General features: G+C 60.8%; 58 protein-coding genes and 3 tRNA genes (1 of these 61 only partly in view). 30 read left to right on the top strand and 31 right to left on the bottom strand.

Going from position 1 to position 55,488, the window contains the following annotated elements:
- Nucleotides 1-126: the beginning of a 3-methyl-2-oxobutanoate hydroxymethyltransferase gene (gene panB, locus CIT25_RS34270; protein WP_095489497.1), read on the bottom strand. 717 nt of this gene lie to the left of the window's left edge; 126 of the gene's 843 nt are visible here — the first part of the coding sequence; the start codon lies at nt 124-126; its stop codon lies off the left edge, out of view.
- Between the two features lie 356 nt (nt 127-482).
- Between panB and CIT25_RS34265 the strand changes: the two genes are divergently transcribed.
- From CIT25_RS34265 to CIT25_RS34240, 5 genes are all read left to right on the top strand, one after another.
- Nucleotides 483-1,589 carry a helix-turn-helix domain-containing protein gene (locus tag CIT25_RS34265; protein ID WP_095489496.1) on the top strand — a complete coding sequence of 369 codons (1,107 nt, stop codon included), beginning with the start codon at nt 483-485 and terminating at the stop codon, nt 1,587-1,589.
- A 204-nt stretch (nt 1,590-1,793) separates the two neighbouring features.
- The gene (locus CIT25_RS34255) at nt 1,794-2,855 is read left to right on the top strand and encodes an alpha/beta hydrolase family protein (RefSeq protein WP_095489494.1); all 1,062 of its coding nucleotides are present in this window, start codon (nt 1,794-1,796) and stop codon (nt 2,853-2,855) included.
- Between the two features lie 144 nt (nt 2,856-2,999).
- Entirely contained in the window at nt 3,000-3,398 is a 399-nt protein-coding gene (locus tag CIT25_RS34250; RefSeq protein WP_095489493.1) for an NADH:ubiquinone oxidoreductase subunit NDUFA12, read from the top strand.
- A gap of 127 nt (nt 3,399-3,525) precedes the next feature.
- Complete coding sequence (locus CIT25_RS34245) at nt 3,526-4,086, top strand: DUF2155 domain-containing protein (RefSeq protein ID WP_095489492.1); 561 nt, start codon at nt 3,526-3,528, stop codon at nt 4,084-4,086.
- A gap of 65 nt (nt 4,087-4,151) precedes the next feature.
- Complete coding sequence (locus tag CIT25_RS34240; protein ID WP_095489491.1) at nt 4,152-4,520, top strand: hypothetical protein; 369 nt, start codon at nt 4,152-4,154, stop codon at nt 4,518-4,520.
- A gap of 30 nt (nt 4,521-4,550) precedes the next feature.
- Here CIT25_RS34240 and aat read toward each other — a convergent pair whose 3' ends face one another.
- The 6 genes from aat to CIT25_RS34210 all read right to left on the bottom strand — a co-directional run bounded on the left by aat (nt 4,551) and on the right by CIT25_RS34210 (nt 9,896).
- On the bottom strand, nt 4,551-5,168 hold the full coding sequence (gene aat / locus CIT25_RS34235; RefSeq protein WP_095489490.1) for a leucyl/phenylalanyl-tRNA--protein transferase: 618 nt from the start codon (nt 5,166-5,168) through the stop codon (nt 4,551-4,553).
- Between the two features lie 29 nt (nt 5,169-5,197).
- On the bottom strand, nt 5,198-6,541 hold the full coding sequence (accC, locus tag CIT25_RS34230) for an acetyl-CoA carboxylase biotin carboxylase subunit (protein ID WP_095489489.1): 1,344 nt from the start codon (nt 6,539-6,541) through the stop codon (nt 5,198-5,200).
- Nucleotides 6,542-6,560: 19 nt separating this feature from the next.
- Nucleotides 6,561-7,019 (bottom strand): acetyl-CoA carboxylase biotin carboxyl carrier protein, encoded by a 459-nt coding sequence (gene accB, locus CIT25_RS34225; protein ID WP_095489488.1) that lies wholly within the window; start codon nt 7,017-7,019, stop codon nt 6,561-6,563.
- A 26-nt stretch (nt 7,020-7,045) separates the two neighbouring features.
- Nucleotides 7,046-7,480 (bottom strand): type II 3-dehydroquinate dehydratase, encoded by a 435-nt coding sequence (gene aroQ, locus CIT25_RS34220; RefSeq protein ID WP_095489668.1) that lies wholly within the window; start codon nt 7,478-7,480, stop codon nt 7,046-7,048.
- 144 nt (nt 7,481-7,624) lie between these two features.
- Complete coding sequence (locus CIT25_RS34215) at nt 7,625-8,428, bottom strand: DsbA family protein (protein ID WP_095489487.1); 804 nt, start codon at nt 8,426-8,428, stop codon at nt 7,625-7,627.
- Between the two features lie 73 nt (nt 8,429-8,501).
- Nucleotides 8,502-9,896 carry a M48 family metalloprotease gene (locus tag CIT25_RS34210; RefSeq protein ID WP_095489486.1) on the bottom strand — a complete coding sequence of 465 codons (1,395 nt, stop codon included), beginning with the start codon at nt 9,894-9,896 and terminating at the stop codon, nt 8,502-8,504.
- Nucleotides 9,897-10,064: 168 nt separating this feature from the next.
- Here CIT25_RS34210 and CIT25_RS34205 point away from each other — a divergent pair, with 168 nt between their 5' ends.
- A complete protein-coding gene (locus tag CIT25_RS34205) occupies nt 10,065-11,213 on the top strand; it encodes a pyridoxal phosphate-dependent aminotransferase (protein ID WP_095489485.1) in 1,149 nt (382 codons plus the stop codon).
- 5 nt (nt 11,214-11,218) lie between these two features.
- Nucleotides 11,219-12,148: a glutaminase gene (locus CIT25_RS34200; protein WP_167391128.1), complete on the top strand. Its 930-nt coding sequence runs from the start codon at nt 11,219-11,221 to the stop codon at nt 12,146-12,148.
- A 91-nt stretch (nt 12,149-12,239) separates the two neighbouring features.
- Here CIT25_RS34200 and CIT25_RS34195 read toward each other — a convergent pair whose 3' ends face one another.
- The gene (locus CIT25_RS34195; protein ID WP_095489484.1) at nt 12,240-15,185 is read right to left on the bottom strand and encodes an Rne/Rng family ribonuclease; all 2,946 of its coding nucleotides are present in this window, start codon (nt 15,183-15,185) and stop codon (nt 12,240-12,242) included.
- A 674-nt stretch (nt 15,186-15,859) separates the two neighbouring features.
- Here CIT25_RS34195 and CIT25_RS34190 point away from each other — a divergent pair.
- The 6 genes from CIT25_RS34190 to CIT25_RS34165 all read left to right on the top strand — a co-directional run bounded on the left by CIT25_RS34190 (nt 15,860) and on the right by CIT25_RS34165 (nt 23,358).
- Nucleotides 15,860-17,119, top strand: a complete 1,260-nt coding sequence (locus CIT25_RS34190) for an N-acetylmuramoyl-L-alanine amidase (protein ID WP_095489483.1) — start codon at nt 15,860-15,862, stop codon at nt 17,117-17,119.
- 211 nt (nt 17,120-17,330) lie between these two features.
- Nucleotides 17,331-19,787 carry a penicillin-binding protein 1A gene (locus CIT25_RS34185; RefSeq protein WP_095489482.1) on the top strand — a complete coding sequence of 819 codons (2,457 nt, stop codon included), beginning with the start codon at nt 17,331-17,333 and terminating at the stop codon, nt 19,785-19,787.
- A gap of 142 nt (nt 19,788-19,929) precedes the next feature.
- A protein-coding gene (gene prfB, locus CIT25_RS34180; protein ID WP_101954579.1) for a peptide chain release factor 2 occupies nt 19,930-21,061 on the top strand; the annotation gives its coding sequence in 2 pieces (ribosomal slippage) (nt 19,930-19,995 and nt 19,997-21,061; 1,131 coding nt in all).
- 444 nt (nt 21,062-21,505) lie between these two features.
- Nucleotides 21,506-21,892 carry a hypothetical protein gene (locus tag CIT25_RS34175; RefSeq protein WP_095489480.1) on the top strand — a complete coding sequence of 129 codons (387 nt, stop codon included), beginning with the start codon at nt 21,506-21,508 and terminating at the stop codon, nt 21,890-21,892.
- A 171-nt stretch (nt 21,893-22,063) separates the two neighbouring features.
- Nucleotides 22,064-22,432, top strand: a complete 369-nt coding sequence (locus tag CIT25_RS34170; protein WP_095489479.1) for a GFA family protein — start codon at nt 22,064-22,066, stop codon at nt 22,430-22,432.
- Between the two features lie 275 nt (nt 22,433-22,707).
- Complete coding sequence (locus CIT25_RS34165) at nt 22,708-23,358, top strand: YiaD family glycine zipper/OmpA-like lipoprotein (protein WP_095489478.1); 651 nt, start codon at nt 22,708-22,710, stop codon at nt 23,356-23,358.
- Between the two features lie 114 nt (nt 23,359-23,472).
- Here the strand turns inward: CIT25_RS34165 and CIT25_RS34160 are convergent, their stop codons facing one another.
- Nucleotides 23,473-23,745, bottom strand: coding sequence for a DUF2798 domain-containing protein (locus tag CIT25_RS34160; RefSeq protein ID WP_095489477.1), 273 nt, complete (start codon nt 23,743-23,745; stop codon nt 23,473-23,475).
- A gap of 36 nt (nt 23,746-23,781) precedes the next feature.
- A complete protein-coding gene (locus CIT25_RS34155; protein ID WP_095489476.1) occupies nt 23,782-24,666 on the bottom strand; it encodes an NmrA/HSCARG family protein in 885 nt (294 codons plus the stop codon).
- A gap of 129 nt (nt 24,667-24,795) precedes the next feature.
- On the opposite strand from CIT25_RS34155, the gene CIT25_RS34150 reads away from it, so the two are divergent.
- Nucleotides 24,796-25,689 (top strand): LysR family transcriptional regulator, encoded by an 894-nt coding sequence (locus CIT25_RS34150; protein ID WP_095489475.1) that lies wholly within the window; start codon nt 24,796-24,798, stop codon nt 25,687-25,689.
- A gap of 216 nt (nt 25,690-25,905) precedes the next feature.
- On the opposite strand, the gene CIT25_RS34145 is transcribed toward CIT25_RS34150, so the two are convergent.
- Complete coding sequence (locus CIT25_RS34145) at nt 25,906-27,528, bottom strand: DEAD/DEAH box helicase (protein ID WP_206073046.1); 1,623 nt, start codon at nt 27,526-27,528, stop codon at nt 25,906-25,908.
- Between the two features lie 191 nt (nt 27,529-27,719).
- The gene (locus tag CIT25_RS34140; RefSeq protein ID WP_095489473.1) at nt 27,720-28,493 is read right to left on the bottom strand and encodes an NAD kinase; all 774 of its coding nucleotides are present in this window, start codon (nt 28,491-28,493) and stop codon (nt 27,720-27,722) included.
- A 200-nt stretch (nt 28,494-28,693) separates the two neighbouring features.
- Here CIT25_RS34140 and CIT25_RS34135 point away from each other — a divergent pair, with 200 nt between their 5' ends.
- Nucleotides 28,694-28,912: a hypothetical protein gene (locus CIT25_RS34135; RefSeq protein WP_095489472.1), complete on the top strand. Its 219-nt coding sequence runs from the start codon at nt 28,694-28,696 to the stop codon at nt 28,910-28,912.
- 38 nt (nt 28,913-28,950) lie between these two features.
- On the opposite strand, the gene CIT25_RS34130 is transcribed toward CIT25_RS34135, so the two are convergent.
- From CIT25_RS34130 to CIT25_RS34110, 5 genes are read right to left on the bottom strand one after another with little or no spacing between them, the layout of a single operon-like run.
- The gene (locus tag CIT25_RS34130) at nt 28,951-29,712 is read right to left on the bottom strand and encodes an MBL fold metallo-hydrolase (protein WP_095489471.1); all 762 of its coding nucleotides are present in this window, start codon (nt 29,710-29,712) and stop codon (nt 28,951-28,953) included.
- Nucleotides 29,713-29,715: 3 nt separating this feature from the next.
- On the bottom strand, nt 29,716-30,780 hold the full coding sequence (locus CIT25_RS34125) for an ABC transporter ATP-binding protein (RefSeq protein WP_095489470.1): 1,065 nt from the start codon (nt 30,778-30,780) through the stop codon (nt 29,716-29,718).
- A complete protein-coding gene (locus tag CIT25_RS34120; RefSeq protein ID WP_095489469.1) occupies nt 30,777-31,559 on the bottom strand; it encodes an ABC transporter permease in 783 nt (260 codons plus the stop codon). Before CIT25_RS34120 ends, CIT25_RS34125 begins: the two co-directional genes overlap by 4 nt.
- A 1-nt stretch (nt 31,560) precedes the next feature.
- Nucleotides 31,561-32,427, bottom strand: a complete 867-nt coding sequence (locus tag CIT25_RS34115; protein WP_095489468.1) for an ABC transporter permease — start codon at nt 32,425-32,427, stop codon at nt 31,561-31,563.
- Nucleotides 32,428-32,440: 13 nt separating this feature from the next.
- Nucleotides 32,441-33,547, bottom strand: a complete 1,107-nt coding sequence (locus CIT25_RS34110; protein ID WP_095489467.1) for a polyamine ABC transporter substrate-binding protein — start codon at nt 33,545-33,547, stop codon at nt 32,441-32,443.
- Between the two features lie 90 nt (nt 33,548-33,637).
- Here CIT25_RS34110 and CIT25_RS34105 point away from each other — a divergent pair, with 90 nt between their 5' ends.
- Nucleotides 33,638-34,252 carry a TetR/AcrR family transcriptional regulator gene (locus tag CIT25_RS34105; RefSeq protein ID WP_095489466.1) on the top strand — a complete coding sequence of 205 codons (615 nt, stop codon included), beginning with the start codon at nt 33,638-33,640 and terminating at the stop codon, nt 34,250-34,252.
- Between the two features lie 78 nt (nt 34,253-34,330).
- Here the strand turns inward: CIT25_RS34105 and CIT25_RS36700 are convergent, their stop codons facing one another.
- Both CIT25_RS36700 and CIT25_RS34095 read right to left on the bottom strand, forming a co-directional pair.
- The gene (locus CIT25_RS36700) at nt 34,331-34,882 is read right to left on the bottom strand and encodes a hypothetical protein (RefSeq protein WP_158302729.1); all 552 of its coding nucleotides are present in this window, start codon (nt 34,880-34,882) and stop codon (nt 34,331-34,333) included.
- Between the two features lie 29 nt (nt 34,883-34,911).
- Nucleotides 34,912-36,351, bottom strand: coding sequence for an ATP-binding protein (locus CIT25_RS34095; protein WP_158302728.1), 1,440 nt, complete (start codon nt 36,349-36,351; stop codon nt 34,912-34,914).
- 373 nt (nt 36,352-36,724) lie between these two features.
- On the opposite strand from CIT25_RS34095, the gene CIT25_RS34090 reads away from it, so the two are divergent.
- Both CIT25_RS34090 and CIT25_RS34085 read left to right on the top strand, forming a co-directional pair.
- Complete coding sequence (locus CIT25_RS34090) at nt 36,725-36,973, top strand: hypothetical protein (protein WP_158302727.1); 249 nt, start codon at nt 36,725-36,727, stop codon at nt 36,971-36,973.
- 10 nt (nt 36,974-36,983) lie between these two features.
- Nucleotides 36,984-37,787, top strand: a complete 804-nt coding sequence (locus CIT25_RS34085; protein WP_158302726.1) for a hypothetical protein — start codon at nt 36,984-36,986, stop codon at nt 37,785-37,787.
- Nucleotides 37,788-38,068: 281 nt separating this feature from the next.
- Here CIT25_RS34085 and CIT25_RS34080 read toward each other — a convergent pair whose 3' ends face one another.
- The 3 genes from CIT25_RS34080 to CIT25_RS36695 form a co-directional block, all read right to left on the bottom strand.
- Nucleotides 38,069-38,674, bottom strand: coding sequence for a cupin domain-containing protein (locus tag CIT25_RS34080; RefSeq protein ID WP_245330138.1), 606 nt, complete (start codon nt 38,672-38,674; stop codon nt 38,069-38,071).
- Nucleotides 38,675-38,873: 199 nt separating this feature from the next.
- Complete coding sequence (locus tag CIT25_RS34075) at nt 38,874-39,071, bottom strand: hypothetical protein (RefSeq protein WP_065008304.1); 198 nt, start codon at nt 39,069-39,071, stop codon at nt 38,874-38,876.
- Nucleotides 39,072-39,310: 239 nt separating this feature from the next.
- On the bottom strand, nt 39,311-39,556 hold the full coding sequence (locus CIT25_RS36695; protein WP_126106725.1) for a hypothetical protein: 246 nt from the start codon (nt 39,554-39,556) through the stop codon (nt 39,311-39,313).
- A gap of 485 nt (nt 39,557-40,041) precedes the next feature.
- Here CIT25_RS36695 and CIT25_RS34070 point away from each other — a divergent pair, with 485 nt between their 5' ends.
- Nucleotides 40,042-40,281, top strand: a complete 240-nt coding sequence (locus CIT25_RS34070; RefSeq protein ID WP_095489460.1) for a hypothetical protein — start codon at nt 40,042-40,044, stop codon at nt 40,279-40,281.
- A gap of 336 nt (nt 40,282-40,617) precedes the next feature.
- Here CIT25_RS34070 and CIT25_RS34065 read toward each other — a convergent pair.
- A tRNA-Thr gene (locus CIT25_RS34065) sits at nt 40,618-40,693 on the bottom strand.
- A gap of 158 nt (nt 40,694-40,851) precedes the next feature.
- On the opposite strand from CIT25_RS34065, the gene CIT25_RS37070 reads away from it, so the two are divergent.
- The 3 genes from CIT25_RS37070 (at nt 40,852) to CIT25_RS34050 (ending at nt 42,043) form a co-directional block, all read left to right on the top strand.
- Nucleotides 40,852-41,019, top strand: coding sequence for a hypothetical protein (locus CIT25_RS37070; RefSeq protein WP_095489459.1), 168 nt, complete (start codon nt 40,852-40,854; stop codon nt 41,017-41,019).
- A 194-nt stretch (nt 41,020-41,213) separates the two neighbouring features.
- Nucleotides 41,214-41,519 carry a BA14K family protein gene (locus CIT25_RS34055; RefSeq protein ID WP_095489458.1) on the top strand — a complete coding sequence of 102 codons (306 nt, stop codon included), beginning with the start codon at nt 41,214-41,216 and terminating at the stop codon, nt 41,517-41,519.
- A gap of 167 nt (nt 41,520-41,686) precedes the next feature.
- Nucleotides 41,687-42,043 carry a hypothetical protein gene (locus CIT25_RS34050; protein WP_095489666.1) on the top strand — a complete coding sequence of 119 codons (357 nt, stop codon included), beginning with the start codon at nt 41,687-41,689 and terminating at the stop codon, nt 42,041-42,043.
- Here CIT25_RS34050 and CIT25_RS34045 read toward each other — a convergent pair.
- Nucleotides 42,011-42,505 (bottom strand): YbaK/EbsC family protein, encoded by a 495-nt coding sequence (locus CIT25_RS34045; RefSeq protein WP_095489457.1) that lies wholly within the window; start codon nt 42,503-42,505, stop codon nt 42,011-42,013. The genes CIT25_RS34050 and CIT25_RS34045 overlap by 33 nt on opposite strands.
- 61 nt (nt 42,506-42,566) lie before the next feature.
- Entirely contained in the window at nt 42,567-43,451 is an 885-nt protein-coding gene (gene bhcR / locus CIT25_RS34040) for an HTH-type transcriptional regulator BhcR (RefSeq protein ID WP_095489456.1), read from the bottom strand.
- 203 nt (nt 43,452-43,654) lie between these two features.
- Between bhcR and gcl the strand changes: the two genes are divergently transcribed.
- The 3 genes from gcl (at nt 43,655) to CIT25_RS34025 (ending at nt 47,471) form a co-directional block, all read left to right on the top strand.
- Nucleotides 43,655-45,436, top strand: a complete 1,782-nt coding sequence (gcl, locus tag CIT25_RS34035; protein WP_095489455.1) for a glyoxylate carboligase — start codon at nt 43,655-43,657, stop codon at nt 45,434-45,436.
- 110 nt (nt 45,437-45,546) lie between these two features.
- Nucleotides 45,547-46,344 (top strand): hydroxypyruvate isomerase, encoded by a 798-nt coding sequence (hyi, locus tag CIT25_RS34030; protein WP_095489454.1) that lies wholly within the window; start codon nt 45,547-45,549, stop codon nt 46,342-46,344.
- A gap of 239 nt (nt 46,345-46,583) precedes the next feature.
- Nucleotides 46,584-47,471: a 2-hydroxy-3-oxopropionate reductase gene (locus CIT25_RS34025; RefSeq protein WP_095489453.1), complete on the top strand. Its 888-nt coding sequence runs from the start codon at nt 46,584-46,586 to the stop codon at nt 47,469-47,471.
- A 63-nt stretch (nt 47,472-47,534) separates the two neighbouring features.
- Here CIT25_RS34025 and CIT25_RS34020 read toward each other — a convergent pair whose 3' ends face one another.
- On the bottom strand, nt 47,535-48,386 hold the full coding sequence (locus tag CIT25_RS34020; protein ID WP_095489665.1) for a TrmH family RNA methyltransferase: 852 nt from the start codon (nt 48,384-48,386) through the stop codon (nt 47,535-47,537).
- A gap of 200 nt (nt 48,387-48,586) precedes the next feature.
- On the opposite strand from CIT25_RS34020, the gene CIT25_RS34015 reads away from it, so the two are divergent.
- Nucleotides 48,587-48,671, top strand: a tRNA-Tyr gene (locus CIT25_RS34015).
- A gap of 83 nt (nt 48,672-48,754) precedes the next feature.
- Nucleotides 48,755-48,828, top strand: a tRNA-Gly gene (locus CIT25_RS34010).
- Nucleotides 48,829-48,985: 157 nt separating this feature from the next.
- Here the strand turns inward: CIT25_RS34010 and CIT25_RS34005 are convergent.
- Nucleotides 48,986-49,453 (bottom strand): YidB family protein, encoded by a 468-nt coding sequence (locus CIT25_RS34005; RefSeq protein WP_095489452.1) that lies wholly within the window; start codon nt 49,451-49,453, stop codon nt 48,986-48,988.
- 158 nt (nt 49,454-49,611) lie between these two features.
- On the opposite strand from CIT25_RS34005, the gene CIT25_RS34000 reads away from it, so the two are divergent.
- The gene (locus tag CIT25_RS34000; RefSeq protein WP_095489451.1) at nt 49,612-49,869 is read left to right on the top strand and encodes a GlsB/YeaQ/YmgE family stress response membrane protein; all 258 of its coding nucleotides are present in this window, start codon (nt 49,612-49,614) and stop codon (nt 49,867-49,869) included.
- 158 nt (nt 49,870-50,027) lie between these two features.
- Here the strand turns inward: CIT25_RS34000 and CIT25_RS33995 are convergent, their stop codons facing one another.
- Entirely contained in the window at nt 50,028-50,699 is a 672-nt protein-coding gene (locus tag CIT25_RS33995) for a peptidoglycan recognition protein family protein (protein WP_095489450.1), read from the bottom strand.
- Nucleotides 50,700-50,939: 240 nt separating this feature from the next.
- Here CIT25_RS33995 and CIT25_RS33990 point away from each other — a divergent pair, with 240 nt between their 5' ends.
- Entirely contained in the window at nt 50,940-51,755 is an 816-nt protein-coding gene (locus CIT25_RS33990) for a sulfotransferase family 2 domain-containing protein (RefSeq protein ID WP_095489449.1), read from the top strand.
- A gap of 17 nt (nt 51,756-51,772) precedes the next feature.
- On the opposite strand, the gene CIT25_RS33985 is transcribed toward CIT25_RS33990, so the two are convergent.
- From CIT25_RS33985 to CIT25_RS33975, 3 genes are all read right to left on the bottom strand, one after another.
- Nucleotides 51,773-52,228, bottom strand: a complete 456-nt coding sequence (locus CIT25_RS33985; RefSeq protein WP_095489448.1) for a GFA family protein — start codon at nt 52,226-52,228, stop codon at nt 51,773-51,775.
- A gap of 23 nt (nt 52,229-52,251) precedes the next feature.
- A complete protein-coding gene (locus tag CIT25_RS33980; protein WP_095489447.1) occupies nt 52,252-53,139 on the bottom strand; it encodes a DMT family transporter in 888 nt (295 codons plus the stop codon).
- A gap of 68 nt (nt 53,140-53,207) precedes the next feature.
- Complete coding sequence (locus CIT25_RS33975; protein WP_095489446.1) at nt 53,208-54,416, bottom strand: glycosyltransferase family 87 protein; 1,209 nt, start codon at nt 54,414-54,416, stop codon at nt 53,208-53,210.
- 271 nt (nt 54,417-54,687) lie between these two features.
- Here CIT25_RS33975 and CIT25_RS33970 point away from each other — a divergent pair.
- Nucleotides 54,688-55,488, top strand: an 801-nt coding sequence (locus CIT25_RS33970) for an elongation factor Tu (RefSeq protein WP_095488821.1), incomplete at its 3' end; no start/stop codon positions are given.

Here is a 55,488-nt window from a genome sequence, read left to right as displayed (position 1 = left end):
ATCGTCGAGCAGGCGAGCGACAGGATAGGTATAGGCTGTGAGGCAGACGATCGGCACGCCGCCCTTGCGCAGGCGAATGGAGCTGGCGCTGATCCGCGGATCCGCGCCGGATGCGTCTGGGGCCAAGCTTCATCTCCCTCAAGACCAGTCAACCATGTACCCGCACGGGGCGCGCAGAGCTTTAGGGAGACGAAACAAACTTGGCAAGCATGCGTCCGGCGGGCGCGAGATCAGCAACCGCCGCCCCACCGCAACAGCGTCAGCGCCGACGGCGCAATGCCCTCAGCCTCGATGTGTAAAGTCGTTGGCCTTTGTAATGATAAGATCGCTACGTGCGCGGATGCCCGGCCGCTCGCAAAAGTTGGTCGCGAATCTTCGCCTTCTGCGGCGAATTCACGCGACAAAATTTCATCTAAAATTTAGGGGCGTCCACCATCACCCACGGCGCAATGAAGAAGCCTCTTACGTGGTAATGGTTATACATGCCTTCGATACCGCTCCCGTTCGTCATTTCGCTTGTTCTGCTCCTTATCCTCGTGCGGATGACCCGGCAGGGACAAGGAAAGCTCGGGCTCTTTCCGCTGCTCGTGGCCGCCTTCGCAATTCAGGCGACTGTGTCAGGATTGAACTGGAACGTCGGTTGGTATCCGGCCCGCTTCATCCAGCCAATCCTCGCAGCTGTCCTGCCCGCGCTTTCCTTCGCCGCCTTCGATCAGCTTCGTCGCAAGAACCTGGCGAAACCCTCAGACCTGTGGCCGCATTTAATGCCGGCGTGCCTCGTCGCGGCTCTCGTCGCCTTCTGGCGTGCACCAATCGACATTGTTCTTTTCGTGATCAATCTCGGATACGGCCTCGCGCTCTTGCGAGTTGCGCGGCAGGGCCCGAGCGCGCTTGCGGCTGTGCGTCTCAGTGACGAGTGGACCGCGCACAAGGCGCTCATCGCGGTCGCGCTTCTTCTCATTATCACCGCCTTTGTCGATGCAACGGTATCGCTTGATCTCCTTTTTGGTGATGGGCGGCAGGCCCAAATGCTCCTGACCGCTGCGAGCGTTCTGTGGCTAGCGGTCGCCGGTTACGCCGCAACGGTCGCGGACGACACTCGCCCTGACGCGGAACTCAAAGCTACAGAGGAGGGTCTCGCATTCGCCACCTTCGAGCAACAGCCTTCACTCTCTTACTCTTCGCCGGTCAGCGAGGATATTTCCGTGGCGGACGAGGTCGTTATACGCCGGATTGATGCATTGATGGCTGAGCAGCATCTTTATCGCGATCCGGACCTGACGCTGGACCGTGTGGCACGGCGCGCCGGAATACCTGCGCGACAGATTTCCGGGGCGATTAACCGGGTTCATGGCCGCAACGTTTCCCAAGTCGTAAATGAATACCGGGTCAGCGATGCGCAGCGACGGCTGTTCTCGACACGCGATCCTGTGACAGTCGTCATGCTGGAATCGGGTTTTGGCACTAAGTCGAACTTCAACCGCGAGTTCCTGCGCGTCACGGGCATGACGCCCAGCGCCTATCGCCGGGTCGGTGGCGAAACGTCTGCGGCGCCCGAAACGCAAAACGGGGCACCTGTCGCCTCGTAATCCTGCACCTAGGGGGCTGAATTCATCGCGCGAAACGACCTTGATCACGATCTTGGACGTCCAAGATCGCGTTCGAGGGCGAGCCAGCCTGGATTCCGGTCAATCTTGGGGCCTGAACGCTGAAGCTCATTCTTATCGGCAAATATCCGAACTCCGGTACGAGAATTGACAGCGTGACGATGATGACGAGCGCAAGAGGAAACAATGAAGTTCTTGATGAATGTCTTGGCTATGCTTTGGACCGTCGCGTCTTCGACGTTGGTGGTGCAACAGCCAGCCGTCGCCAGCGACAATGTCGGTGTGCGTCAGATTGCGGCTCTCTCCAAAGAGCGCGGGGTCGATCTCGACGTGACCGTTTGGTACCCGGCATCTTCGGGTGGCAAACCGATTATGCTTGGGGAGAGCATGTTTTTTGTGGGAACGCCTGCCATGCTCGATGCCCCAATCTCGGATGGAAAATTTCCTCTCATATTGCTATCCCATGGCGCTGGCCTGGCAGGAAACGCGCAAGCCTTGAGCTGGATTGCGATGCCATTGGCGAAGCAGGGGTTCGTTGTGGCGGCCCCTACCCATCCCGGAAATACAGGCGCAAACCGATCCGCGGTGGAAACGATGAAGCTTTGGCTGAGACCTGCGGATATCACCGAGACATTGAATGCGATGAACAAAGTCTCTTTTTTCGAAGAGCACCTCGAACATGACAAGGTAGGTACTCTCGGGCTTTCCATGGGCGGAAGCACAGCTTTGGCGATAGCTGGTGCCCGCATCGATGCAAAACGTTTGGCGGGCTATTGCGATACGGACGCGCTCAACCCTTCTCTTTGTGGATGGGTCAGGCAAAGCGGCGTTGATCTTCACGCCATGGATTTGACATGGGCAGGCCGCAACAATGAAGATACGCGTATCAGATTTGCAATGGCGATTGATCCTGCACCCGTTGATGTCTTCGAATTCAACAGCTTTTCGCAGATCTCAATTCCTGTCGAACTCATAAATCTAGGTCAACCAGGGAAAATTCCTCTGACCGCGCAGGCCGCTAAAGTTGCAAAAGCCATCCCAAATGCCACTTATTCCACAATCGGAGATGCGAGCCATTACAGCATGTTTGCCGAATGCAAACCTGGTGCGCCTGAGCTCGCCGAAGCTGAAAAGGTTGGTGATCCGATTTGCATGGATGGCGGAGGCCGCACACGGCGCGAAATCCATACGGAACTGATCAATATGGTCACCACTGCCTTCAGTCGAGCATTGATGGCAAGCCCTTAAACATCGACTGTCCCGTATGCGTCCGCATCGATAACGGACGTCGGTCTTCTGACAACCATTTGTACGGCACCTCAGGCAAAAGTCTTGCCTTCGCGATGACCTGACGCCATAAGCAGGCAACGGGCGCCCGCCGCGAGGATTTGGATGAAAACTTTCCTTCTGCAGTTTTTCACCTGGTGGAATAGCCAGACGCTGGGAACGCGCTTCCACACCTGGCGCCACGGCAAGAAGGTCGGGCAGGACGAGGCTGGCAACATCTACTACGAGGGTGGCGTCGATTCGGAAGGCCGCACCCGCCGCTGGGTCATCTATCGCGACTATTCGGAAGCCTCGATGATTCCGCCCGGCTGGCATGGCTGGATGCATCACCGCGTCGATGTCGCGCCGCCGAGCGACAACTACAAGCCACGCGACTGGCAGAAGCCGCATGAGCCGAATCTTACCGGAAGTGCCGCCGCCTATCGCCCCAAGGGCTCCGTGCTCACCAATCAGCATCGTCCGCAGGTGACAGGCGATTACGACGCCTGGACGCCGGGTTCGTAACCGCTCGTCAAGGGCGGATCGGTCCTTTATCGCCACAATTGGCGTTTAGCTGCTTGCTGATCTGACAGCAGCGACTAGCCTTGGGCGCGACAGAATCACCCCGGGCGCAAACCACCGGACCCCTTGCATGAGCATTTTCAGCCGAATCTCGATAGGCGGACTGACGGTGGCCGCCGCCGGTTTTGCCGCTTTTAGCATGGCCGCCGCGCAGACGTTGGAGGTGCCAGCGGATCCGGGGGCGCCGACGGAATTTGAGGCGCCAGTGGACCCGGATGCGTCAATGGAACCGGATGCGCCAGTGGAACCGGATGCGACAGTGGCGCCGGCGGCACCGGCGGCACCACAACGAATCACCAATCCCGTCGCCGAATTCGCCGGCATCGACAAGATCACCGGCCGCATCATCACCTTCGATGTCTATATCGACGAGACGGTGCAGTTCGGTGCTTTGCAGGTGACGCCGCGCATCTGCTATTCGCGGCCGCAAACCGAAGAGCCAAAGACCGATTCCTTCGTCGAGGTCGACGAGATCACGCTGGATCGCAAGATCCGCCGCATCTTCACAGGCTGGATGTTTGCCGAGAGCCCCGGCCTCAACGCTGTCGAGCACGCCGTCTACGACGTCTGGCTGAAGGGCTGCAAGCAGAAGTCGGATGTGCCGGCACCCGACGCGGCCAAGACCAACTAGAGCGCTGCGTCCTTTCGGAACTGCCCTGCCAGCCGCGCGTTAGGGCACGTGCGGAGGACGTTCCGATGATGGCCAACAAAGGCGAGCTTCTCGAGCTCGAAAAAGGGTTCTGGACCGGTGACGCAGCCTATTTCAAAGCCAATGCCGACACCGAATGCCTGGTGGCGTTCCCACAGATGGCGCAGGCGATGAGCAACGCCGATCTGGCCGAAACCGCGACGGACCCGAACCGCTGGCGCGATCTCGACATCGACCTCAAGGGCATCATCGAGCCGGGTAGCGACATTGTCATGCTGACCTATGAGGCCCATGCCACTCGCGAGAATGGCGAGCCTTATGCGGCGCTGGTCAGCACCGGCTATGTCCATCGCGTCAATGGCTGGAAGATGATGTTCCACGCACAGACGCCGCTCGAAGTTGCGGCAAAAGACTGATTGGACGGGTCGTCAGGGAAAGACGGGTCGTCAGGGAAAGAAGACCGCTTCGCCCTTCAGCGCGTCAGCCAGCATCTTTTCGTATCTGCCCCTTGGCACGTCGACCGCGCCGAAGCGTTTGAGGTGCTCGGTGGTGAACTGCGTGTCGAGCAGCGCAAAGTGCCGTTGCTTCAGGCGCTCGACCAGATGCACCAGGCAGACCTTCGACGCGTCCGTTTCCCTGGCGAACATGCTTTCGCCGAAGAACACCCGGCCGAGCGAGACGCCGTAAAGGCCGCCGACCAGCCGACCCTCGCGCCAGGCTTCGACCGAATGGCAATGGCCCATTCGATGAAGTTCGACATAGGCTTCGCGGATCGGCGCATTGATCCAGGTCGACCGGCGCTCCTCGCGCCGCTCGGCGCAGCCATCGATGGTCGCCTCGAAGTCGAAATCGAAACGGATGTCGAACTGCCTTTTCCGGATCGCTTTCCTCAGGCTTTTGGGCGTGTGAAAACCATCGAGAGGGATGATGCCGCGCGTCTCCGGCCGCACCCAGAACACTTCGGGATCGGTGGCGCTTTCGGCCATCGGGAAGACGCCCGAGGCGTAGGCCTTGAGCAACAGGTCGGTCGGTATGCGATAGCCTGGCGCGTAGGGACGGGTCATCGCATCATTATATTCTATTAGTTCACGACCTAATCCTCTTTGGCCAGATATTTTTCCAGCCAGTGGATGTCATACTCGCCATTGGCGATATCGGCATTGCCGACGAGATCACGAAACAGCGGCAGCGTTGTCTTGATGCCGTCGACGACGAATTCGTCGAGCGCCCGCCGCAGCCGCATCATGCATTCGACACGGTTGCGGCCGTGCACGATCAGCTTGCCGATCAGGCTGTCGTAATAGGGCGGGATCTTGTAGCCGGAATAGACGCCGGAATCGACGCGGATGCCGAGGCCGCCCGGCGTGTGGAAATGGGTGATCGTGCCGGGTGACGGGGTGAAGGTGCGCGGATCCTCGGCATTGATGCGGCATTCGATGGCGTGGCCCTGAAAGCGGATATCTTCCTGGCGCACCGAAAGCCCGCCGCCCGAGGCGACGCGGATCTGCTCATGCACGAGGTCGATGCCGGTGATCGCCTCCGTCACCGGATGCTCGACCTGCAGGCGGGTGTTCATCTCGATGAAGTAGAATTCGCCGTTCTCGTAGAGGAATTCGATGGTGCCGGCGCCGGAGTAGCCGAGATCGGCGATAGCCTTGGCACAGACGCCGCCGATATGCGCGCGCTCCTCGGCATTGAGCGCCGGCGAGGGCGCCTCTTCCCAGACCTTCTGGTGGCGCCGCTGCAGCGAGCAGTCGCGTTCGCCGAAATGCACGCCGCGGCCAGCACCGTCGCCGAACACTTGCACCTCGATATGGCGCGGCTTTTCGAGATATTTCTCGATGTAGACGGCGTCGTCGCCAAAGGCGGCTCCGGCTTCCGAGCGCGCCGTCTGCAGCGCGACCACAAGATCGGCTTCGCTGCGCGCCACCTTCATGCCGCGTCCGCCGCCACCGGCCGACGCTTTGATGATCACGGGATAGCCGATCTCGGCGGCGATGCGTTTGGCTTCCTTTTCCTCGGTGACCGCACCGTCGGAGCCGGGCACCACCGGAATGCCAAGACGCTTTGCGGTGCGCTTGGCCTCGATCTTGTCGCCCATGATGCGGATGTGGTCGCCGGACGGGCCGATGAAGGTGATGTTGTGCGCGGCGAGGATATCGGCGAATTTGGCATTCTCCGACAGGAAGCCGTAGCCCGGATGCACAGCGTCGGCGCCGGTGATCTCGCAGGCCGCGACGATCTGGTGGATGTTGAGATAGCTGTCGCGCGACGGCGGCGGACCGATGCAGACGCTCTCGTCGGCGAGCCGCACATGCATGGCATCGGCGTCGGCGGTCGAATGCACCACCACTGTCTGGATGCCTAGCTCCTTGCAGGCGCGCAGCACCCTCAGAGCGATTTCGCCGCGATTGGCGATGAGGATTTTCTGGAACATTTCTCGGCTGTTCCCGGCTCTACTCGATCACGACGAGCGGCATGCCATATTCGACCGGCTGCGCATCCTCGAACAGGATCGCCGTCACTGTGCCGGCACGGGGTGAGGGGATCTGGTTCATCGTCTTCATCGCCTCGATGATCAGCAGCGTCTGGCCTTCCTTGACCTGCTGGCCGACCTCGATGAACGCCTTGGCGTCGGGCGACGGCGCCAGATAGGCGGTGCCGACCATCGGCGAGGCGACCGCGTTCTTGGAAATCTCGGCCGCTGCCGCGGCGGTTGCGGCCGCCGGCTGCGCTGCCGGCGGCGCATAGGCGGGCTGCGGTGCGGCGACCGCATGGACGGCCGGCGCCTGTCGCGACACGCGGACCTTCAAGTCGCCCAGCTCGACCTCGATCTCGGTGAGGTTGGTGTCGTTCAGTATGCCCGCCAGGTCGCGGATAAGCTGCTGGTCAACACCGTTCTTCTTTATCGACATTTTCGAGCCTTCTGTTTGTTGGCCGGTCATAGGCGTGCGGCCAGCGCCTGCAGCGCCAGCGTGTAGCCGAGCGGCCCGAACCCGCAGATCATGCCGACGGCGACCGGCGAGACCATGGAGACGTGGCGAAATGATTCCCGCGCATGGATGTTGGAAAGATGAACTTCGGCGACGGGCAATGGCACGACGGAGCGGATGGCGTCGTGAATGGCGATCGAGGTGTGGCTGTAGGCGCCCGGATTGATGACGATGCCGACAGCCTTGTCGGCGGCTTCCTGTATCCAGTCGACGAGGTCGCCCTCATGGTTCGACTGACGGAAATCGATCTCGAGCCCAAGCGCCGCACCCGCCTGCTTGCAATCGTCAGCGATCGCCGCAAGCGTCTTGCCGCCATAGATGCCTGGCTCGCGCTTGCCGAGCGCGTTGAGGTTGGGACCGTTCAGGACGAAAACCGTTTTCAAAATGCCGACCTTTCCCGCCGCCCGCATCAGCCGGCGCACCGGGCCTCTATACTGGGCTTAGACGCCTGCGAAAAGAGCGCAAGTGGGTTCTTTCGCTGTCCACAACAGGTGGAAAAACGGCTTGCGCCGAAAACCAGCGGTCGATCAGAGTGCGGCCTTGGCCGCCTCGATCTTCTCCGCCAGCACTTCCTGCCCGAGCGCCCCGAATACCACCTCGTTGCCGACCACATAAGAGGGCGTTCCGGTGATGGCCAGCTTGTTGGCAAGGTCATAGGTCTTGGAGAGGGCCTCGGCGATCGACGGGTCCTTCATCTTCTCGCGCAGCGCCGCTTCGTCGGCGCCGAGCGAAAGCGCTACCTTGAGGGCCGCCGCCTCGGTGGCGCGTCCCTGGCCGCCGAGCAGCGCGTTGTGGAACTCGCCGTATTTCTCCGGCATCATCAGGTGGAAGGCCATCGAGACGACGCTCGCCTTCTGCGAATCCGGGCCCAGGATAGGGAACTCCTTGAGCACGAAGCGCAGGTCCGGATCGGCTGTCGTCAGTGCCTGCATGTCCTCCATGGCGCGTTTGCAGTAGCCGCAATTGTAATCGTAGAACTCGACGATGGTGACCTTGCCGTTCGGATTGCCGACGACGCCGTCGAAGGTCGAATTGAAGATCTGGTCCTTGGCATTTTTGATGACGCTGAGGCTGGCAACCTGCTGCGCCTCCTTCTGCTTGGCCTCGAGCGCTTGCTGAGCCTCCAGCAGCACTTCCGGGTTCTTCAAGAGGTAATCGCGGATGATGCCCTCGACTTCGGCCCGGTCAATCTTGGTGTCGGCGGACGCCGCCTGGGCGATCTGCGCGGCATCGGCCTTTGCCGCTTGCGGACTTCCGGTCACGAACCCGAAACCCAGCATGGCGAGAGCGACCGCCACTCCCGTGGTGCCCAGCAGAATTGCCTTGTTCATGGTCCTCGATCCTCTTGCCTGGTTTCCGGCCCCAATTGGTCCGACTATATGTCGCCGCGCACGGCCGGATGGTTCACTTTTTCTTGCCTGATGGTGCGTAGTTTATGATGTCCTGCGCGCGGATCCAGCCCGGCTCGCCGCGCTTCATTTTCATCTGCGCGCGCATTGCGAAGATCTTGGCATCCTTATAGGCGCCGGAATAGAAATGACCTTCGGCGGTCGCAAGGTCGGCGGCCGGGATTTTGCCGAGCTCGCCATAGGCCTGGGCCAGATAGCGATACCCGACCGCGTTTTCCCGGTCGCGCCCGAGGCCTTTGTTGATCTGCACCACCGCTTTCTCCAGGGAATCGGGCGTGCCGACGGCCATCAGCGCCTGGCCGTAGGAGACCGGCAGCAGCCCGGATCGCGCCGGATCGAGGCTGACCGCCTTGGCATAGGCTTCCGCCGCGTCCCTCGGCTTGTTCGCCTTCATCAGGATGTCGCCGCGCAATTCCTGGAAATAGGGGTTTTTGGGCTGTGCCTTGATCAGTGCGTTGGTCTTGGCAAGCGCTTTGGCCAGATTGCCATAGAGATAGGCCGTCTGCGCATCGCCATATTGCGAGGCGAGGCTGCCCGGGTTTTTGCGCATCAGCCGCGATGCGGCAGCCTGGCCTTCCATGTAGGCGGCGATCTTGATGCGCATCATGTCGTGCCGCTGCTGCAGTGCCGGCGGATCCACCTTGTCGACATAGGGGCTCTGCTTGACCAGGACTTCGAGATTGGCGATGCGTTCCCGCGGCAGCGGATGGCTGATCCGGTAGGGATCGACCTGCGCCCCCGACAGCGAGAGCGCGCTCTGGAAGCGGTCGAAGGTTTTCAGCATGCCCATTCCAGACTGGCCGGTGGCATTGAGATAGGTTATCGCCGAGCGGTCGGCGGTCATCTCCTCGGTGCGCTGATAGGCGAGGATACTGCGCTGCGCCATCTCGCCGCCGCCAGCCGCAACCCCCATGCCGGCGCCGGCGAGGCCCCGGCTTTTGGTGGTGGCGCCGGCGACGACGGCACCGGCGCCAAGCAGTGTCGCGATGATGGCCATCGTCTTGGCGCGTTCGAGCTGGTTGCGCAATTTTTGCTGGTGCCCGCCGGCAATGTGGCCGGCCTCATGGGCGATGACGCCGATGATCTCGTTGGGCGTCTCCGCCGACATCAGGGCCCCGGTGTTGATGAACAGACGAGACCCGGCAACGAAAGCGTTGAAACTCTGGTCGTTGACCAGCACGATGTCCACGCCGTCTTCCGGCAGGCCCGCGGCCCTGAAGATCGGCCGCGCAAAATCGCGCACCAGCGCCTCGATCTCGGCGTCGCGCACGACCGGCACGTTTTGCGCGAAGGCGCTGACCGTGCTGGTCACGGCGACCGTCGCAGCAAGCGAAAGCGTCGCGAAGACGCGCGCTGCCCTGGCAATCGTCGATTTGGGTCGATTCAACATGGCAGGTCCACTGGTAGACGAGCGGGCGGAGGATGAAAAGTCGGCACTGAAACTTTACTGAACTTGTGATCCTCACATCAATCGGGCATTTGTGCGGCGCGGGAGGCCAAAGCTCGGCGCCGGCAGCCGGCAAGTGCCGTCCCAGGGGCCGACAAGGAAAGAGGTCAAATGGTTGTATCGCTTTCGCGTCGCGGCGAAGTCGAGCCGTTCCACGCCATGGACATTCTGGCGGAAGCGAATCGGCTGAAGGCTAAGGGCGTTCCGGTTGTTTCCATGGCCGTTGGCCAGCCGTCCGACCCGGCGCCGGCCAGGGTCAGGGAAGCGGCGACGAACGCATTGAAGATGGGGCGCATCGGCTACACCGACGCATTGGGTCTTGCGGGCCTGCGCCAGGCAATCGCGCAGCACTATGCGGACCACTACGGGCTTGACGTCTCGCCCGGCCGGATCGCCGTCACCACCGGATCGTCGGCCGCCTTCAACCTGGCGTTTCTGGCGATGTTCGATCCAGGCGATCGTGTCGCCATCGCCGCCCCCGGCTATCCGGCCTATCGCAACATCATGGCCGCGCTCGGCATCGAGATCGTCGAGATCGAGCTCGACGGTGATGCCTATCTCCACGCCGAACATCTGAAGGCCGCGCATCGCGAGAAACCGCTGAAGGGCGTGTTGTTCGCCAGCCCGGCCAATCCGACCGGTGCGATTATCCCCGCCGACGAGCTGTCGGCACTGGTGACGACGGCGGAAGAGCTCGGCATTGCCGTGATCTCCGACGAGATCTATCACCGGCTGGCTTACGCTGCGCCGGACACCACGGCGCTTGCCTACGGCCCCGACGTGACGGTGATCAATTCCTTTTCGAAATATTACTGCATGACTGGTTGGCGCATCGGCTGGATGGTGCTGCCGGAACCATTGGTGCGGCCAGTCGAGCGCATCGCCCAGAGCCTCTACATCTCGCCGCCGGAACTGTCCCAGATCGCCGCGATCGAGGCGTTCAAGGCGACCGGGGAATTGGAGGCGGTGAAGGCGCGCTATGCGAGCAATCGCGAGCTTTTGATGAAGCGTCTGCCGGAACTGGGTTTTACGCTGGCGGCACCGATGGATGGCGCCTTCTACGCCTTCTGCGATGTCACCAGGCACACCAACGACAGCATGGCCTTCGCGCGCAAGATGCTGGCCGAGGCGCATGTGGCGGCGACGCCCGGCCGCGATTTCGATCCGCTGCAAGGCCATCGAACCATGCGCTTTTCCTATGCCGGCAGCCACGACGAGATGGTCGAGGCGATGGCGCGCATCGAACGCTGGCTGAAGTAGCGCGAATGCCCGAACTCGAACAGGCTTTGACCGAAGTCGCCGCCGAAATGGCGGAGCGCACGGATCGCGGCGATGTCGCGACCTACATTCCGCAACTCGGCAAGGTCGATCCGAAGAAGTTCGGCATTGCCGCCGTGACCAATGACGGTCGCGTGCTGACGGCGGGCGACGCCGATGAGCCGTTTTCGATCCAGAGCATTTCGAAGGTGTTCACGCTGACATTGGCGCTCGGCAATGTCGGCGACGCGCTGTGGCAGCGTGTCGGGCGCGAGCCTTCGGGCAACCCGTTCAACTCGATCGTCCAGCTCGAGCACGAGAACGGCATTCCGCGCAATCCGTTCATCAATGCCGGCGCCATCGTCATTTCCGACATTTTGCTCGCCGGACATCAGCCGCGCGAGGCGATCGGCGAGATCCTGCGCTTCATCCAGTTCCTGGCCGACGACGAAACCATCGTCATCGACCGCGAGGTCGCGGCTTCGGAACGCGCCACTGGTTTCCGCAACTTGGCGCTTGCCAATTACATGAAATCCTTCGGCAATCTCAACCACCCGCCGGACCTGGCGCTGGGCGTCTATTTCCACCATTGCGCCATCGCCATGAGCTGCCGGCAACTGGCTTTGGCCGGCCGCTTCCTCGCCAATGGCGGCAAGAACCCGGCGACCGGCCATTCCGTGGTGTCGGCCGAGCGCGCGCGCCGCATTGGCGCGATGATGCTGACCTGCGGTCACTATGACGGCTCCGGCGATTTCGCCTTTCGCGTCGGTATCCCGGGCAAGAGCGGCGTCGGCGGCGGCATTTTGGCGATCGTGCCGGGCGTGGCCTCGCTCGCCGTCTGGTCGCCCGGCCTCAACGCCAACGGCAATTCCAGGCTCGGGTCGATCGCGCTGGAAAGACTGGCAAAGATGATGAACTGGTCGGTCTTCGCGCCATAGCGTTGGGATCTCAGGCAAGAAAAATCCCGCGTCGTCTTTGGACAGCGCGGGATTTTTTTGATCAGGAGATCAGGATAAACGGCTGAAAAGCTTAAAAGAAGCCTTTCTTCTGCCACCAGCCGGCACGCTTCGGCTTGTCCTCGGTCTTTGCCTCGTCGGCAACGGTCGAGGACACGATCGGCACAACCGGAGCCTCTACCGGTGCAGGCTTGCGTCGCGATGGGCGGGCCTTCGGTTTTTCGTCGACTGCGGCCACGGCTGTTTCCTCCGAAACAGGCGCGGGAGCCTCGGCGGAGGCTTCCGGCTCGGCAACCGGCGTCTCGGCGACGACGTCCGCCGGAGCCTTCTTCGGCTTGGCGGCGCGGCGCGGCTTCTTCGGCTTCTCGACGCTCGGCGTGTCGTCGTTGGCCGGAGCAAGGTCCGCAGGCTCTTCGACCGGCGTTGCTGCTACCGGCTCGCTGGAGACGCCCTCCAAGACGTCGCCTTCGGAGCTGTCAGCCGCCTCGGCAGTGGCTGCATCGACCTCGCCTTCGCCGTCTTCACGGCGATTGCGCTTGCCGCCGCGCTTGCCGCGTCGGCGCTTCTTGCCCTGACCGTCATCCGACCCTTGACCGTCATCCGACGCTTCCACCGCCTCAGTGACGCCGACCTGCTCCTCGTGAGCTGCTTCGGCGCCTTCATCGTTTGTGGCTTCGGAAACGCCATCGGCAGTGGCCGAGAGGGACGCGCCATCCACAGGGGCGCCGTGCTCACGATCGCGATCCTTGCCACCGCGCCGTCTGCGGCGCTTGCGGCGCTTGCGGTCGCGACCTTCGCCATCCTCGCTTGGCCTTGGCTGCTGCGGCTGCTGGGCCTGGCGCGGTTGCTCGGCCGGTGCAACAGCCTCGTCCTCCTCCTCCTCGATGACGATTTCGTCTGCGGGCTCTTCCGGCTCGACATAGGCGGGCAAGGTGCGCACCTCGACGAATCCTTCAGGCTTTTCCGCCAACGCGCCGCGGAAAATCGCATAATGCTGGGCGCCAACCGTGTCGTCGGCTTCGACGGTGATGGTCAGGCCGAAGCGGCTTTCGAGTTCCACCAGCGTGCCGCGCTTGTGGTTGAGCACATAGAGCGCGGTTGCGGCCGGCGTCCGCACCGTGATGTGGCTGCGCGAATCCTTGAGCAGGAATTCCTCGATCGCTCGCACCACCATCAGCGCGACAGACGAATCGGACCTGACATGGCCGGTGCCGCCGCAATGCGGGCAAGGCTTCATCGTCGATTCCAGCACGCTGGCACGGATGCGCTGGCGCGACATCTCCATCAGGCCGAAATGCGAGATGCGGCCGACCTGGATGCGGGCGCGATCGTTCTTGAGGTGATCCTTCAGCCGCTTCTCGACGGAGCGGTTGTTGCGGTTCTCCTCCATGTCGATGAAGTCGATGACGATCAGGCCGGCGAGATCGCGCAGCCTCAGCTGCCGCGCCACTTCCTCGGCCGCTTCCAGATTGGTGTGAAGCGCTGTGTCCTCGATCGAGTGCTCCTTGGTGGAGCGGCCCGAATTGACGTCGATGGCGACCAGCGCTTCGGTCTGGTTGATGATGATGTAGCCGCCGCTCTTCAGCGTCACCTGCGGCTGCAGCATGCGGTCGAGCTGCGCCTCGATGCCATTGCGCACGAAGATCGGCGTCGTGTCGCGGAACGGCTGCACGACCTTGGCGTGGCTCGGCATCAACATGCGCATGAAGTCCTTGGCCTCGCGATAGCCCTCTTCGCCGGAGACCTGAATCTCGTCGATGTCCTTGTTGTAGAGGTCGCGTACCGAGCGCTTGATCAGGCTGCCTTCCTCGTAGACCAGGGCAGGGGCCGTGGACTGCAGCGTCAGATTGCGGACGTTTTCCCAAAGCCGCATCAGATATTCGTAATCGCGCTTGATTTCGGCCTTGGTGCGGCTTTCGCCGGCCGTGCGCAGGATGACGCCCATGCCCTGCGGCACTTCGAGATCGGCGACGACTTCCTTCAGCCGCTTGCGGTCCTGTGCGTTGGTGATCTTGCGCGAAATGCCGCCGCCGCGCGCCGTGTTCGGCATCAGCACCGAATAGCGGCCGGCAAGCGACAGGTAGGTGGTGAGCGCCGCGCCCTTGTTGCCGCGCTCTTCCTTCACGACCTGCACCAGAAGGATCTGCCGGCGCTTGATCACTTCCTGGATCTTGTACTGCCGGCGTACCGGCTTGCGGCGATTGCGCGCTTCTTCCAGCGCATCCTCGGCGCCGACCGATTCGACCTCATGGTCGTCCGAATGCGAGGAATGCACCTCTTCCAGCATGCCGCGATCATTGTCGGTGGACGTGGCTTCTCCGGCCGACTCCGCCCGGGGCATGGCTTCGGAAATCACATCCGCTTCGATGCTGGCGGCAATGGAATTGGGTCCGCCTTCCGAAGGCCCAGTCTCATCATGACCCGTCTCATCACGACTCGCCTCATGACTGGCGACCTCGCGATACTCCGAAGTCTCGGGCGCCGTATCCACATTTTCGGAAACGGCATCGACGTTCTCCGCGCCCGCATCTTCGCCGCTCTCATTGGAGCCGTTCTCGTTGGAATCGACAGAAACGGGGGAATCGACAGAATCGTCGGAATCGGCCGCACCTGCATCACGCTTGTGTTCGCCTCGGTCGCGGCTCTTGCCACCGCGCCGGCGCCCGCGCCGGCCGCGATCGCGGCTCTGGCGGTCGTCGCCTTCGCCGTCCTCATCTTCCTCGTCTTCAGCCTCCTGCGCTTCCGCACGCAGCAGCGCCTGACGGTCGGCGACCGGAATCTGGTAGTAATCGGGATGAATTTCACTGAAGGCGAGGAAACCGTGACGGTTGCCGCCATATTCGACAAAGGCTGCCTGAAGCGAGGGTTCGACGCGGGTTACGCGGGCGAGGTAGATATTTCCTTTGAGCTGCTTCTTGTCCTGGGATTCAAAGTCGAATTCTTCAATACGGTTACCGCGAACGACGACAACGCGTGTTTCCTCCGGGTGGGAGGCGTCTATCAGCATCTTGTTGGGCATTATTTCGTTTCCCACCGGCAGCCGTCAGCCGCAGCTTGCGAGGCAAAGCCCGCCGCTGTGAGTGTGGATGAACATGGGTGCCGGGCAATTGAATGTCCGCCGGCCGCTGCCTTAGCGCCATGGCGGTGCCGCCCGCAGCCATAATGGCGCGGTTTGCTGCGGACCTTTCCATGATTGCGCTTGAAGCCATCGTAACCAGCAGAACCTTTTTGAACCAAAGCCCGGGAAAACCGGACCAGCTTGTTTGCTCGTACAGAGCCGGCGCGGGACAATCCCGGCCGTTTTCCTCACGCAGGCGTTTCCCCCGCCACGGGCTCACACCTGCGAAATTCGTCGCGATCACCTGATACCTTTTTCGCCTGAAGCGAAAGGAGCCGTCGTTCATCTGACCTGTAGCGGGAAGCTGCGGAGAAGGACGGTTCCAGGATTGCAGTGATCCACCATCGCTTTTATGATTTGGCGGGTTGGAAGGCAACCCCGATTTCGGATGCCGGCAAAAAGCGGTTCCGCAACGGAAGCACGGCTTTAAGCCTTTGGATGAAAAGGCTTGGTTAACCTTCTCTGGATACCAATCGTTAATCGAGTTCGCGGCCTAGCCGGCATTTCGACAAGACGCCGACACTCCGACAAATAAGATTGGGCGCCTGGCGCCAAACCGGAGCGACTGGAAAGAGATGGGACTGGCAGTCTTCACGTACAAGGGTGGTCGCGCCGGAGGCACTCTCTTCTACGCCACTTGTCTGCTGTTCCTGGTTGTCGCTTGCCTGGCTTCGCCGATTTCCTTTGCTGCCGACGCGCCGCTGGCCGCGACGAGCTACAAAATGGCGGGTGACGCCACCAAGATGCGCATCGTCATGAATTTCGACCGCGAGCCCGACGTCAAATGGTTCCTGCTGCGCGGCCCCCACCGTCTGGTCGTCGACCTGCCAACCACGAAATTTGCCATCAATGCCAAGGATGTGAAGGCGCGCGGCCTGGTCAGGAGTGTGCGCTACGGCGATCTCGGGGAGGGTGTATCGCGGCTGATCCTCACCAGCAAGGGCCCGTTCGCCATCGACAGGTTCGACGTGCTCAAGAATGAAGACGGCAACGGCTACCGCATCGCCGTCGACATGTCGGCGGCGTCCGTGCGAGAGTTCGACGCCGCCCTTGCCAATCAGGCGCTGACCACCGGCGCCACCGTCTCCCCGGATAAGGGCGGCAGGGTCGGCACCGGGCCGATCTCCAATCCAGGCCATCGCTTCACCGTCGTCATCGATCCAGGCCATGGCGGCATCGACGGCGGCGCCGAGGGCCTGAACGGCACGGTCGAGAAGAATGTCACGCTCGCTTTCGCCACCGAATTGCGGGCCAGACTTGCCGCAGTCGGCAAATACGACGTGTTCATGACGCGCGAGACGGACCAATTCCTGCGGCTGGACGACCGCGTGCGCATTGCTCGCCAGCACGAGGCCGATCTGCTCATTTCGATCCACGCCGACACGATCAGGGTCAAGGGCCTTCGCGGTGCAACCGTCTACACAGTCTCCGACAAGGCTTCCGATCCCGAAGCGCAGGCGCTCGCCGACCGTGAAAACCTTTCCGACCAATTCGCCGGCATGGAGATCAAGGACGATAACAAGGAAGTGACCGACATTCTGATCGACCTGATTCGCCGCGAGACGCATAGTTTCTCGATGAGTTTCGCCCAGACTTTGGTCGGCCAGCTTTCCACCAGCGTCGGCCTCATCAACAATCCGCAGCGTTCGGCCAGCTTCAAGGTGTTGAAGGCGCCGGATGTCCCCTCCGTGCTGGTCGAACTCGGCTATCTGTCGAACGCCAAGGATGAGGCGCAACTGCTCAGCGCCGATTGGCGCGGCAAGGCGGCCCAGAGCATAACCAATGCCATCGCCCTGTTCGCTTCAGCCAGGGTCGGAGCAGGAACCGGAGGCTGAGATGCCCGCCGTCGCCCACAACCAGAGGCAGCGTTGCACGACAACAACACCCTGTACTTATTTCCCCGATTCGAGGCCGAAATTCCGTGCTGCCGCATTTTGCCCACATGGTGGCGACATGGGTTTTCGATTACTGGTCGGGATCATCTCGAAAGCTTGCGCGAAAGGCGGCTTCGTTTAGGAGATTCCCGAACCAAGGACTGGAGCGGGCATGATTCGTCTCATTGGCTATTTCTTCGGCATCGGCACTGCGCTGGCCCTTTTGGTCGCGGCGGGCGTGGCGATCTATATCAGCCATTTGTCGAAGGATCTGCCCGACTACGAGGTCCTGGCCAAGTATGAACCGCCGGTGACGACCCGCATCCATGCGTCCGATGGTGCGCTGATGGCCGAATATGCGCGCGAACGGCGTTTGTATTTGCCGATCCAGGCGGTGCCGGATCGTGTCAAGGCGGCCTTCCTGTCTGCCGAGGACAAGAATTTCTACAATCATCCCGGCATCGATATGACCGGCCTTGGCCGCGCAATCATGGTCAATCTGCAGAATTTCGGCTCGGGCAAGCGCCAGGTCGGCGCCTCGACGATCACCCAGCAGGTGGCGAAAAATTTCCTGTTGTCCTCGGACCAGACCTACGAGCGCAAGATCAAGGAGATGATCCTCGCCTTCCGCATCGAGCAGGCCTATTCGAAGGATCGCATTCTCGAGCTCTACCTTAACGAGATTTTCTTCGGGCTTGGCGCCTATGGCGTTGCCGGCGCGGCACTTACCTATTTCGACAAGGCGGTGAATGAACTCACCGTGGCGGAAGCGGCCTATCTGGCGGCTTTGCCGAAGGGCCCCTCCAACTATCACCCGTTCAAATATGCCGACCGCGCCATCGAGCGCCGCAACTGGGTCATCGACCAGATGGTCGGCAACGGCTACGTCACGCCCGAGGAAGGCGCCAAGGCCAAGGCCGAGCCGCTCGGCGTCAAGCCACGCCGCTCCGGCACCTATCTGTTCGCCGGCGAATACTTCACCGAGGAAGTGCGTCGCCAGATCAGCGCGCGCTACGGCGAGAATGCGCTCTACGAGGGCGGCCTGTCCGTCCGTACGACGCTCGATCCCAAGATGCAGCTCATCGCCCGCAAAGCCATGCAGAACGGCCTGATGAAGTTCGATACGCTGCGCGGTTATCGCGGGCCGGTGAAGACCATCAGCGTATCCGGCGACTGGGGCGTGCCTTTGAGCGAAGTCAAGGGACTTGACGACGTGCCCGAATGGTCGCTCGCCGTCGTGCTCGACAGCTCGGAGAGCGGCCTGTCCATCGGCCTTCGGCCGACGCGGCAGATCTCGGGCGAACTCGTCAAGGATCGCATCGAAGGCACCGTCAGCCGCGAGGACATGAGCTTCGCCATGCGTCATGTAGTCGACGGCAAGACCGTCAAGGCCAAGTCGCCGGCGGATGTGCTGAAGCCGGGCGACGTCATCTTCGTGCAGAAGAAAGAGAGTACGGACGGAGCCTATATCCTGCGCCAGGCCCCCGAAGTTGAAGGCGGCTTGATCGCCATGGATCCGCATACCGGCCGCGTTCTGGCCATGGTCGGCGGGTTCTCCTACGCGCAATCCGAATTCAACCGTGCCACGCAGGCCATGCGGCAGCCGGGTTCGTCGTTCAAGCCGATCGTCTATTCGGCCGCCCTCGACAATGGCTATACGCCGGCTTCGGTGATCATGGACGGCCCGATCACCATCAAGAGCGGCAACACGACCTGGACGCCGAAGAACTACGACGGAAGGACAGCTGGCCCGGCGACCTTGCGGTCCGGCATCGAGAGGTCGCGCAATCTGATGACTGTGCGCCTGGCCAACGACATGGGCATGAAGCTGGTCGCGGAATATGCCGAGCGCTTCGGCGTCTATGACCGTCTGGCGCCGTACCTGCCGATGGCGCTGGGTTCGGGCGAGACCACCGTGATGCGCATGGTGTCGGCTTATTCGATCATGGCCAACGGCGGCAAGTCGATCAAGCCGACGCTGATCGACCGCATCCAGGATCGCTACGGCAAGACGGTGTACAGGCAGGACGAACGCGGCTGCGAAAATTGCAACGCCGCCGAATGGCAGAACCAGCCTGAGCCGGAACTTGTCGACAATGCCGAGCAGGTGCTCGATCCGATGACCGCCTATCAGATCACCTCGATGATGGAGGGCGTCGTCGAGCGCGGTACCGGCGCCACCGTCGCCGAACTCGGCCGCCACATCGCCGGCAAGACCGGAACGACAAACGACGAGAAGGATACCTGGTTCATCGGCTACACGCCCAATCTCGTTGTCGGGCTTTACATGGGCTACGATCAGCCGAAAGGTCTTGGCAAGGGCGCGACTGGCGGCGGCCTCGCCGCGCCGATCTTCAAGGACGTCATGCGCGTGGCGCTGGACGGCACGCCCAATGTCGATTTCAAGGTCCCCGAAGGCATGAAGCTGATCGCCATCAATCGCAAGACCGGCATGCGCGCCAACCCAGGCGACGCTGGCGCCTTTATCGAAGCCTTCAAGCCGGGCACCGGCCCCGCCGACAGCTACTGGGTAATCGGCATGGATGCGGACGGCTCCAACGCCTCCGGCGGTTCGCTGTCGCCACAGGCTAACCAGGCCATCCAGTCCGGCGGCGGCGGGCTCTATTGACATAGGATATGGCATTCTGGGCCGGCTTTCGAGCCGGCCCATTTCGCTTTACAGGCGGCGGTGCCGTCCCTATGTATCGCGCCAACGCAAGCTCTGTTTAAGCAACAGGGCGCCATTTCAGCACAGGACAGAACAGCCAGCCATGCGCGCGGAAACGCAGAACATTGTCGACGAAATCAGGCAGGCGATTACCCTGCTGAGGAGGCATCTTTGACTGGGATCAGGCCATAAAGCGGCTTGAATACCTGAACGTGCGTGCCGAGGATTCGAGCCTCTGGAACGAGCCGCTGGAGGCGCAGAAGCTGATGCGTGAGCGCCAGGGCCTCGAGGACGGCATCGCCGCGGTCAAAGGCCTCACCCAGGCGCTGGAAGACAATATCGGCCTGATCGAGCTTGGCGAGGAAGAGGGCGACGAGAGCGTCGTCGCCGAGGCGGAAGCGGCGATCCGCTCGATGCGCGGCGAGGCAAAGGCGCGCCAGATCGAGACGCTGCTTTCGGGCGAGGCGGACGCCAACGACAGCTATCTCGAGGTCCATGCCGGCGCCGGCGGCACCGAAAGCCAGGACTGGGCCTCGATGCTTCTGCGCATGTACACGCGTTGGGCCGAGCGGCGCCGCTTCAAGGTCGAGGTACTGGAAGTGCATGACGGCGAAGAGGCGGGCATCAAGTCCGCCACGCTGCTGATCAAGGGCCACAATGCCTATGGTTGGCTGAAGACGGAATCCGGTGTCCACCGTCTCGTGCGTATTTCGCCCTATGACAGCAATGCGCGCCGCCACACGTCGTTCGCCAGCGTCTGGGTCTATCCCGTGATCGACGATACGATCGAGATCGACGTTTCCGAATCGGATGTTCGCATCGACACCTATCGTTCGTCCGGATCGGGCGGCCAGCACGTCAACACCACCGATTCGGCGGTCCGCATCACCCATCTCGCCACCGGCATCGCGGTCGCCTGCCAGGCCGAGCGCTCCCAGCACAAGAACAAGGCGAAGGCCTGGGAGATGCTGCGCTCGCGGCTCTACGAGGAAGAGCTGAAGAAGCGCGAGGCGGTGGCGAACGCCACCGAAGCGTCGAAGAGCGATATCGGCTGGGGCCACCAGATCCGCTCCTACGTTCTGCAGCCCTATCAGCTGGTGAAGGATCTGCGCACCGGCGTCGAGAGCACAAGCCCGTCGAGCGTGCTGGACGGCGACCTCGACGATTTCATGGAGGCCTCGCTGTCGCAGCGCATCGAGGGCGGCGCCGGCGAAGTGGTGGCCGACATCGACTGAAGCTCCTACGCACCAAACCAGCAGCAACATCACGCTAGAGTAACAGGCTCTCACTCTAATTGAGCGGTCGCTTTATAGCGTTGTTTTTTCATCGAATTTTTCACAGCGACCTCTACCTCGGGGGTAGATGCTGCCGGCCTGCCGGCGTCTAGCTCGGAACCACTGCGAGCTGAATCTCGTTATCTGCGATCCCGTCTGCCGGGGTTGATGAAGTCACTTTCGTCAACCCCGGCAGTCTGGTTCCGGCTGCAGATGTCGGCGCTCGGCTTGCACAGCAATTTTCTTGCGCCAACAAAGGAATCAGCCCAGCATTCGAAGGCTGGGGGAAAAAAGCATTTATGGCCGGACGCGGCGTATCTGCGACCTGACGATCCGGCCACTGGGAAGACACGATCCGGGAACGGGCAAGCGAAACGCTTGAACTCGTTGATAGGAACTGCGCCCATGCCTGCTTTCACAACCCGACCGGCCTCAGCCGTCAACACGGCGCGCCGCCTCCTGAATTCAATCATCGCGGTGGTGGCTCTGACGGCCGCCACCATCACATTTGCAGCGGCCGCTTTGGCGCACGACGCCAAGCCGACCGCAGCGAAGCCGCAAGGCTGGAGTTACCCATTCTCCTGTTGCTCGGGTTATGATTGCCGCGCGGTCTCGCAGACCTCGATCAGCGAGCGTCCGGAGGGCTACGTCATCAAGGGGACAGGCGAGGTCGTGGCCTACAGCGACACACGGATCAAGAATTCGCCCGATGGCGAATATCACTGGTGCTCGGTCGCCGGCGCCAACGACGGAAAGACCATCTGCCTGTTCGTGCCGCCGTCGTCGTTTTAATGCATGTCGCCCAAAAGTGCGCAGCGGTTTTGGGACGACGACTTGCATCAAAAAAGATTGAAGCGCCACGCGTCTGACGCAGGCAAGCGAGTTTGCTGCAGACGGTTGTCAGAAGCGTCTCTTTATGTTGCCTTGCCGCGCGGGCGGCAGGCAATCGGGAGGAAGGCGTTCATGACCATAAAGGCAAGCTGCCACTGCAGGGCGACGACATTCGAGGTCTCGCAAGCGCCGCAGACCGTGACGCAATGCACCTGTTCCTTCTGCTCGAAGCGCGGCTCGTTATGGGCCTACTACACCCCGTCGCAATTCAAACTCACCAGCCCACTCAAGAATGTCTCATTCTACCAGTGGGGGTCGAAAACGATCAAACACGGTTTCTGCGCCACCTGCGGCTGCGGCACCTTCACCGAAACGCCGGACTGGTCGACCGGCAAGCCGGATTTCGACAATCCGAAGATCAGCGTGAACTCGCGCCTGTTCGACGATTTCGATCTCGATCAGGTCGAGGTCGTCGTCATCGACGGCAAGAATCTCTGGTAGCCGATAGTCTCTGGTAGCCGATCAAAATTGCGCAATATCGCGGCCGTGGAGTTTGACCGGGAAAAGCCATAGCCAGCCGCGTTCCCGTTCCATTTTTCGCCGCATTTCATGTTACAAGACATTAGAGCGACGTGCCTCCACTTTGACGCACGTCGCTCTAAGACTTTGAATCTATGCATCGTGCCTTCCGAAATCGATGATTTTCGGGTCGATGCGACGGAAGGGCTGATGCGGCGCGCCGTCGGTGGGACCGCGGACTGGAGAGGGACTACCCAATGAAAAAGACTGTGCTCGTCGCCGTGGCGACGGCTGTACTCGTGAGCGCCTGCACCACCACCGATCCGTATACCGGAGAGCAGAAGGTTTCCAACACTGCGGCAGGCGCCGGCATCGGCGCGCTGGCGGGTGCGGGGCTCGGCCTGCTTGCCGGCGGCAACGACCGCCGCAATGCGCTGATCGGCGCTGGCGTCGGGGCGCTCGCCGGCGGCGCGATCGGCGCCACCATGGACCAGAACGAGGCCGAACTGCGCCGGCAGCTTCAGGGCTCCGGCGTCAGCGTCACCCGCACCGGCGACCAGATCATCCTCAACATGCCGTCCGACATCACCTTCAACGTCGACCAGGACGCGGTGAAGCCCGGCTTCTATCAAGTGTTGAATTCGGTCGCACTTGTGCTGAACAAGTTCCGGCAGACCACGGTCGACGTGTTCGGCCACACCGACTCGACCGGTGGCGACCAACACAATTTCGACCTGTCGCAGCGCCGCGCGCTGGCAGTCGCCAACTATCTGTCCGGGCAGGGCGTCGATTCCCGCCGCTTCGCCGTCACCGGCTTCGGCAAGACGCGTCCAATCGCTTCCAATGCGACGGCCGACGGCCGTGCCCAGAACCGCCGTGTCGAGATCCAGCTTTCACCGCTCACCTGAGCAAGACAAACAAGAAGACGGCATTGGACATGAGAACGGCCCCGCAAGGGGCCGTTCTTGTTTGCTTTTGCTGGACCGACGAGCATCGGCGCCCGTCGCTTCGTTTTCATAGTGTTAGGGTCGGACCGGCTGGTCGACAATTGCCGCAACGATCCGGCGCACGATCGGAAGGACAATCAGCAGGCTCGGAAACGCAACAAGCCATGACACGCCCCATGCGTATGACCAGGTCGCCACGAAACCGTTCGTCCAGCCCGTGCCGATCGCCGTCGAAACCGCCGAGATAATGCAGGTCATGAGGATTGAAAGAACGAACGGCATTACCACTGCACTGTAGGAAGGCGGCAGTTTTCTCAGCTTCAACGTCTTGTGCGGTGATGCTTGCATGGAAATCTCCTAGTCAGAAAATGTTTGTGGGCGCGATCAGGCGACCTGTGCCGTTTGCAAGGCTAGTTCTCGGATAAAGCTTCGTAGCGAACGCGGCTCGCGGCCCAAGGCGCAGCGCAACGTCAGGCTGTTTCCGCCGAGACCATATTTGGCGTAGTGTTCATGGACTTTAGCCAGCAGCTGCAATTGGCGGTCATCGTAGGGAAGACGGGTATTCGCCGCCCACTCACCAAAGGTCGGCTCGCCAGCAGAAATGGACCGGCCAAGTTCCTCACTCATCATTGAAACGATCTCTTCCCGGCAATGCATACCGTCCGCGCACAGTTCAAGCGTCGCATAAGACAACCGCGCTTCGGTCAATGCGATCGCTGCCACTTCGGCGACATCGCGGTAATCGACACGCGCCAGCTTTGCTGTCTTTGGAAACGGTTCCGAGAAAACGCCGTCCCTAACGATGGACGGCCAGGCTGCTGCGATGTTCTGCATGAAATTGGCAGGATGCAAAATGGTGTATTCCATGTTCGTCGAGTAGAGAGCATCTTCGACCGGCACCTTGCTCGCATGGTTTTTTAGCCTCGTATTGGTCGGCTGGATCACCGACGAGAAGACGAATTTTCGAACGCCCGCTCGTCCAGCGGCCTCGACCATGGCAACACCCATGGCTGTTTCGTCGGGGGCAAAGGCCGGTCCGATGTGGAAGACGCCGTCGACGCCCTCGACGGCATTTCCGAGGCTCTGAGGGTTGCGCAAATTGCCGGTCACGACCTCGGATGCCCCGAGCCTCCGGGCCTTTTCGGCGTTCGCAGGGTCGCGAATGAGTGCTCGAACAGTGGCATTGCGGCGGACAAGTTGAGGTACGATCAAGCCGGCAAATCGGCCTGTTGCGCCAACGACCAGAACGGTTGGATTGAGTGCTCGCATGACAATTCCCTTCCACCGAACCTTGCCCTTTTCGGGATTTCTTCCAGGGAAATAAAACGTCGCGAACAGCGTTACAATTATTTGGATTTGCGATAGTTTCTCTCGATTTTCGTGAGAAACGGAGACGTCATGAGCCGGATAGATGATTTTGAAGCTTTCATGGCAGTCGTCGAGAACGGAAGTTTGACGGCCGCCGCACGCCGGCTGAACCGCTCGCTGCAATCGATCAGCCGGTCTTTGGCGATGCTGGAGGAATCCGTCGGGGTCGAGCTTGTACAGCGGACGACGCGCCGTTCGACACCAAGCGAAGCCGGAGTGGCGTTTTTCCACCGCATCAAACCCGCCATCGATCAAATAAACGACGCAAGACTTCAAGCCGCCAACCAACGATCGGAACCATCGGGTATCCTGCGCGTGAGCGCGCCAGTTCTGTTCGGCCCGGATTTCGTTGTACCTGTCATCGCCGACTACATGCAGATGTATCCGCGGGTCGAGGTTGACCTGCAGCTCGCCGATGGGTTTGTCGACCTTGGTGCCGAGGGCCTCGATCTCGCGATACGGATCGGCAATTTGCCGGATTCCAGCTTGCGAGCCAGACGCCTGGGCGCGTTGCGGCGCGTCGTGTTCGGCTCGCCTTCCTACTTTGAACGCCGTGGCCGACCAGCGCATCCCTTCGAACTGAGCAAGCACAGTTGCATTGTTCGAACCTCCGACCAGCGTCCAGGTGAATGGATGTTTCAGATCGAGGGGAAACCTCGGGCGGTGAAAGTGACCGGCAGTTTTCGATCCAATTTGATGGCACCGATCTATGCGGCCGCAGTTCACGGATTGGGTTTGGGCTACTCGCCCCTTTGGCAGATAAGGCATTTGGTGGATGATGGCCGCCTAGAGGTGGTTTTAAGCGACTTCGAGCCGGTGCCGGTACCGATGCACGCCGTGTGGCCGGAAGGCAGATCATATTCAGCCAAAGTTCGTGCGTTTCTGGATATGTTGCCGTCCCGCCTGGAATTCAAAAACCTGTAGCCACCCGGATCAGACGAGGCGACTGAGAGCGCGGTCGACCACCTCGTGGTCATCGGCCTTCGGCGAGACGCCTCCGATTGCTTCTAACGGCCGACCGCGCCTGGAACCGGGACGTCGAGACCAGCTTTCGGCCCACACCTGAGCAAAGCAAATATCAGACATGAAAACGGCCCCGCAAGGTGCCGTTTCATTGGCATTTGAGAATTTCTGCTGTGATCAGACCTTGGCCACGATGCGCATGAAGGCGGGCATGTCGTCGCCGAAGCCGACGGTCGCGTCATTGTCTTCCTGGCGATTGCGGGCAGGGCGGTTGCCGTCGCGCTGCGGCCTGGTGTCGCCACGTTCCGGCGCACGCTGTTCGTTGCGATTGCGATCGGGCGAAGCCTTACGTTCGGGCGAAGCCTGGCGTTCGGGGGAGGCTTGGCGCTCGGTATTTTCCGAGCGGATCGCTTCCTTGCGCGCGCGCCGTTCACCGGCATCGGCGACCGCGACCTCGGCCACCACTGGCTCGCCCGCCGTATCCGGTGCTGCATCTTCGCTTTGCCTGGCGTGGCGTTCGCGCGGTTTGCGTTCGCCCCTGTCCTTGCGGTCGTCGTCCTTGCGACCGGCGCGGCGCGGCGCGCCGCGGCCACGGCGGGGAGCATCGTCCTCTCCGCCCTCGCTGGCGACGACCGTCGACAGATCGCCGTCATGCCACTCGATCTTGTTGCCGATCAGCCGTTCGATCGCGTCGATGTATTTCGTGTCGGACTTGGTGGCGATGGTGAAGGATTTGCCCGAGCGGCCGGCGCGGCCGGTGCGGCCGATGCGGTGGACATAGTCCTCGGCATGGATCGGCACGTCGTAATTGAAGACGTGGCTGACATCGGGGATGTCGAGGCCGCGCGCGGCAACGTCCGACGCAACGAGGTAGCGCAGTTTACCGTCACGGAAATTGGCCAGCATCTGCATGCGCGCGCGCTGGTCCATGTCGCCATGCAGCGCGCCGGCGTCGAAATCATATTTCAGCAGCGACCGGAAAAGCTCCGAAACCTCGACCTTGCGGTTGCAGAAGATGATGGCGTTCTTCAGCTCGGCGTCCTCGGCCTTTATCAGATTGCGCAGCGTCTCGCGCTTATCCCAGGGTTTTGAGCCGGATTTCACCAGTCGCTGGATGATGTTGGTCGCGGCCGACGCGGCCTTCGAAACCTCGACGCGCACCGGGGCGTGCAGGAATTTCTCGGTGAGCTTGGTGATCTCAGGCGGCATCGTCGCCGAGAAGAACAGCGTCTGCCTCGTGAACGGGATCATTTCGCAGATGCGCTCGATGTCGGGAATGAAGCCCATGTCGAGCATGCGGTCGGCCTCGTCGATGACGAGGATCTCGACGCCGTTGAGCAGAAGCTTTCCGCGCTCGCGATGGTCGAGCAGGCGGCCGGGCGTCGCGATCAGCACGTCGGCGCCGCGCTCCAGCTTCTTGTCCTGCTCGTCGAAGGACACGCCGCCGATCAACAGCGCGATATTGAGCTTGTGGTTCTTGCCGTATCTGATGAAATTTTCTTCGACCTGCGCGGCAAGCTCGCGCGTCGGCTCGAGGATCAGTGTGCGCGGCATGCGGGCGCGTGCCCGGCCTTTTTCGAGGCGGGTCAGCATCGGCAGCACGAACGAAGCCGTCTTGCCGGTGCCGGTCTGGGCGATGCCCAAAATATCCTTGCCGAGCAAGGCATGCGGGATGGCGCCCGCCTGGATCGGCGTCGGCTCGGTGTAGCCGGCATCGGTGACTGCGGAAAGGACCTTCGGCGACAGGCCGAGGTCTGCGAAGGTCAACGCTTCTTGAGCGATCTGGGCGTCTGAGGACAAGTTTGGCTGTCTTTGGCTGGTTCGGGGGCGCAACATAAGCAGTCGCGGCAAGCGCCGCGCGCCTGCAAGATTGGTATTGCAGGTAGGCGCAAGCCCACGATTTGTCAACAGAAACGGGCGGGGAACGGCATGATTGTGAAGTCGTAACCTTAATCGCGATGCTTAATCGAGCTGTCGGTCGCTGTACCGGCTCAGTAACGGAACTGTTCGGCGAGAATGCGCTCATTCCACGAATGGTTGGGATCGAACAGCAGCGTCGCGGTCGCCGTCGGTGATTCCCTGACCGTGACCGTGGTCACCGCCTTGACCTCGGTGTGGTCGGCGGCGGCATTCACCGGCCGTTTTTCCGGCTCCAGAATTTCAAAGCGCACGATCGCCTTGTTGGAGAGCAGCGCGCCGCGCCAGCGGCGCGGGCGGAACGGACTGACCGGGGTCAGCGCCAGCAGCGGTGCGTCGAGCGGCAGGATCGGCCCGTGCGCGGACAGATTGTAGGCGGTCGAACCGGCCGGCGTCGCGATCATCACACCATCACAGTTCAATTCCTCCAGCCGCACTTGCTCGTCCACGGTGATACGGATCTTGGCCGTCTGGTAGGATTGGCGCCACAGCGCAACCTCATTGATCGCCAAGGCCGAAATCGTTTCGCCCTCTGCCGTCACCGCCTGCATCTCCAGCGGACGGATCGTTTCGGCAACGGCCGCCGCGATGCGCCCCGTCAAACCGCTGGCGCGGTATTCGTTCATCAGGAAGCCGATGGTGCCACGGTTCATGCCGTAGACCTTTTTTCCCGTGCTCATCGTGTCGCGCAAGGTCTGCAACAGGAAGCCGTCGCCACCGAGGGCGACGACAATCTCTGCATCCTCGATGGATGCCTGGCCATAGCGCGCCGACAGGCTTTCCAGCGCCGCATTGGCGTCGGCGGCGCCGGACGAGACGAAGGCGAAACGGTTGGCGGCTTTGCTCATGGCTCCCCAATGGCGACCGGTTGCTGGGGCCGCGCCAGCGCCGGGTTAGCATGGGCGGGCAAATCTGCAAAGGCAGGCATGTGCTGCCCTCGACACAGTGCGGGGGAAGCGCGCCGGCCAGGCGCTCGCGCATCGTGTCGAGTGACAAGCGAATGTGATGGTTAAGACGGGGATTAAACTCTCGTAAAGCCGGATCGATCATGTTAGCCGGCAGTGAATGGGCGGCGTGGGGGCCAGCCAGTCGGACCAATCTATTGCCGGTAACACGCCTGATCATCATCGTCCTGATGCTGGGAAGTTTTGCTCTTGCCTTTGCCCAACTGGTGCGCCAGTCCGAAGAGACGAGTTTGAGACCCCAACCCACGGCTTCACGCTGCGGCGATGCCGCCGGCACGCCGTGCCCGCAAAGGGCGCTGTGAATTCGCCATGCACCTCCCGCGATACGTGAGGCCGGTGCCTATCGCGCCTGCAGCAGATGGCAGCCGGCCTGCCGCTTTTGTGCGAGATACTCCTCGATAAGCTGGCGATAGCGCACCTTGCCGAAGCTCGGGAAATGGCCGCCATGCACGACCGCGATCTCGAGCTCGCGCATCCGTAACAGCGTCTCGACATAGTCGTCGACGGCTGAATGATAGACATCGTCGATCAGCGGGCCGTCATAGATGATGTCGCCGGAAAGCAGGATGCCAGTCTTCTTCTCGTAGAGCGCGATGCCGCCGGGCGAATGGCCCGGCGTGTGGATCACCTCGAAGGCACGGTCGCCGAGATCGATGATGTCGCCTTGCCCGAGCAAGCGATCGGCCGGCGCCGGCAGGATCCGGTAGCGCGCCGTATCCCAGCCCTGCGGCAGGCCGTCGAACATTGCGTCGGTCGCGTAGCGGTCGGCGACCGTCCATTCATTGCGAGGATCGGCGAGGATTTCTGCCTCGGCGCGATGCACGCAGCGGTCCGGAAATTCGTGATGGCAGCCGATATGGTCGAAATGCGTGTGGCTGGCCACGCAGGTGAGTTTTCGTTCCGTCACCAGCGGCACATGGCGCCGCAGGCTGAAATGGCCGAGGCCGGTGTCGAACAGCAGGTCGCGGTCGCGACCGCGCACATGCCAGATGTTGCAGCGGAAGAACGGCTTGATCCACGGCTCGTGGATCAGCGTCACGCCTTCGCCCATGCGGATGGTTTCATACCAATTCGGAGCGTCGATGACCGGAAGCGTGCCCATGGCTCAACCCGCCAGAGGGATGATGTCGCCAGCGTCGCACGAAACCGCAACGATGTCGCCGGGCCGGACGGCCGCAGCGGCGGGAACCCTGGCGATGAAGTGCAGCGCCGGGTCTTTCTCGGAGACGGCAAGCACGCGCTTGAAGCTGCCTTGAAACACAACGTCGCTCACCTTGGCTGTGCCGAGCCTTATAGCGCCGCTGGCCGCGCCGAGAACGAGATGCTCCGGACGGATGGCAAGGGCGACGGCCGTCCCGGCTAACGCTGTGCCGGGCAGCGAGAACGATCCAGTCTGCGTCGCGACAGTGGTTGTTCCGTCCTTCGCCTTCGTCACCGTTCCCGATATCAGCGTGCTTTCGCCCATGAAGGTCGCGGAAAACCGCGTCGCCGGCCGCGCATAGACGCGCTCGGGCGGCCCTTCGTCCTCGATGCGCCCGTCATTCATCACCACGCAGTGGTCGGCCAGCGCCATCGCTTCTTCCTGGTCATGGGTGACATGGATGAAGGCGGTGCCGACGCGTTTCTGGATCGCTTTCAGCTCGTCCTGCATCTGCCGGCGCAACTGGAGATCGAGCGCGCCGAGCGGCTCATCGAGCAGCAGAACCGCCGGCTCGATCACCAGCGCTCGCGCCAATGCGACGCGCTGCCGCTGGCCGCCCGACAATTGGTGCGGCTTCTTGTCGAAGGCGGCGGCCAGCCCGACCAGCGCCAACGCCTCGCGCGCCCGCGCGGCACGTGTCGCGGCATCGACGCCTTGCATGCGCAGGCCGAAGCCGACATTGCCGCCGACGCTCATATGCGGAAACAGCGCATAGTCCTGAAACACCGTGGTCGTCGGACGCTTCGCCGGCGGCACGGTGGTGCAGTCCTCGCCGCGGATCAGCACCTTGCCTTCGCTCGGCGTGACGAAACCGCCGAGAATGGAGAGCAGCGTCGTCTTGCCCGAGCCCGACGGCCCGAGCAGGATGGTGTAGCTGCCCGGCTCGATTTGCAGCGACACGTTCTTCAGCACGGTGTGCTGGCCGAAGCGATGCGAAACAGAGCTTATATCGACCAATGGCGCGGTCATGCCGGCTTCCTCCGCAACAGCATCAGTTCGAACAATACCACCAGCACGATTGAGACGGCGAAGACCAGCGAGCCGACGGCGTTGGTCTTGGGATTGAGGCCTGAGCGGAGGAGGTTCCAGATCTCGACGGGCAGCGTGGTGTCGAAGCGCGTCAGCAGGAAGGAGATCACGAACTCATCCCAGGAGAAGGTCATCGACAGGAAAAACCCGGCGAAGATCGCCGGCGCCATCACCGGCACGGTGATCAGCAGCAGCACCTTCCATTCGGGCGCGCCGAGGTCACGCGCGGCGCGCTCGATGTTGATCTGGTGGTCGCCCATCTGGCTGTAGATGATGGCAAAGCAGAGCGGCAGGTTGATCACGACATGGCCGATGCCGGCGGCAAGCAGCGATTTTGGCACGCCGGCCCAGTTGAACAGCACCAGCAGCCCCATGCCGATGATGAGATAGCTCACTGTCAGCGGCAGCGTGATCAGCCCGCGCAGCAGGGCTGAGCCCGGCAGGACGAAGCGCGCGAAACCCCAGGCGGAGAGGAAGCCCAGCGTAACGGCGATAGCTGAAGAGAGGGCGGCCACTAGAAGCGAATTGACCAGCGCAGAGGTCAGCCGCGTGTCGGCGAGCACGGCGTCGTACCAGCGCAGCGACGGCCCGGTGAAGGGTGGGATCGGAAACGACGTCGCCTGCAGCGAAAACAGCACCAGCACGACTACCGGCAGGAAGATGAAGCCATAGACGGCGGCGGCGTAGAGCCATGAGGCGATACGGACAAGCGCGCGCATCTCAGGCGCGCTCGATCTTCAGCCAGCGGGCGCAGGCGAGGTAAGCGACAGTGACGACCGCCATCAGGATGATCGACAGCGCCGAGGCGAGCGGAAAGTCGCCGCGCCGGCCGATCTGCATCATGACGAGTTGCGGCATCAAAAGCTCGTTGTTGCCGCCGAGGATCTGCGGCGTGATGTAGTCGCCGATGCACAGCACGAAGGTGAGGAAGGCGCCGACCATGATGCCGGGGAGCGTCAGCGGCAGGATAACGTGCAGGAACGTGCGCACCGGTCCGGCGCCGAGATCGGCGGCGGCCTTGCGGTAGCTTGGGCTGAGCTGCTTCAGATTGGCGAAGATCGTCAATGTCAAAAGCATGACGAAGAAATGCACGAAGCCGATGACCGTGGCCAGCCGTGTGTTGGCCAGCTGCACCGGCTCGCTGAACAGGCCGGAGCCGGTCAACGCGCGGTTGATCACGCCGTTCTGCGCCAGCACCAGAAGCCAGGAGTAGGAGCGCACGACATAGGAGGTCCAGAACGGCAGCACAGCCAGCATCAGCGCCAACCGCTGCCAGCGCTCCGGCACCTGTTCGGCCAGGATCCAGGCGAAGGGGTAGGCGAGCAGTACCGAGATCAGGGTGACGATGGCGGTGACCTGCAGCGAGTTCACCATCGCCTGCCAATAGGCCGGATTGGCAAAGAACTGGCTGTAGTTGGCGAGCGTAAAGCCGCCGCCGTCATGCGCCGTCAGGCTGGAAAACCCCATGGCCAGGAAAGGCAGGACGAAGAACAGCAGCGTCCAGCCGAGCGCCGGCGTGACCAGCGCCCAGGGCAGGGCACAGCCCGCCCGGGGCAGGGCACGCCCGCTGTTTGTGGCAGAGTTCACGACCGGCGACCGGTCACTGCGCCTGCAGCATTTCGGTCCAGACGTCCTGCATCTTCTTGTCGAGATCGGCGTTCGGCGCCGGGTAGGGCTGGGCGCGGGCGAGGAAATCCGGCTGTTCGTCGAAGCGCAGGATCTGCTTCTGCTCGTCGCTCAGCGCCGCCTTGGTATTCGCCGGCATGCCCCAATAGCAGGCGGATGTGGCAAGCCGCGCCTGGCCTTCAGGGCTCATAATGTACTGGATGAATTTCAGCGCCATGTCCTTGTTTTTGGAATCCTTGAACATCGCCAGCGACTGCGACCACAGCACAGCACCTTCTTTCGGAATAGAGAAGTCGAGGGCAGGGTTCTCCTTGGCCAGTCCGGCCGTCACCCACTCGCCACCGCCGACCAGTATGTCGACCTCGCCGGTCGCCAGCGCCGTCTGGCTGGCGGTCACCTCGCCGACCAGCTTGGCATTGGCTTTCATCTTGAGCAGCTCTTCCTTGATGGCGGGAAGGTCGGCTTCGGTCAGCTCGGCGGTCTTCTTGCCGATCGCGAGTGCGGCCATGCCGATGACCGGCAGGTAATAGTCATAGATGGCGATCTTGCCCTTATACTTGTCGCCGGTCAGCGCAGCCATCGACTGCATGTCCGCCGGATCGACCTTGGTCTTGTTGTAGCCGATCGTGTTGTAGCCGAATTTTTCGGTGATGCCGTAGCGCTTGCCGTCGACGACGGTGGAACTATCCATCTTCACCTGGGGAAAGAGGTCGGCCAGCGGCAGCTTGTCTTCCGGCAGCGGCTCGAACAGGCCCTTTTCGACACCTCGCGGTATGTCGATGCTGTCGATCACCATCACATCCCAGTCGCCGGGCTGCGACTGTTCGACAATTGCCATGCCGGCCCCGGTGCCCTCGAATTCCTTGACGTTGACCTTGACGCCATTGGCCTCCTCGAAGGGCTGCAGCAGCGCAGGGTCGGCGTGATCGCACCAGATCAAGGCGTTGAGATCCGCAGCCTGACCGAGGTCACCCGTCGCCAGCAGCAGCGCCGTCGCAGCACACGCGGCGTGAAGACGGCTCTTCAGAACGGAACGCGGATTCCTAGTAGTCGGATTCGGGGTCTTTGGATTGATGGACATCGAGTGTTCTCCCTTGCCTTTTTGGCTTCTGGCAAAAAATTGAACCAATTCTAAAATTGAGTCAATTCTGTTTTTATGGCAAATAGCGATATGAGCGGATTGCGGGCAAGGCAAAAGGCGGATCGGCACCGCCGTATCATCGAGGCGGCGGCGGCGCTTTTCCGCGACGCCGGCTATGAGGGCGCCAAGATCGAGACGATCGCGGCGCAGGCCGAGGTGTCGGTCGGCACGATCTACAATTACTACCAGAACAAGGGCGATATCCTCGGCGCCATCGTTTCGATGGAGGTCAACGAGGTGCTCAATGCCGGGCAGGGCGTCGTCGCCAATCCACCGGCCAATGTCGGCGACGCGCTCGACACGCTGCTCGGCATCTATATCGAGCATTCGCTGCACTACCTCAGCAAGGAGATGTGGCGGCAGGCGATGGCGATCTCGACGCAGCTGCCCGACAGCCCGTTCGGCCAAGCCTACACCGCGCTCGACCGAGCACTGACCGAACAGATCCGCGCGCTGATCGCGAGACTGCAGGCGATCGACCTGGTGCGCCGCGATATCGACGGGCAGGCCCTGGGCGAGCTGGTGTTCAACAACATGAACATGATGTTCATCGAGTTCGTGAAGCGCGACAAGGCCAGGATTGCGGAACTGCGCGCGGCGATACGAAGGCAGAACCGCATTCTGGTGGCGGCGATTGCGGTGTGAGAGTCAACAATTAACTTCTACAGGTATGGCCTGCTCGATAGAGGTTTCCGCAGACCTCCGCCCTGGCGCAAGCCTCTTTCAGTGGCGATCGTTGTCGCTTGGCTCGTCGTCAGCCCCGTTTTCCACGGGCTCCTCAATGACAACCCCCTCAAGAAGTTGACGGTGTTTCTCCTGCAGGTGCTTCAGGGCCCCACTCTGATCCATTCGATACTCCAGCCTCTCCTGGAAAAACTGCAACCTTGCGCGGTTCTCCTCTATAATCTGCGCCCAGGTCCTCACGCCGACCATAATGTTGTCTGCCCGCAAGACAATTCCAGAACGACCCTCCGGATGACCTTTTAAACGCAACGCCACATCTCGATTATAGCTGTCTGAGACAAGCCAAAAATGCCACCTTAGATTTTGCACAGTGGCAAACCGGCGATCCTCCGCTACTGATGCCGCATAGCCTTCCAGCTGGGTCAAATCTGCAGCAGACAATACGACCTTTGGCGCTTTTAACTCGATTACCAAATGTTCGAAGTCGTCGGCTCGATGACGTCTTTGGGCTCGGGACAGCATCAGGTCAACGATGCCTCTTTGTTGGCTGACATGCCGCACGGGTTCGTCGATTACGATCGATGGATCCAAGCGCTTCTTGTGCTGGCGCAAAACCTCAGTCAGTGACCGGTCGCTAACCCAGAGATTGTATTCTTCGCCGAACACCCATGTGTTCGATTCCAGGATTTGTGCAGTTGCGTGCGCTCTCGGAGGCGTTGGCTCATCTCGGGATCAAAAAGGACGGCCTCGAGCGCTGTAAGAAATTTTAGGCGATCCGTGACGACGCCGACGGCGCTGATTATGCCAGCGAGTGAAGTTTCCTCGAGCAGGTTCGCCAGCTTCGCGTGTGTTCGCGGCGGAAGCTTCAAAACTTCCTGCAAAATCTTCTGTAGCTCGGTCGGGCTCCGCTCGATAGCGTGTTTAAGGAGGCGCAGATGCAGCGCAAGTTCAGGAGTGGAAGCCTCCCGAAGGCTCGGAGTTGCATCCTGTACGGTTACCGCGACGATATCAAAAATCTGCCGCTCCGCTTTGGAGACGGCGGTTTCAGCTTCGTCGCCATCAAAGGGGTATACCTCGCGTTGCTTCCATTCTTCTACAACAGTCCTGGCACGCTCGGCTGCGCGCTCACGGTACAGCAGTTTGATTTGATCTCGTGCCAGGTCGATAGAGGTCTGTAGAGCGGGCACCATCTCGGCAAGATCGAGTCGGTTTTCCTGCTGAAGGCGCGACACCAGACTCGATTTTAGATAGGCAGAGAATTGAAAGTCACCGACGTGGAAACGAGCTTCCACCTGGGACAGCGGAAATCCCTGCTGATTACAGAGATATAGAGCCCGCTTGGTTTGCCGCCGCCAGCCTATGATCTCCAGTGACGCTTCATGAGAGATTCCGGACTCATCGATTATGTCAGGAAGTGCCTTCTCCCAGACTTCATCAATCGCATAAGCAGGATCAATTCTGTTTCCGGCGACCTCGATCATCACGTCGCGGTAATGCTTTAGGTAGATCGCGAATATCTCAGCCAAGTCCTGCAGCCCGCCATCCGACGCAAGCGTAGCGAACTGTCGCTTAGGGCCCCCAATAATTACCGTCACGCCCGTTTCAGCAGGACCGGAGACGGGCGCCTCATCTGAGATGCGAACCTGTTTAATGTCGCTCTCTAGGATCGAAACTTCATAGCGCATCAGGCGACCATCGCTATCTTTGTAGGTCACCTTCCAGTCTACAACTGTACCAAGTGCAAAGGCCTTGAAACGACCGCGACCCTCTTGACCGTGGAGCATTCTGCCGCGCTTGGTTGCTCGTGCACCGTGTATCTTCCACGAGCCGCCAAGATTGCGAAAAAGCTCTGGAGCGTCCGAATAAGGAATCCCGTCACCGTTATCACTGATCACGATTGCGGACATTCCGCCTAGACCATCCTCATCAAACTCGACACTCACTCGCGATGCGTCCGCGTCCAGGGCATTCCAAATCAACTCGGCAAGCGCTTGTGTTGGCTGTGCTTTCGTTTGCCGTTCAATGAAATCCGATTGGACCTCGACCGGTATTATCTGCATCTTAGCTTTCTCCCCCGACACCCCACCATTGCGCCGCAGTGGAGGCGAACTCAAGGGGCGCCTGGTGGCGCCTGCCTTGGTAGCCATTTACTGGCACCTTGTGCAGTCGACGAACCTGCCGTTGACTGAAACTTACCGATTCATTGGATATCCGTCTCGCAAATTCAAGTCATGGAAGGCCAGCATGTAGTTTGTCTTCGTCTCGAAAAAATAAAACTGTTCCCTTAGCTTCATAGCTATTGCGGAATAAGTAAGAGAAAACAACGATCCAACTACTGAGCTTTTGATTCGCTGGGCGGACGCCGAACATCGGTAGTGACCGCAAGGGGGAGCTATGCCGGTAGCACTAAGCAAAAGGCAAACTGAAGCTTTGATGGATAAGATCATCAAAGAACGGGACGAGAAACGTGCGAAAGCGGGAGTAAAATACAAAGGCGACGAGATCGTCGTACTTGAAAGTCTAAAGGCGGTTCTGAACGGATGCATGTCTTATCGGGGGCCGCGTACTAAGCCGGTCTGCAAGAATATGACGCCGAAAGAATGCCACACTGTCGACCTGAAGCTGAAAGAGAAAGATATAAATTTTTTCGCTAAAATGCTCGACAGTCCCTGTGAAAAGTAGGAGGGCAGCGATGCTTGGTCGTTCTTGGCCTGCTACTGCACTGATTGGCTGCGCTACGCTTGGACTTTCTGGTTGTGGTGTTCCCAGATTTGATATTCCCAATTACCAGGGCGCTCCAACGGTTGCTGTGATTGTCAGCCGCGTGCGGTGCGAGCTGACGGAGCTTGTTAAACCTGAAGCATATACCCGCGAAGAACTGCTCGGAAACAACTATGAAGTGGGCGTACAGCTCTATCTTGATGTCACAAACTCAGGCGAGTTGGCTCCATCCTTCAATTTCCCTCAAACTCCCACCTATGCCTTCAACTTAGGTGCAAAGCTCGCTAGGTCACGCGAGCAGAATTTTACGCTCAACCTGTACTACTCTATGAACCAACTTGCGGCAGATTGGGATCAAGCGGTGAAGGATGCAAAGGCGGAGGGGAAGAATGAACCACCCGTTTATGGAAAGTGCCCGTCTCCGCTGGTGACAAACTTGGCCGGGGAATTGGGCATAAAGGAGTCGGCCGAGCTTGCGTTCACATCTCCTGATCGGAATTCAACGCAAGGCTTATCAGGCACCTCGGGCCAATTCGGCGGATTCGTGTCCTTTGTTGTCACAAAGAACCTCAATGCCGTCGGCCCAACTTGGACGCTTCAGCACTTCAAGGGGCCTGGCAACCTGGGAACGTTGTCCTCGATAAATACAGATAAGATTACCTTTGGTTTTGCCCCAGGCAAAGTGAAGGAGGTGTTCAAAGGAGAGGTCACGAGCGATCGTGTCAAGGCTCTGCTCCTGCAACTGAACCTCAATCAGATTCAGGCCCGGCAATAGACGAATGGGAGCCTTGCTGGTTACCTAATGGTGCGCCCGGACGGGATCGAACCGGCCGACCTTCGGTTTACAAAACCGCCGCCTACCAACTGAGCGACAAAGGCAAGGCGCTCCGGTTAGCATATTTGTTGCGCCATATCCTCGGCGCTATTGGCTCGATGAGGTCAACGAAGTGGTCAATGCCGGGGCAACATCACTGTCCCCAGCGCACACCGGATATCGTGAGAGTGCAAGGCGAGCTATGCCGACTGAACTCTGAGGCCCCACTCGCGACATCGAAATCAGCCAGCCGGAAGACCAGCCAGAGCGAGGATTTCGGGGGCCGGCGTGACATGTCCATGCGGCCTGCAGTAGCTGGGGTCGATCGCCCGATAGCCAAGCAGATTGGCGAGAGGCGCAAGTATCCCAAGCGCCACCCGCTGAACCGCAGGTGGGGGCCGCGTGAAGACGATCACGTCGGCAAATTCCCTGGCGATGACCGCCGCTTGAAGCGGTGAAGGTCTGCCTTTGTTATCCACCTTGCCAGCATTGGCCAGGCCGAAGAGCATGCCGATCAGCAGTTCGAAACGGTTCGGGTCAATGTGGTCCGCACCGTGCGCCCGTTCGATTTCGATCAGGATCTGGGCCTCGTCGGTCTTGCTGCTGTTCCACCAATCATGTGCAACGCCTGCCTCGGCCGTGGCGGATTGGCCAGGTCCCAGAGAGAAAGTCTTCCCGGCGATGCAGGCATTGAGCCGGCCGCTGAAGACGGTAAACCGTTCGATCATGTTCGGGTGGAAGTGCTCGCCTACCACCGCGGCCCCCGGCCGAGCGGTTAAATAAACGATGCCAGGCCCTTCGCCACGGTCTTCGGTGCCGCGCAGGATCACTGCATATTCGCCGGTCACCTTGTTCTCGTAGACATCTCCACAGCGTGACATGGATCAGCTCGCAGTTTCAGAACACCGCACATCACAGGGAAAAAGATCCCAGTGCCGCAGCTTTCGCGAAATCTACTTAAAGCATGTGCTCCAAAAAGCGTAAGGGGCGAACGCGCCAAGCAATCCCGAGAGAGATAGTTGCCTTCCCGGGGCACGATCGGCAGTTTTACCGAGCATGCTTAGGTGGCCGTGCGCGCGGAAACGGCACGACGGTCAGTGGCGCCTTGCGGAATTCCGCGATGGCTATTTCCTCGATCAGGGAATCCAGCGCCTCGCTGACGCGTTGGCTCGTTTCGTCCATGCCGCAGAGCCGGTTTTGGGCGCACTCCAAGAGCTCGCGCGCAGCGGCGAAGTCGCTTCGCATGACATCACCCATTCGATTTTACCCGCCGCCCGGACATTGTCGACGCGCTAAATTGAGCGATTGCTAATATACACAGGAGCATTTTAATCGAATGGCTTTAAATGCCCGGGTAGCAGGAGATGCCAGCGGTACCCATCGCCCTGTTGCATCAGTTGGTTCGATTTTACTGAATTTTTCTGATGGCCTGATGGCCTGATGGCCTGATGGCCACCGGGGCTTTGCGTTGCAGACCGCGGGGATCAGTCCTGATACGATCTTGGACGGCTTAGAAATTTTCTGGCGGCAGCGATCTGGCGTCGATGCTCGCGAAGGAAAGTCAGGCTGAAACAAATCGAAAAGGCCAGTCCTGAAAGGATTATCGTTGTTTGCGAGGTTGGATCAGGATCGGGAATTATCAGGAAGCGGAAACCGAACGCCAACGCGAGGGCAACAAGGCTGCCATACATGCCACCAATAAAGGGGGCGATCGTGCGTTTCTGCTCCAACAGAGACTCCTATGGTTTCCACTAGGAAATATAAGCGTTGGAACTGATATGCTACGGTCCCAACCTGTGGAAATCGGGGATGAGCAGATATCGACCGCCTTAAGACGTTCTCACAAGAGGCGCTTGCTGGTGCCCCGGACCGCGATAAGGCCCAAATCCAACTTGAGCGTTCCACCAGAATTTGACCAGAAATCAATCGGATAGAAAGGGCCTCTTCCTCTGAAGCGGTTAAGCCCGTGTACCGCTTTGTACCCGAGCGTTGGACCTACTGTTAACCTCGTTTGGCCGCTTTCAGGTGCCGACGATTTTGATCGGTTCGGGAAACGGGCTCGCAAGTTTCTTCCAGAGCAATGAGTTCCGCCGCGACCGGCCAAGGCCGCCATCTGCCCGCGCCAGACCCAATTCGGTGCGATTTCCCGCATCGGTTGCATCGCAGCCCCAGACACGCTACCATTACCTTCTTACGTTCCCGGGGGGGAAGGTGGATGAGAATCGTCCATAGGGTCGGTCCAGTTCTAGATCAGGCGATTGCCGCAGTCCTCAACAGGGCCGGCCATGGGGACACCGTTTCGGTCAAAGCAGCATTGAACCAAGTTCGGCAGGCTGCACCTGGTTTGGTCGCATCCAACGACGATTTAACCGAAGCTATCCTCGAAGTAGCTGCTGCCCTGGGCCTGTTCGTGGCTTTCGATGAGCGCGAGCAGTATACGCTCAATCCAGCTTAGTTATCCGACGAGTTGCGTTCAAAGCTGAAGGTGACCGTTATGGCAACCCGAGATTTCGATCGTGGCTTCCGAGAGTTGTTCGGAAGGCAATCGCCGGAAGTTATATTGGCTTCCTTCCGCCTCTATTTTGACAGCGTCGGGTAAGACGAAATCCTTTTTGCCATCCAGCACCATCGCGACAACAGCCTGCTTCGGCTCAATTGTGGTTTGTCCGAACTGGCACTGGTAGCGTTCCGATCATGAACCGAATACGATGCGGGGTTGGTTCCCCCGGACAAACGATCTGGGATGATCCCAAACCAAGGCCGTTGATTTTATTTTGTTTATTCGAGTTTCTGGTGCCCCCGGACGGAATCGAACCGCCGACCTTCGGTTTACAAAACCGCTGCTCTACCAGCTGAGCTACAAGGGCACGGCGCTCCGGTTAGCATATTTGTTGCGCCAGTAAAGACAAAACTCTGTTTTCGGTTGCCGGCGAACCCGCCGGAGCGGCCGGCGCGGTCCTCCTGAAAACGGCCAATTCGCTTCCTATATTGATCGAAGGTGCAATCGGATAGGCGAGGGTGCCGCATGATCAGATTTGTCGTCATTGCCCTGGTCGTCGTCGTGGCCTGGATTCTCTTGGTGAAGCTCGTCAAGAATCTGAAGAGCGCCAATGTCGATTGGACCGGCGTCACCACCATCATCGGCTTCATCGCGCTCGCCTTCTGGCTGCGTCATATCACCGGCATGGGCTGAGGCCTCCCCGCCGGGATGTCGACCGCGCCGCCTGCCGGTCATGATTGCGTGCTGACAGCGAACCTTGTCAGACCGGTCGATTTTCTTCGTTCGAAAAAATCCAAAAAAATCATCGAACCTTTTTCCTTGCTGCAACGACTGATGGTCAAGAGGCGGATGGATCGCCTCTCACACAACGCAGCAAGGAGATCATCATGTTCAAGCGCACCATCGTTTCCGGCCTCATCGCCACCGCTGTCGCCGCCGCCATGCTGGCCGGCACCGTTCAGCCTTCGGCCGCCCATCACAAGCATCACAACAAGCACCTTGGCATCGGCATTGCCGCCGGCGTCGGCGGCTTCCTGCTCGGTAGCGCGCTCGCCCAGCCTCGCACCGTCTATATCGAGGAACACGGCGGTTCGTGGCACGTCCGGCGCTGCCTCAACCGCTATCAGAGCTACGATCCGTACTCCGACACCTATGTCGGCTACGACGGCTACCGTCACCGCTGCCGGCTTTGAGGGGAGGTGAACCGTTTCAGGCAAGGGATAAGGGGCACCTCCTGCCCCTTATTCAGCTGACTGGGTTCAAAATTGAACCCGGCACCGCAACCGGTTCCAGCGAGGGATGTACAGGGATTTTTCGACATCTTAGTCTGGCGGTGAAGGCACCAGACCGAGAGGGACGCTTGGACGAGCACGAACCCAAGGAAGAGCAGATTGAGACGGATTTCCGCAACGGCACGATCACCACCGTCGGCATTCTACTGGCTTTCTCGCTGGGCTTCATCACGCATTGGGCCGCCAACCCGCTCCCTTGGGAAATCTATCACCTGGCAGCCGTCGTGCCGATTTTGATAGGCATTGCCTTGCAGATACGAGCGCTGCGGTTGCTGCTCGACACAACGTCTCTACAGCGACGCGTCTATGAACGCGCCACCCGCATCTTCATCGCCGGCCTCATCTTCACCGCATGCGGAGTTGGGTTGGCGATGCTGCTTGATTTCTACGACTTATCGACCAAGAGCGCGGTGCCCGGGGCCTAGCTCATCCTGACAGATGTCGCACCATTCGGCGCCGGTCAGCGCTGCCATGCGCTCGACGCCTATTTTCACCGCTGCATTGGTTGCGCCGGCCGCTGGCACGACCTGATCGTAGACGCGCAGCGATACGTCGCAATAGACCGGCAACGGCGAGGCGAGGCCGAAGGGGCAGACGCCGCCAATCGGATGGCCAGTGATTTCGGCCACCTGCTCGGCATCGAGCATGCGCGGCTTGCCGCCGAATGCATCGCGCGATTTGCGATTGTCGATGCGCGCGTCGCCGCGGGCGACGACCAGCATGACCCGGTCACCGACGCGCAGGCAGATGGTCTTGGCGATCTGCCCCGGCTCGACGCCGTGCGCCTCGGCCGCGAGCGCGACGGTCGCCGAGCTTGTCGGCGTTTCGATCACCTCAATGTCGGGGGCATATTCGGCGAAGAAGGCTTTGACGGATTGGAGGCTCATGCGTCTTTCGGGCGTCGGCTGGCGGAAGGTGGACGCAAACTTGGCCGTAGCCGGGCGGCTGTCAAGGTGAGCGCGCTGCGCCAATGTCGAAGAGTGAACCCGGTTCGGCGGCGCGGCTTGGTGAAGAAGGGGGCGGCAGACCACCAATCATCCTGGTTATTTCCGTTGCGGCTTCGCGCACCAGGGGGCCGATCTCTGCCAGCCGCTCCGTCGTCACCCGCACTGTCGGTCCCGAAACCGAAACCCCGCCGATCGGCTCGCCGAACTCGTTGAAAATCGCGGCGGCCACGCAGCGCATGCCGGGATGCCGCTCCTCGTCGTCGACCGACCAGCCGCGCAGCTTGATCGTGACCAGGTTGCGCGCCAGCGCCGAGATGTCGGACAGCGTCTTTTCGGTGAAGCGCTCCAGCCCGGCCCGGCGCAGGATGGCGCCGACGCGCTCCGGCTCGAGATGCGCCAGCACTGCCTTGCCGATGCCCGACGCATGGAAGGAGCTGCGCGTGCCCGGCCGGAAGAAGGCGCGGATCGCCTGATGCGTCTCGACCTGGCTGACGAAGACGACGCAATCATCCTCGGCGACGCCGAGATTGGCGGTCTCGCCGGTCTTCTCCATCAGTTCCTGCATGACAGTGCGGGCACGGTCGACCAGCTTGCGGCGGCGCAGGAATGCCGCGCCCATGCGATAAGTCTCGACGCCGATCGACCAAAGCTGGTCGGTGCTGTCGAACTCGACCATGCCGTGGTTTTCCAGCGTCGTCAGCATGCGGTAGGCGGTGGACGCTGCGAGGCCGCTCTGCGCGGCGATCTCGCTCAGCGACAGGCCGCTGCCGTCGGCGACGATGGCCAGGATGCGCAATGCCCGATCGAGCGACTGCACCGAAGCCGCCTCAGATGGACCGTGGAAGGCGCGCGGCCGTCCGCGCTGGCGTTTTTCGGTCGTTTCCATGACGGCATTCTTGGCAATTTCGCCAAATGTGCAATGAAAAACTTTTTCACTGCTCGGCAATGACAATATTATGAAAAACGGAAAAGCTAATTAAATCAGCGAATAATGGTCGTTTCTTAGAAATGAAAAAATATTCTGAAAAAATTGAAAAATAGTCGGCGCACTGGCATTCTCGGCCATCAACAAATTCCGTGGAGGCTGACATGGCCAGGATGCGCGCGGTCGACGCAGCGGTTCTCGTTTTGGAAAAGGAAGGCATTTCCTGCGCCTTCGGCGTGCCGGGCGCTGCCATAAACCCGTTCTATTCGGCGCTGAAGGCGAGGGGCACGATCCGCCATATCCTGGCGCGCCATGTCGAGGCGGCATCGCACATGGCCGAAGGCTATACCCGCGCCGGATCAGGCAATATCGGGCTGTGCATCGGCACCTCCGGCCCGGCCGGCACCGACATGATCACCGGGCTCTATTCTGCGGCGGCCGATTCGATTCCCATCCTGTGCATCACCGGCCAGGCGCCGCGGGCGCGTCTCAACAAGGAGGATTTTCAGGCCGTCGACATCGCCGCCATCGCTGCGCCCGTCGCCAAATGGGCGGTCACCGTCATGGAACCTTATCTCGTGCCGATGACGCTGCAGAAGGCGTTCCACCTGATGCGCTCGTCGCGGCCGGGGCCGGTTCTCGTTGATCTGCCGGTCGATGTGCAACTGGCCGAGATCGAGTTCGACATCGATGCCTATGAGCCGCTGGTGCCGTTCAAGCCGGCGATGTCGCGCAGCCAGGCGGAGAAGGCGTTGGCGATGCTAAACGCGGCCGAAAGACCGCTGATCGTCGCCGGCGGCGGCATCATCAATGCCGATGCCTCGGACCTGCTGATCGAATTCGCCGAAGTTACCGACGTGCCTGTTATCCCGACGCTGATGGGCTGGGGCGCGATCCCCGACGACCACCGGCTGATGGCCGGCATGTGCGGGCTGCAGACGTCGCATCGATACGGCAACGCGACGATGCTCGAGGCCGACTTCGTCTTCGGCATCGGCAACCGCTGGGCCAACCGCCACACCGGCTCTGTCGACGTCTATACCAGAGGCAAAAAATTCATCCATGTCGACATCGAGCCCACTCAGATAGGCCGCGTCTTCGCGCCGGATCTCGGTGTCGTGTCGGATGCGGGCGCGGCGCTCAAAATGCTGCTCGACGTCGCCACCGAGTGGAAGACGGCGGAGAAACTGCGCGACTGGTCGGGCTGGGTCAGGGAATGCCAGGGTCGCAAGAAGACGATGAAGCGCAAGACGCATTTCGACCAGGTGCCGCTGAAGCCGCAGCGCGTCTATGAGGAGATGAACAAGGCATTCGGCCGCGATACCACCTACGTCACCACGATCGGGCTTTCGCAGATCGCCGGCGCGCAGTTCCTGCATGTCTACAAGCCGCGCAACTGGATCAATTGCGGCCAGGCCGGCCCGCTTGGCTGGACGCTGCCGGCAGCGCTTGGCGTCCGCGCCGCCGATCCGCAGCGCAACATCGTGGCGCTGTCCGGCGACTATGATTTCCAGTTCATGATCGAGGAACTGGCGGTCGGCGCGCAGCACAAATTGCCTTACATCCATGTCGTCGTGAACAATGCCTATCTCGGCCTGATCCGCCAGGCGCAGCGCGGCTTTTCGATGGATTTCGAGGTCAGCCTCGCCTTCGAGAACGTCAACCGCAAAGACGATCCCGAGGCTGGCTACGGCGTCGATCATGTCGCTGTCGCCGAGGCCATGGGCTGCAAGGCGGTCCGGGTGCGCAGGCCTGAGGAATTCGCCGGCGCCTTCGAGCAGGCGCAGCGCCTGATGAAGGAGCACCAGGTTCCCGTCGTGCTCGAATTCATCCTCGAGCGCGTCACCAACATTTCGATGGGCACCGAAATCGACAAGATCACCGAGTTCGAGGAGCTTGCCGAACATCACAAAGACGCGCCGACCGCGATCGTGATGCTCGATTAGAGCCTGATCCATCCCGCTGGGATGGGGCTCTATCTTCTTGTTTGACCATGATCTTTCCGAAAACCGGTTTTCACTTTTCGGGATCATGGTCTGGAACCGGAGAAAAAAGAATGCCGCGTTTTTCAGCCAATCTCTCGATGCTCTTTGGCGAGCACGATTTCCTCGACCGCTTCGATGCCGCCGCCCGCGCCGGCTTCAAAGGCGTCGAATATATCGGTCCTTATGACCATGCGCCGGAGGTGGTTGCCGCGAGGCTCAGGAAGAACGGCCTGACCCAGGTGCTGTTCAACCTGCCGGCCGGCGATTGGGCCAAGGGCGAGCGCGGCATCGCCGTGTTGCCGGATCGCGTTCCCGAGTTCCGGCAAGGCGTCGCCAAGGCGATCACCTACGCGCATGCGCTGGGTTGCGAACAGGTCAACTGCCTTGCCGGCATCGCGCCGCGGGGCGTCGAACGGAGCGTGCTGGAAGATGTCTTTGCCGAGAACCTGGCTTTCGCAGCGGAGAAGCTGGAGCAGGCCGGCATCAGGCTTCTGATCGAGCCGATCAACACGCTCGATATTCCAGGCTTCTTCCTGAATTATTCGGATCAGGCCTTGGCGCTCATCGACCGCGTCGGCTCGAAGAACCTGTTCCTGCAATACGACATCTATCACATGCAGATCATGGAGGGGGATCTCGCCCGCACCATCGAGGCAAACCTCGGCCGCATCGCGCATATCCAGCTTGCGGACAATCCCGGCCGTCATGAGCCGGGGACGGGCGAGATCAATTTTCCCTTTCTGTACAACCACATCGACCGCATTGGTTATTCCGGCTGGATCGGCGCGGAGTACAAGCCGAAGGCGGGGACGGAAGCCGGACTCGGATGGTTCCGGAACTTGGCCGGGCAGGGTAGTGCGGCGGCGTAGGTGCAGGAAGTCGCGATTGAAGTCGAGTCCCTTCGCGCCCCCCTCTGGCCTGCCGGCCATCTCCCCCACGGGTGGGGAGATCGGCAGTTTCGGCGCCGGCTTTTAACTTTCCCGACCTCTAAAATTGGCGAAAGCGGCGGCGACATCCAATCTCCCCACCCGTGGGGGAGATGGCCGGCAGGCCAGAGGGGGGCGCGAAGGAACGCGGCCTTAACAAGCAAACACGACGGAGAAAATGAATGGAAACCATCGGTTTCATCGGCCTCGGCATCATGGGCGCGCCGATGGCGGGGCATCTGCTCGACGCTGGCTACACCGTCGTCGCCAGCGACCACCGCTCGAAACCGCCGGCCGATCTCGTCGCCAAGGGTTTGAAGACCGTCACCGGCCATGACGTCGTGGCGAAAACGGCCGACATCATCATCACCATGGTTCCCGACACGCCTGAGGTGGCCGATGTGCTGTTCGGCAACAACGGCGTCGCCTCGGGTCTGTCCGGCGGCAAGCTGGTCATCGATATGAGCTCGATCTCGCCGATCGAAACGAAGGAATTCGCCAGAAAAATCAATGCGCTTGGCTGCGACTATCTCGACGCGCCGGTGTCCGGCGGCGAGGTCGGCGCCAAGGCCGCATCGCTGACCATCATGGTCGGCGGCGAGGAAAGGGCTTTCGAGCGCGCCAGGCCGGTGTTCGAGAAAATAGGCAAGAACATCACGCTGGTCGGGCCGAACGGCGTTGGCCAGATCACCAAGGTCGCCAACCAGATCGTCGTCGCGCTGACCATTGAAGCGGTCGCCGAAGCCCTTGTTTTCGCTTCAAAAGCCGGTGCCGACCCGGCCAAGGTCCGGCAGGCGCTAATGGGCGGACTGGCCGCCTCGCGCATCCTCGAAGTGCATGGTGAGCGGATGATCAAGCGCAGCTTCGCGCCGGGCTTTCGCATCGAACTGCACCAGAAGGATCTTAATCTCGCTCTTGAAGGCGCGAAGGCGCTCGGCGTCGCGCTACCCAACACCTCTACCACACAGCAATTGTTCAACTCCTGCGCGGCCAATGGCGGCGCCAAGGAGGATCACTCGGCGCTGGTCAGGGCGCTGGAGAGGATGGCGGGGCATGGGTTAGGGCAGTAGGGCAGTAGGGCAGTAGGGTGGATCCACTCTGAGCGAAACATACTGCCTTATTGCCCTATTCCCTTACTGCCCTAAAAACTTCCTCGCCGCATAAAGGCTCACCGCCGCAGCATTCGACACGTTGAGCGAGCGGATGGCGCCGGGCATGTCGAGCCGGGCGAGCGTCGTCACCGTCTCGCGCGTCTTCTGGCGCAGGCCCTTGCCTTCGGCGCCCAGCACCAATGCGATCTTTTCTCCCGAAAAACTCTTTTCGAGTTCCGCCGGCCCGTCCGAATCGAGGCCGATGGTCTGGAAGCCGGCCTCGTGCAACTGGCCGAGCGCGTCGGCGAGGTTCTTCACTTCGATCTGGTCGATATGCTCCAGTGCGCCGGAGGCCGATTTCGCCAGCACGCCGGATTCATGCGGGCTGTGGCGCGCCGTGGTGATCAGCGCGCCGGCGCCGAAGGCGACTGCCGAGCGCAAGATCGCACCGACATTGTGCGGGTCGGTGACCTGGTCGAGCACCAGCACCAGCGTCGTATCGCCGAGCGCATCGAGGCGCTTGGGCTTCAGCGGCTCGGCTTCGATCAGCACACCTTGATGGACGGCATCGGAGCCGGTGACCTTGTCGATATCCTTCGGTTCGACCAGCTCTGCCTTGAAGGGCAGGGCGGCGAGGTCGGCGATCGCCAGCCGCTCGGCGGCATTGCGCGTCACCAGCATCTTCCTGATCCGCCGGCGCGGATTGTCGAGTGCTGCCCGCACCGTATGCAGGCCGTAGAGCCTCACCAGGCCGTCCGCGGCGGTCTCACCCGGCGGCACCGGCTGGCGCGGCCTGAACGCCGGCGCGCCGCCGCTCTTCTCGTCTCGATGCGCACGGCGCAGCTTGGCGTAGTGGGTGTCTTTTGGGGTCTTGGGCTTGTTGTCGTTGCTCATGGCCGGTTCTATAGCCGTGTCGTTTGCGTATGGATACAGCCGCCGAACCTGCTTGTCGGGCGAGGCATCAAATTCAGCGCGTTTTGCCGGGATGTTGCGGTTGACAGTTTTGGGCGCTGCCGCCATAAGGCGCTTCGCGAAGGGCTGCTACGGCGGTTGCGACGCGTCGATGCCTCGTTGCATGGCTCCGGCGGCAGACTGGAGAGGTGCCCGAGTGGTTAAAGGGGACGGACTGTAAATCCGTTGGCTATGCCTACGTTGGTTCAAATCCAACCCTCTCCACCACTGCCGGCCCGGAAGCCCTGAAACGCGGAAGCATCGGATCGAAAAGTGCATAGCGGTTTTCGGCCGATGCCTAACTGAAAGGCGCGGGTATAGCTCAGTGGTAGAGCAGCAGCCTTCCAAGCTGAATACGCGGGTTCGATTCCCGCTACCCGCTCCAGATTTCCATTCGCTGCTCCGTAGGGCTTCGCGCATCATCCCGAATCCATGCTCAGCGCAAGTTGAAACGCGCCTGCGAACGGGATCATCCGCAAATCAAAAATTCGACGTGTTGAAGCTTCGTAGCGCGTCCAACGGATGCGCGGTGAGCTGCCTGCCTAACTGGTGAACCTGTTCAATATCGACGCGAGTTGATTTTGCTGCGGCACTTGCCCGTTCGGCGTCATCTGGTCGACGAGACCCGGCAAAGCCGCGGACAATTGCTTGAGCAAGTCCTGCTCGTTCAGCCCTGTCCTTTGCGCGATCTCGCGAATGACCTGCGGGCCCAACGCATTGCCCAGATCGTTGGCCTGGATGGGCTGGTTCTGCCCGGTGCCGACCCACGAATCGGCGGCATTGCCGTGGCCGGCGTCTTTCAGCTTATCGAGCAGGCCGCCCAGTCCGCCGAGCAAGCCACCGTCGGCGGATGCGGTTGTATCAGGCGGCACGGGGGCGGTGCTTTGGGCCGGATCGGTCTGGGCGGAACTTCCACCGCTCAGCATTTTTCCAACCAGCAGCGCACCGAGCGCGATCATCAGCGGCTTGGCGACGTTACCGCCGGGAACGGCATTGTCAAACAGTCCCATTGTGGATCTCCATGTCAATGTTGCCCGTCCCATCTCCACAATGACCCATTCGGGTCGAATTTCAAGCTGGTTGAGCTTTCCGTAATCATGAATTTCAAGTTGGCTTGAGCTTTGCTTAATAATGTGGAAGTAATCGGCTGCGGGGAATGGAGAGGAAAATGTCAATATTAAGCTGGATCATCCTTGGCGTCATAGCCGGCTTTATAGGCAGCAAGATCGTCAACAAGAGCGGGCAGGGCCTTGTTCTTGATATCATACTCGGGATCGTCGGCGCTGTTGTCGGCGGCCTGATCTTCAGCGCCTTTGGGGCGTCAGGCGTTACCGGCCTCAACATCTACAGCCTGATCGTCGCCGTGCTGGGATCGGTGGTCGTTCTGTGGGCCTATCACCAGTTCACCGGGAACCGGGCTCTTTAGAGATTAAAGGCCAACAGGTAAGGCGGCCTCGGCGGGCCGCCTGACGTGTTCTGGCCGGCCGCTTTCGGTCCATCCGATATCGCGGCTTTCCGCTCTGGGAAGCCGCGACTTCTCGTCCAATTACCCGTGCGACGGTGCGGCGCGGGCGCTGAAACGTCCTACCTGATCCTTTTGAGGATTTCTCGGACCAGCGTGTTGAAGCCAGCTTCGAGCCCTCTGGCCAGGATTGGCCACAATTCATCGAGCAGACGTCTGAAAGCAGTTTCCAGAGCTGCGTCACGGCCGCTTCTGACAGGCAGGTCGGGCATCGACCCCATCGCCGCCATGACCTGCTGGCGCAGCCGGTCGCCACAGGCCCTCGCGCCGACGACCGTCGGGTCAAAGGGCAGGCGGCTAACATCCCATTTTCCGCGTTGCTCGATGCCGAGATTGCGCTCGACCTCGGCGTGCGAAAGAACCGTTTTGGGCGTGACCTTGATGCGATAGTATTTGCAAAGCGCGGCGACGACAACGATCAGCGCATCCCACTGCGTCCTCGTCATCGGGTATTGGCCGGCATTGAATGGTCTTTCCTCCGCCCCGGCCATGCAGCAGAGAGAAACCCCGATCGAGCCGCTGTTGCAGTTGAGGGTGTGAGCTGCGTATCCCGATTTCACCCTGCCGGAATTGAGCGTGATGGAAGGCCGGCCCCTGACGAGGCCGCCATTCCCCTCGACCAGGATATGATAGACGTCCTTGTCGGTCTCGCCTGCCGAATGCGAGCCTGCCGTCCAATGGCAAATGACCCGCTTCATCGGAACGTTGGGCGTCCAGTCCGGCGGCAATGCCACAGAAAATCCCCGCAACAAATCTGGCAAACGCGATCACTATAGTTTCTTTGACAGAGAATGCGAAAACGAAACGATAATTTGGTTGAGCGTTTCTAACGTTCGGCGCTTTTGCACTTGTCGCCTGGGGCAGGATACCGGGCTGCGGCCCGCTTGTCCCTGGCTAGAGGCAAGCGGGCAACTCTGATAGGGAATTTCCGGCACGGATTTGGGCGGGATGGGCGATGTCGGGCGCAGTCGGCAATGGCGATTGAAATAAAAGAACTCGCGATCACCTATTATCCCATCCCGAAGAGCGGCAGCAGCAGCGTCAAATATGCGCTTATGGCGCTCGACGGAAAGGAAGGCTCGCTCTCCGGGTTCGACCCCGACAATGACGTTCACGGCCATTTGGCGACAAACTACGTCGACCCTTTCTTTCCCACATATGACGGACACAAGGGCCGGTTCACGATCGTCCGCGATCCCCTGGAGCGGCTTCTCTCCGCCTATTCCAGCAGGATCTCCGACACTCGGGTTCTGACCAGACCGGAGGTGGACAGGGAGAAGCTTGAAAGGCTCGGCATTCCGGTCGATCCGGACTTCGATACGTTCATTTTCAACATCGAGAAATACTGCGCCTGCTCCTGGGAGATCCAGTTCCACGTGGCGTCGCCGCGCTATTTTACCGGCTGCAGCCTGTTCCTCTTCGAACATGTCTTCAAATTCGAGCAGATGGACAGAGTGGAGGCGTTTCTATCCTCTGTAAGCGGACGGGTATTCGACCTGCCACGGCTGCAGGTCGGCGGCAGGAAAATCAGCCCTTCGGACCTGTCGCCGGCGGCGTTGGCCAAGGCGATGCGGTTTTGCCGCTACGACTATGGATTTCTCGTCGATTACTACGATCCGCAAAAATGGGGAGGCATTCCTGAAGGCGATGCCGATGATCCCTCGACGCTGCATGTTTTCGGCGATCCGGGAGCCTTGCGCGATGGCCGGATCATCTATCCCCGAACACCGCGCAATCTCTTTCACTTCATGTCCAAGCGCTCGCTTATCGAGCCGAGGATAATTCTCTAGCTGCCGGTCTGTGCCGGTTATCCGTCAGCACCTTCGGCGTTCACCACATGCTCTTCAAATTTGGGCAGGTCGTCGGTGATTGCGAACCACTTCGCCTTGGAGCCGACAAAGATGTGATGCGTCGGGCGGATAGCCGGCTCGTCGACGAGGGTTCCCATGGCGACGTGCACGAAAGCGCCGTCGCGGACGACCGAATAGAGCAATGAGCCGCAGGTCTTGCAATGGGTGTCATGGACGGTCTCCTCGCCGAAGATCAGGAGATTGTCCTCGCCTTTGGTCAGGCTCAGCCTCTCACGCTCGATGCCGGCAAACGGCTTGAAGGCGGAACCGGTGGTGCGCCGACAGTTCGAGCAGTGGCAATTGGCGGCGTAGATGAACTCGTCGGCCACCGCGTATTGCACGGCGCCGCACAGGCACTTCCCGGCAAGCATGCGGTTGCTGGCGTTCTCCTGACTTGTCACGGGCTTCTCCATTCTAGCGGTGACCACTGCTTGAATTAGGCGACCACGGTCAGCCGGCGCCTGCGCTCGTCGAGCGATACGATGGTCAGCCCACTGGCCACCACCAGAAGGATGCCGCTGATCGCCAGCGCGTTCGGGAATTGCTGGAACACCACCAGACCCGAAATGACTGCCCAGACGGTGAAGCAGTAATAGAACGGCGCCACCACGCCGGTTGGCCCGACGCGATAGGCCATGAAGATGAAGAAGTGGCCGAAGATCAGGAACAATCCGGCCCCGGCCATCAGCAGCAGATGATGCGTCTCGGGCATCACCCAACGCTCGGACATCAGATGCGCGACGCCTGAGCCGACCAGCACCACCACCACCGCAGAAATTGCGACGATCATTCCAGGCACATCGGCGGCGACCCGCCGCCCGGCGAGATCGCGCGCGGCGGCGAATGCCGCGTTGCCGAGCGCCAGCAAGGCGTAGACCGAGATACCCTGCATGGTCGGCTGCGCCACCATCACCGCACCGATGAAGCCGAGCCCGATCAGCGCCATGCGCAGCCCTCCGATCCGTTCGCGGAACAGGACAGAGGAGCCAATCAGCATGAGCAGGGGAGTGATCTGCCCCAAGGCGGTCGAATCGGCGATCTGCATGTTGGCCAGCGCCACCACGTAGCAAAGGATTGCCGCCAGCTCGAACAGGTTTCTCCGTAACACTCTTCTTTCGAGGATCAGCGGGATCTGCTTGGCGTAACCCAGCGCAAACAGCAACGGGATGCCCCACAGCGTTGCCGCCGTCCCGCGCAGAAACAGCACCTCATAGGGTGGCAGCCCCACCGTCGCCAGCTTCATCATCGTGTCGTTGACGACATAGGACCCGGTCGAGAGGATCATGAACAGCGGGCCGCGGATGGCGATCGGAATGAAATGCATTGGATCAGGAAATCAGACCTGGTTGATGGCGGCAATGGGCGCCAACGGGCAAGGGAGCAGGATTTGCTTCAGTTCGCGCTGGCCATTCCGGCCCGCGAAACCGCCGGACGTATCGGGACGGCATAGACCTGCAATGCACGGCCGATCACCAGGCTGAGCACGAGCAGCGCCGAGAAGAACGCGGTGGGAGCGTATTGCGAGGGACCGCAGCCGACCAGAATGCCTGCAGCGATCACGACGGCGCTCTCTTTCGCCGAAAAGCCTGTTTTCCCCAGAAACACCAGCGGAACGGCGAGGGCTACGAAATCGTAGATGAACGCGTACGGCGAGCCGAGGATCGTCGCCGTCGCGAGAGCTGCTGCCTTGACATGGAAAGCTCCTTTTTGAAGCCATATCCAGATGATGCCGGCGCCCAGGGCTGCGATGAGAAAACCCTGCGCGACCCATGCGGTCGTCAGGCTTCCGCCAAGCGCGCGGACAAAGCCATAGAGGCTTTGAAGCTTTGAAAAATCGGCCCTGCCGTCGACGAGGATCATCCCGTTTATCTTAGCGGCGGTGTCAAAGAAGTCGGACCAGATCTGCGTGCCGAAAACGGCGATGGAAAGCACGGCCATTGCAGTGGCGGAAATGGTGGCCCATCCGATGACCCGCCAATAGCCTCCAGCGATGAGGGCAACGGGTATGATCAGACCGAACTGCGGCTTGTAGGTAAGCAGACCGAAGAAGAGGCCGGCGAGCGCCGGGCGTTTTTCAATCGATGCGATAGCTGCGCCAAGCAGGGCAGCGGTGACGAAGCCGTTTTGCCCGACCGCTGTGTTCCAAAGCACGGGAGGCCAGGCCATGGCTGCCAGAACCGCAAGGCGTGTCTCCCCGATCAGCCGTATGGCAAAGGCATAGAACGTTATCCCGAATGCCATCCATGAAACCAACGCGGCGGGATAAGACACCAGCGCCAATGCTGCGGTCACCAGCAGGAAAGTTGGAGGATATTGCCAGGAATAATAGCCATTGAAAACGGCGCCGCTTTCAGCGGACGAGATGCTCTTGTGCATTTCCAAGTTATAGGCATCGGCTGCGTGGCCTTGCAGAACAAACTTGCCAGCGCCCCAAAATGCCAGGAAATCGGTGGCGATTGGCTGTCCGTTCGCGTCGAATAGCCAATCGCCAATCAATACCGCAATGACAAGCACGCAGAGATAGGCAAAGATCAAGCCGCAGACGGCGAGATAGATAAGACGTTGCAGGTTTTTTCCTGCCGTGAAGTCGGCTATCCGCATGGTGCCCGTTTGCCCGCGCCGCAAGGTGCCCGGGCGTTATCTTGCCCCCGTTTTCATTAAGAGTTTGTGTCGCGACTGGCCGCGGTGGTGTCCATCTTACATTTGCGTCGCCTCATTCCCATATCGGCGTCACATCCCTGAAATCGGATCATGGGTTCGGGATCGAGTGAAAATGCGTTCGGCCACAAGGCACTTGTGTTTTTCGGCCGTAGTCGCTAATCGCCCCGCATTCGACTGAACTGAAGGTCCAGGCCGTCCAAGGAAAGAGACTATGGCAAAAGGTAAATTCGAGCGTACAAAGCCTCATGTGAACATTGGCACGATTGGCCACGTCGATCATGGCAAGACGTCGTTGACGGCGGCGATCACCAAGTATTTTGGCGAATACAAGCGCTACGACCAGATTGATGCGGCGCCTGAGGAGAAGGCGCGCGGCATCACCATCTCGACGGCTCATGTCGAATACGAGACGGCTGCCCGCCACTACGCCCATGTCGACTGCCCCGGCCACGCCGACTATGTGAAGAACATGATCACCGGCGCTGCGCAGATGGACGGCGCGATCCTGGTTGTGTCGGCCGCCGACGGCCCGATGCCGCAGACCCGCGAGCACATCCTGCTGGCCCGTCAGGTCGGCGTGCCGTCGATCGTGGTGTTTTTGAACAAGGTCGACCAAGTCGACGACGCCGAGCTGCTCGAGCTGGTCGAGCTCGAGGTGCGTGAGCTGTTGACCAAGAACGAGTTCCCCGGCGACGACATTCCGATCGTCAAGGGCTCGGCGCTTGCGGCTCTGGAAGATTCCGACAAGAAGATCGGCGAGGACGCGATCCGCGAATTGATGGCTGCGGTCGACGACTACATCCCGACGCCGGTTCGTCCGCTGGACAAGCCGTTCCTGATGCCGATCGAGGACGTGTTCTCGATCTCGGGCCGCGGCACGGTTGTGACCGGTCGCGTCGAGCGCGGCGTGGTCAAGGTCGGCGAGGAGCTGGAGATCATCGGCATCCGTCCGACGACCAAGACGACCTGCACCGGCGTCGAGATGTTCCGCAAGCTGCTCGACCAGGGCCAG

The sequence above is a fragment of the Mesorhizobium mediterraneum genome, assembly GCF_002284565.1.
In the GTDB taxonomy this organism is placed as follows: Bacteria; Pseudomonadota; Alphaproteobacteria; order Rhizobiales; family Rhizobiaceae; genus Mesorhizobium; species Mesorhizobium mediterraneum.
The sequence above is the reverse complement of the archived record's forward strand: the minus strand, read 5'-3'. Positions and strand labels throughout refer to the sequence as shown.

Coding starts and splice junctions, on each gene's coding strand:
- CIT25_RS34265 (WP_095489496.1), top strand. CDS start 483: ATGCCTTCGATACCGCTCCCGTTCGTCATTTCGCTTGTTCTGCTCCTT.
- CIT25_RS34255 (WP_095489494.1), top strand. CDS start 1,794: ATGAAGTTCTTGATGAATGTCTTGGCTATGCTTTGGACCGTCGCGTCT.
- CIT25_RS34250 (WP_095489493.1), top strand. CDS start 3,000: ATGAAAACTTTCCTTCTGCAGTTTTTCACCTGGTGGAATAGCCAGACG.
- CIT25_RS34245 (WP_095489492.1), top strand. CDS start 3,526: ATGAGCATTTTCAGCCGAATCTCGATAGGCGGACTGACGGTGGCCGCC.
- CIT25_RS34240 (WP_095489491.1), top strand. CDS start 4,152: ATGATGGCCAACAAAGGCGAGCTTCTCGAGCTCGAAAAAGGGTTCTGG.
- aat (WP_095489490.1), bottom strand. CDS start 5,168: ATGACCCGTCCCTACGCGCCAGGCTATCGCATACCGACCGACCTGTTG.
- accC (WP_095489489.1), bottom strand. CDS start 6,541: ATGTTCCAGAAAATCCTCATCGCCAATCGCGGCGAAATCGCTCTGAGG.
- accB (WP_095489488.1), bottom strand. CDS start 7,019: ATGTCGATAAAGAAGAACGGTGTTGACCAGCAGCTTATCCGCGACCTG.
- CIT25_RS34215 (WP_095489487.1), bottom strand. CDS start 8,428: ATGAACAAGGCAATTCTGCTGGGCACCACGGGAGTGGCGGTCGCTCTC.
- CIT25_RS34210 (WP_095489486.1), bottom strand. CDS start 9,896: ATGTTGAATCGACCCAAATCGACGATTGCCAGGGCAGCGCGCGTCTTC.
- CIT25_RS34205 (WP_095489485.1), top strand. CDS start 10,065: ATGGTTGTATCGCTTTCGCGTCGCGGCGAAGTCGAGCCGTTCCACGCC.
- CIT25_RS34200 (WP_167391128.1), top strand. CDS start 11,219: ATGCCCGAACTCGAACAGGCTTTGACCGAAGTCGCCGCCGAAATGGCG.
- CIT25_RS34195 (WP_095489484.1), bottom strand. CDS start 15,185: ATGCCCAACAAGATGCTGATAGACGCCTCCCACCCGGAGGAAACACGC.
- CIT25_RS34190 (WP_095489483.1), top strand. CDS start 15,860: ATGGGACTGGCAGTCTTCACGTACAAGGGTGGTCGCGCCGGAGGCACT.
- CIT25_RS34185 (WP_095489482.1), top strand. CDS start 17,331: ATGATTCGTCTCATTGGCTATTTCTTCGGCATCGGCACTGCGCTGGCC.
- CIT25_RS34175 (WP_095489480.1), top strand. CDS start 21,506: ATGCCTGCTTTCACAACCCGACCGGCCTCAGCCGTCAACACGGCGCGC.
- CIT25_RS34170 (WP_095489479.1), top strand. CDS start 22,064: ATGACCATAAAGGCAAGCTGCCACTGCAGGGCGACGACATTCGAGGTC.
- CIT25_RS34165 (WP_095489478.1), top strand. CDS start 22,708: ATGAAAAAGACTGTGCTCGTCGCCGTGGCGACGGCTGTACTCGTGAGC.
- CIT25_RS34160 (WP_095489477.1), bottom strand. CDS start 23,745: ATGCAAGCATCACCGCACAAGACGTTGAAGCTGAGAAAACTGCCGCCT.
- CIT25_RS34155 (WP_095489476.1), bottom strand. CDS start 24,666: ATGCGAGCACTCAATCCAACCGTTCTGGTCGTTGGCGCAACAGGCCGA.
- CIT25_RS34150 (WP_095489475.1), top strand. CDS start 24,796: ATGAGCCGGATAGATGATTTTGAAGCTTTCATGGCAGTCGTCGAGAAC.
- CIT25_RS34140 (WP_095489473.1), bottom strand. CDS start 28,493: ATGAGCAAAGCCGCCAACCGTTTCGCCTTCGTCTCGTCCGGCGCCGCC.
- CIT25_RS34135 (WP_095489472.1), top strand. CDS start 28,694: ATGTTAGCCGGCAGTGAATGGGCGGCGTGGGGGCCAGCCAGTCGGACC.
- CIT25_RS34130 (WP_095489471.1), bottom strand. CDS start 29,712: ATGGGCACGCTTCCGGTCATCGACGCTCCGAATTGGTATGAAACCATC.
- CIT25_RS34125 (WP_095489470.1), bottom strand. CDS start 30,780: ATGACCGCGCCATTGGTCGATATAAGCTCTGTTTCGCATCGCTTCGGC.
- CIT25_RS34120 (WP_095489469.1), bottom strand. CDS start 31,559: ATGCGCGCGCTTGTCCGTATCGCCTCATGGCTCTACGCCGCCGCCGTC.
- CIT25_RS34110 (WP_095489467.1), bottom strand. CDS start 33,547: ATGTCCATCAATCCAAAGACCCCGAATCCGACTACTAGGAATCCGCGT.
- CIT25_RS34105 (WP_095489466.1), top strand. CDS start 33,638: ATGAGCGGATTGCGGGCAAGGCAAAAGGCGGATCGGCACCGCCGTATC.
- CIT25_RS34095 (WP_158302728.1), bottom strand. CDS start 36,351: ATGCAGATAATACCGGTCGAGGTCCAATCGGATTTCATTGAACGGCAA.
- CIT25_RS34090 (WP_158302727.1), top strand. CDS start 36,725: ATGGATAAGATCATCAAAGAACGGGACGAGAAACGTGCGAAAGCGGGA.
- CIT25_RS34085 (WP_158302726.1), top strand. CDS start 36,984: ATGCTTGGTCGTTCTTGGCCTGCTACTGCACTGATTGGCTGCGCTACG.
- CIT25_RS34075 (WP_065008304.1), bottom strand. CDS start 39,071: ATGCGAAGCGACTTCGCCGCTGCGCGCGAGCTCTTGGAGTGCGCCCAA.
- CIT25_RS34070 (WP_095489460.1), top strand. CDS start 40,042: ATGAGAATCGTCCATAGGGTCGGTCCAGTTCTAGATCAGGCGATTGCC.
- CIT25_RS37070 (WP_095489459.1), top strand. CDS start 40,852: ATGATCAGATTTGTCGTCATTGCCCTGGTCGTCGTCGTGGCCTGGATT.
- CIT25_RS34055 (WP_095489458.1), top strand. CDS start 41,214: ATGTTCAAGCGCACCATCGTTTCCGGCCTCATCGCCACCGCTGTCGCC.
- CIT25_RS34045 (WP_095489457.1), bottom strand. CDS start 42,505: ATGAGCCTCCAATCCGTCAAAGCCTTCTTCGCCGAATATGCCCCCGAC.
- bhcR (WP_095489456.1), bottom strand. CDS start 43,451: ATGGAAACGACCGAAAAACGCCAGCGCGGACGGCCGCGCGCCTTCCAC.
- gcl (WP_095489455.1), top strand. CDS start 43,655: ATGGCCAGGATGCGCGCGGTCGACGCAGCGGTTCTCGTTTTGGAAAAG.
- hyi (WP_095489454.1), top strand. CDS start 45,547: ATGCCGCGTTTTTCAGCCAATCTCTCGATGCTCTTTGGCGAGCACGAT.
- CIT25_RS34025 (WP_095489453.1), top strand. CDS start 46,584: ATGGAAACCATCGGTTTCATCGGCCTCGGCATCATGGGCGCGCCGATG.
- CIT25_RS34020 (WP_095489665.1), bottom strand. CDS start 48,386: ATGAGCAACGACAACAAGCCCAAGACCCCAAAAGACACCCACTACGCC.
- CIT25_RS34005 (WP_095489452.1), bottom strand. CDS start 49,453: ATGGGACTGTTTGACAATGCCGTTCCCGGCGGTAACGTCGCCAAGCCG.
- CIT25_RS34000 (WP_095489451.1), top strand. CDS start 49,612: ATGTCAATATTAAGCTGGATCATCCTTGGCGTCATAGCCGGCTTTATA.
- CIT25_RS33990 (WP_095489449.1), top strand. CDS start 50,940: ATGGCGATTGAAATAAAAGAACTCGCGATCACCTATTATCCCATCCCG.
- CIT25_RS33985 (WP_095489448.1), bottom strand. CDS start 52,228: ATGGAGAAGCCCGTGACAAGTCAGGAGAACGCCAGCAACCGCATGCTT.
- CIT25_RS33980 (WP_095489447.1), bottom strand. CDS start 53,139: ATGCATTTCATTCCGATCGCCATCCGCGGCCCGCTGTTCATGATCCTC.
- CIT25_RS33975 (WP_095489446.1), bottom strand. CDS start 54,416: ATGCGGATAGCCGACTTCACGGCAGGAAAAAACCTGCAACGTCTTATC.